42 protein-coding genes and 1 pseudogene are annotated in these 42,041 nt (G+C 70.8%); 18 read left to right on the forward strand and 25 right to left on the reverse strand.

Annotated features, from left to right (window positions below):
• Positions 1-142: 142 nt before the first annotated feature.
• Positions 143-1,642 (reverse strand): MFS transporter, encoded by a 1,500-nt coding sequence (locus AB0M82_RS14000; RefSeq protein ID WP_364721298.1) that lies wholly within the window; start codon positions 1,640-1,642, stop codon positions 143-145.
• A 119-nt stretch (positions 1,643-1,761) separates the two neighbouring features.
• On the opposite strand from AB0M82_RS14000, the gene AB0M82_RS14005 reads away from it, so the two are divergent.
• A complete protein-coding gene (locus tag AB0M82_RS14005; RefSeq protein WP_364721300.1) occupies positions 1,762-2,427 on the forward strand; it encodes a TetR/AcrR family transcriptional regulator in 666 nt (221 codons plus the stop codon).
• 152 nt (positions 2,428-2,579) lie between these two features.
• Here AB0M82_RS14005 and AB0M82_RS14010 read toward each other — a convergent pair whose 3' ends face one another.
• Positions 2,580-2,774: a PspC domain-containing protein gene (locus AB0M82_RS14010; protein ID WP_364721303.1), complete on the reverse strand. Its 195-nt coding sequence runs from the start codon at positions 2,772-2,774 to the stop codon at positions 2,580-2,582.
• 252 nt (positions 2,775-3,026) lie between these two features.
• On the opposite strand from AB0M82_RS14010, the gene AB0M82_RS14015 reads away from it, so the two are divergent.
• The gene (locus AB0M82_RS14015) at positions 3,027-3,932 is read left to right on the forward strand and encodes a hypothetical protein (RefSeq protein ID WP_364721306.1); all 906 of its coding nucleotides are present in this window, start codon (positions 3,027-3,029) and stop codon (positions 3,930-3,932) included.
• 51 nt (positions 3,933-3,983) lie between these two features.
• On the opposite strand, the gene ugpC is transcribed toward AB0M82_RS14015, so the two are convergent.
• From ugpC to AB0M82_RS14045, 6 genes are all read right to left on the reverse strand, one after another.
• Positions 3,984-5,165, reverse strand: a complete 1,182-nt coding sequence (gene ugpC / locus AB0M82_RS14020) for a sn-glycerol-3-phosphate ABC transporter ATP-binding protein UgpC (RefSeq protein WP_364721309.1) — start codon at positions 5,163-5,165, stop codon at positions 3,984-3,986.
• 4 nt (positions 5,166-5,169) lie between these two features.
• Positions 5,170-6,009 (reverse strand): carbohydrate ABC transporter permease, encoded by an 840-nt coding sequence (locus AB0M82_RS14025; RefSeq protein ID WP_364721310.1) that lies wholly within the window; start codon positions 6,007-6,009, stop codon positions 5,170-5,172.
• A complete protein-coding gene (locus AB0M82_RS14030) occupies positions 6,009-6,980 on the reverse strand; it encodes a sugar ABC transporter permease (protein ID WP_364721313.1) in 972 nt (323 codons plus the stop codon). The genes AB0M82_RS14025 and AB0M82_RS14030 overlap by 1 nt, the downstream gene beginning before the upstream one ends.
• Positions 6,977-8,299, reverse strand: a complete 1,323-nt coding sequence (locus AB0M82_RS14035) for an ABC transporter substrate-binding protein (protein WP_364721316.1) — start codon at positions 8,297-8,299, stop codon at positions 6,977-6,979. Before AB0M82_RS14035 ends, AB0M82_RS14030 begins: the two co-directional genes overlap by 4 nt.
• Positions 8,300-8,545: 246 nt before the next feature.
• Complete coding sequence (locus tag AB0M82_RS14040; protein WP_364721319.1) at positions 8,546-9,067, reverse strand: general stress protein; 522 nt, start codon at positions 9,065-9,067, stop codon at positions 8,546-8,548.
• Positions 9,068-9,205: 138 nt separating this feature from the next.
• A complete protein-coding gene (locus AB0M82_RS14045; RefSeq protein ID WP_364721322.1) occupies positions 9,206-10,402 on the reverse strand; it encodes an acyl-CoA dehydrogenase family protein in 1,197 nt (398 codons plus the stop codon).
• A gap of 143 nt (positions 10,403-10,545) precedes the next feature.
• Here AB0M82_RS14045 and AB0M82_RS14050 point away from each other — a divergent pair, with 143 nt between their 5' ends.
• Positions 10,546-10,938 (forward strand): DUF4190 domain-containing protein, encoded by a 393-nt coding sequence (locus AB0M82_RS14050; RefSeq protein ID WP_364721324.1) that lies wholly within the window; start codon positions 10,546-10,548, stop codon positions 10,936-10,938.
• Between the two features lie 45 nt (positions 10,939-10,983).
• Positions 10,984-11,679 carry a DUF4190 domain-containing protein gene (locus tag AB0M82_RS14055; RefSeq protein WP_364721327.1) on the forward strand — a complete coding sequence of 232 codons (696 nt, stop codon included), beginning with the start codon at positions 10,984-10,986 and terminating at the stop codon, positions 11,677-11,679.
• Here the strand turns inward: AB0M82_RS14055 and AB0M82_RS14060 are convergent.
• The gene (locus AB0M82_RS14060) at positions 11,676-12,563 is read right to left on the reverse strand and encodes a slipin family protein (protein ID WP_364721330.1); all 888 of its coding nucleotides are present in this window, start codon (positions 12,561-12,563) and stop codon (positions 11,676-11,678) included. The genes AB0M82_RS14055 and AB0M82_RS14060 overlap by 4 nt on opposite strands.
• Before the next feature lie 92 nt (positions 12,564-12,655).
• Here AB0M82_RS14060 and AB0M82_RS14065 point away from each other — a divergent pair, with 92 nt between their 5' ends.
• From AB0M82_RS14065 to AB0M82_RS14080, 4 genes are read left to right on the forward strand one after another with little or no spacing between them, the layout of a single operon-like run.
• The gene (locus AB0M82_RS14065; RefSeq protein WP_364721333.1) at positions 12,656-13,630 is read left to right on the forward strand and encodes an aminoglycoside phosphotransferase family protein; all 975 of its coding nucleotides are present in this window, start codon (positions 12,656-12,658) and stop codon (positions 13,628-13,630) included.
• Between the two features lie 10 nt (positions 13,631-13,640).
• Positions 13,641-14,918 (forward strand): CBS domain-containing protein, encoded by a 1,278-nt coding sequence (locus AB0M82_RS14070; RefSeq protein WP_364721336.1) that lies wholly within the window; start codon positions 13,641-13,643, stop codon positions 14,916-14,918.
• The gene (locus tag AB0M82_RS14075; protein ID WP_364721339.1) at positions 14,911-15,420 is read left to right on the forward strand and encodes a DUF1003 domain-containing protein; all 510 of its coding nucleotides are present in this window, start codon (positions 14,911-14,913) and stop codon (positions 15,418-15,420) included. Before AB0M82_RS14070 ends, AB0M82_RS14075 begins: the two co-directional genes overlap by 8 nt.
• A gap of 10 nt (positions 15,421-15,430) precedes the next feature.
• Positions 15,431-16,576, forward strand: a complete 1,146-nt coding sequence (locus AB0M82_RS14080) for a P-loop NTPase (RefSeq protein ID WP_364721342.1) — start codon at positions 15,431-15,433, stop codon at positions 16,574-16,576.
• Positions 16,577-16,729: 153 nt separating this feature from the next.
• Here AB0M82_RS14080 and tatB read toward each other — a convergent pair whose 3' ends face one another.
• From tatB to sigE, 4 genes are all read right to left on the reverse strand, one after another.
• Positions 16,730-17,155, reverse strand: a complete 426-nt coding sequence (tatB, locus tag AB0M82_RS14085) for a Sec-independent protein translocase protein TatB (RefSeq protein WP_364721345.1) — start codon at positions 17,153-17,155, stop codon at positions 16,730-16,732.
• Positions 17,156-17,232: 77 nt separating this feature from the next.
• Entirely contained in the window at positions 17,233-18,756 is a 1,524-nt protein-coding gene (locus tag AB0M82_RS14090) for a trypsin-like peptidase domain-containing protein (protein WP_364721348.1), read from the reverse strand.
• A 552-nt stretch (positions 18,757-19,308) separates the two neighbouring features.
• Positions 19,309-19,947, reverse strand: coding sequence for a hypothetical protein (locus AB0M82_RS14095; protein WP_364721351.1), 639 nt, complete (start codon positions 19,945-19,947; stop codon positions 19,309-19,311).
• Positions 19,944-20,579: an RNA polymerase sigma factor SigE gene (gene sigE / locus AB0M82_RS14100; protein WP_364721354.1), complete on the reverse strand. Its 636-nt coding sequence runs from the start codon at positions 20,577-20,579 to the stop codon at positions 19,944-19,946. Before sigE ends, AB0M82_RS14095 begins: the two co-directional genes overlap by 4 nt.
• Before the next feature lie 191 nt (positions 20,580-20,770).
• On the opposite strand from sigE, the gene AB0M82_RS14105 reads away from it, so the two are divergent.
• Positions 20,771-21,415, forward strand: coding sequence for an O-methyltransferase (locus tag AB0M82_RS14105; protein ID WP_364721357.1), 645 nt, complete (start codon positions 20,771-20,773; stop codon positions 21,413-21,415).
• Between the two features lie 19 nt (positions 21,416-21,434).
• Here AB0M82_RS14105 and AB0M82_RS14110 read toward each other — a convergent pair whose 3' ends face one another.
• Positions 21,435-22,694: an MFS transporter gene (locus AB0M82_RS14110; protein WP_364721359.1), complete on the reverse strand. Its 1,260-nt coding sequence runs from the start codon at positions 22,692-22,694 to the stop codon at positions 21,435-21,437.
• A gap of 62 nt (positions 22,695-22,756) precedes the next feature.
• Here AB0M82_RS14110 and AB0M82_RS14115 point away from each other — a divergent pair, with 62 nt between their 5' ends.
• Positions 22,757-23,653: a LysR family transcriptional regulator gene (locus tag AB0M82_RS14115; RefSeq protein WP_364721362.1), complete on the forward strand. Its 897-nt coding sequence runs from the start codon at positions 22,757-22,759 to the stop codon at positions 23,651-23,653.
• A gap of 126 nt (positions 23,654-23,779) precedes the next feature.
• Here the strand turns inward: AB0M82_RS14115 and AB0M82_RS14120 are convergent, their stop codons facing one another.
• Together AB0M82_RS14120 and AB0M82_RS14125 are read right to left on the reverse strand one after the other, a co-directional pair.
• Positions 23,780-25,285 (reverse strand): M17 family metallopeptidase, encoded by a 1,506-nt coding sequence (locus AB0M82_RS14120; RefSeq protein ID WP_364721365.1) that lies wholly within the window; start codon positions 25,283-25,285, stop codon positions 23,780-23,782.
• A 90-nt stretch (positions 25,286-25,375) separates the two neighbouring features.
• Positions 25,376-25,543, reverse strand: a complete 168-nt coding sequence (locus AB0M82_RS14125) for a DUF3117 domain-containing protein (RefSeq protein ID WP_005155393.1) — start codon at positions 25,541-25,543, stop codon at positions 25,376-25,378.
• Positions 25,544-25,740: 197 nt separating this feature from the next.
• Between AB0M82_RS14125 and AB0M82_RS14130 the strand changes: the two genes are divergently transcribed.
• Positions 25,741-26,535: an enoyl-CoA hydratase-related protein gene (locus AB0M82_RS14130; protein WP_364721368.1), complete on the forward strand. Its 795-nt coding sequence runs from the start codon at positions 25,741-25,743 to the stop codon at positions 26,533-26,535.
• 70 nt (positions 26,536-26,605) lie between these two features.
• Here the strand turns inward: AB0M82_RS14130 and AB0M82_RS14135 are convergent, their stop codons facing one another.
• Genes AB0M82_RS14135 through AB0M82_RS14155 form a run of 5 tightly spaced genes read right to left on the reverse strand, consistent with a single transcriptional unit; the run spans position 26,606 to position 28,919 of the window.
• The gene (locus tag AB0M82_RS14135; RefSeq protein WP_364721371.1) at positions 26,606-27,169 is read right to left on the reverse strand and encodes a DNA-3-methyladenine glycosylase I; all 564 of its coding nucleotides are present in this window, start codon (positions 27,167-27,169) and stop codon (positions 26,606-26,608) included.
• On the reverse strand, positions 27,162-27,620 hold the full coding sequence (locus tag AB0M82_RS14140) for an SRPBCC family protein (RefSeq protein ID WP_364721374.1): 459 nt from the start codon (positions 27,618-27,620) through the stop codon (positions 27,162-27,164). Before AB0M82_RS14140 ends, AB0M82_RS14135 begins: the two co-directional genes overlap by 8 nt.
• Positions 27,617-27,940: a DivIVA domain-containing protein gene (locus tag AB0M82_RS14145; protein WP_364721377.1), complete on the reverse strand. Its 324-nt coding sequence runs from the start codon at positions 27,938-27,940 to the stop codon at positions 27,617-27,619. Before AB0M82_RS14145 ends, AB0M82_RS14140 begins: the two co-directional genes overlap by 4 nt.
• Positions 27,937-28,605 (reverse strand): permease prefix domain 1-containing protein, encoded by a 669-nt coding sequence (locus AB0M82_RS14150; protein ID WP_364721379.1) that lies wholly within the window; start codon positions 28,603-28,605, stop codon positions 27,937-27,939. Before AB0M82_RS14150 ends, AB0M82_RS14145 begins: the two co-directional genes overlap by 4 nt.
• Positions 28,602-28,919, reverse strand: a complete 318-nt coding sequence (locus AB0M82_RS14155; RefSeq protein ID WP_364721382.1) for a helix-turn-helix transcriptional regulator — start codon at positions 28,917-28,919, stop codon at positions 28,602-28,604. The genes AB0M82_RS14150 and AB0M82_RS14155 overlap by 4 nt, the downstream gene beginning before the upstream one ends.
• A 140-nt stretch (positions 28,920-29,059) precedes the next feature.
• On the opposite strand from AB0M82_RS14155, the gene AB0M82_RS14160 reads away from it, so the two are divergent.
• The 4 genes from AB0M82_RS14160 (at position 29,060) to cydC (ending at position 34,497) form a co-directional block, all read left to right on the forward strand.
• The gene (locus AB0M82_RS14160; protein WP_364721385.1) at positions 29,060-30,220 is read left to right on the forward strand and encodes a cytochrome ubiquinol oxidase subunit I; all 1,161 of its coding nucleotides are present in this window, start codon (positions 29,060-29,062) and stop codon (positions 30,218-30,220) included.
• 3 nt (positions 30,221-30,223) lie between these two features.
• Positions 30,224-31,210 (forward strand): cytochrome d ubiquinol oxidase subunit II, encoded by a 987-nt coding sequence (gene cydB, locus AB0M82_RS14165; RefSeq protein WP_364721388.1) that lies wholly within the window; start codon positions 30,224-30,226, stop codon positions 31,208-31,210.
• A gap of 9 nt (positions 31,211-31,219) precedes the next feature.
• Complete coding sequence (cydD, locus tag AB0M82_RS14170; protein WP_364721390.1) at positions 31,220-32,782, forward strand: thiol reductant ABC exporter subunit CydD; 1,563 nt, start codon at positions 31,220-31,222, stop codon at positions 32,780-32,782.
• A gap of 125 nt (positions 32,783-32,907) precedes the next feature.
• Complete coding sequence (gene cydC / locus AB0M82_RS14175; protein ID WP_364721457.1) at positions 32,908-34,497, forward strand: thiol reductant ABC exporter subunit CydC; 1,590 nt, start codon at positions 32,908-32,910, stop codon at positions 34,495-34,497.
• Here the strand turns inward: cydC and AB0M82_RS14180 are convergent.
• Positions 34,433-35,335 (reverse strand): glucosyl-3-phosphoglycerate synthase, encoded by a 903-nt coding sequence (locus AB0M82_RS14180; protein WP_364721392.1) that lies wholly within the window; start codon positions 35,333-35,335, stop codon positions 34,433-34,435. The two genes, cydC and AB0M82_RS14180, sit on opposite strands and share 65 nt — an antisense overlap.
• A 51-nt stretch (positions 35,336-35,386) precedes the next feature.
• On the opposite strand from AB0M82_RS14180, the gene AB0M82_RS14185 reads away from it, so the two are divergent.
• On the forward strand, positions 35,387-36,061 hold the full coding sequence (locus AB0M82_RS14185; protein ID WP_364721394.1) for a lysophospholipid acyltransferase family protein: 675 nt from the start codon (positions 35,387-35,389) through the stop codon (positions 36,059-36,061).
• 3 nt (positions 36,062-36,064) lie between these two features.
• Here the strand turns inward: AB0M82_RS14185 and AB0M82_RS14190 are convergent, their stop codons facing one another.
• Entirely contained in the window at positions 36,065-36,787 is a 723-nt protein-coding gene (locus AB0M82_RS14190) for an SDR family oxidoreductase (protein WP_364721396.1), read from the reverse strand.
• Between the two features lie 70 nt (positions 36,788-36,857).
• Here AB0M82_RS14190 and AB0M82_RS14195 point away from each other — a divergent pair.
• Positions 36,858-37,655 (forward strand): annotated as a pseudogene (locus tag AB0M82_RS14195) (LysR family transcriptional regulator); the annotation flags it as partial.
• Between the two features lie 13 nt (positions 37,656-37,668).
• Here the strand turns inward: AB0M82_RS14195 and AB0M82_RS14200 are convergent.
• Positions 37,669-38,253, reverse strand: coding sequence for a TIGR00730 family Rossman fold protein (locus tag AB0M82_RS14200; RefSeq protein ID WP_364721459.1), 585 nt, complete (start codon positions 38,251-38,253; stop codon positions 37,669-37,671).
• Positions 38,253-39,038, reverse strand: a complete 786-nt coding sequence (locus AB0M82_RS14205) for a TIGR00730 family Rossman fold protein (RefSeq protein ID WP_364721398.1) — start codon at positions 39,036-39,038, stop codon at positions 38,253-38,255. Before AB0M82_RS14205 ends, AB0M82_RS14200 begins: the two co-directional genes overlap by 1 nt.
• Positions 39,039-39,656: 618 nt before the next feature.
• Between AB0M82_RS14205 and AB0M82_RS14210 the strand changes: the two genes are divergently transcribed.
• Positions 39,657-41,924, forward strand: coding sequence for a M4 family metallopeptidase (locus AB0M82_RS14210; protein WP_364721400.1), 2,268 nt, complete (start codon positions 39,657-39,659; stop codon positions 41,922-41,924).
• The last annotated feature ends 117 nt before the right edge of the window (positions 41,925-42,041 follow it).

Here is a 42,041-nt window from a genome sequence, read left to right on the forward strand (position 1 = left end):
GGGCGTCGCTGCGCCGCCGCGTACGCCGAGCGAAGGTCGGCGATCACCCGGTCCGGCTGGGTACGCAAGTGGATCGGCAGCGTCTGCAGGAAGGTAACCCTGTTTCCCACTCACGACCGGTCGCGGCAGACCGCCGTTTCCGCTACATGTGGACGGCGCCCGGCGCCGCCTCACCCTGGGGAACGCCGGAGCGCAGCAGCAGGCCGCTGAGCACCGCGCCCACCACGAAGATCACGCCGGCCCAGGTGAACGCCGTGGTGTAGCTCTCGATCGACGCTTCGGCCGCCAGCTGCGGCGTCGGCACCTTGCCCGCGACGTAAGCCGTCGCCGCGTTGCCGGCCAATGTCGAAAGCAGCGCCGTGCCGATCGAACCGCCGACCTGCTGCGCCGTGTTGACCGCCGCCGACGCGACACCCGCGTCGCGAGCCTCGACGCCGAACGTCGCGACGCTCATCGCCGGCGCCATCGCCAGGCCGATCCCGAAGCCCATCACCAGGAGCGGGCCCAGCACGCCGGACGCGTACGTGCTGTCCAGGCCGATCCCGCTCAGCCAGAACAGCCCGGCCGCCGCGATCGCCATGCCCGTCGGGACCAATGGCCTGGGGCCGAACCGCGGCAGCAGGACGCTCGTCGCCGTCGTGGCGGACAGCATCAGCGTCGCCACCATCGGCAGGAATCCGAGGCCGCTCTGGATCGGCGTGAACCGCAGGTTCTGCTGCACGTAGAACGTCAGGAACAGGAAGATCGCGAACATCCCGATGGCGAGCAGGAACATCGCCAGGTACGAACCGCCGCGGTTGCGGTCCAGCAGCACGCGCAGCGGCAGCAGCGGGTGCTCGACGCGCTGCTGCAGCCACACGAACACGCCCATCAGCACCACACCCGCGGTCAGGAAGCCCCACACCGACACCGACGACCACGAGTCCGCCTCGGCGTTCGCGAAGCCGTAGACCAGGGCGAACAGGCCGGCCGACGCGGTGAGCGTGCCCGGCAGGTCGAGCTTCGGGCGCGGGCCGGCGTCCTTCTGGTTGCGCAGCAGGACCGAACTGCCGACGAACGCGGCCACCGCGAAGACGATGTTCACGAACATGCACCAGCGCCAGTCGAGGTATTCGGTCAGCACGCCGCCGAGCAGGAGCCCGACCGCCGCGCCGCCACCGCCGATGGCCCCGAACACGCCGAACGCGCGGCCGCGTTCCTTCGGGTCGGTGAACGTCGTGGTCAGCAGCGAAAGCGCGGCCGGCGCGAGCAGCGCGCCGAACACGCCCTGTGCCGCACGGGCGACGAGCAGCATCTCGATGTTGCTCGCCGCGCCGCCGAGCGCGGACACCGCGGCGAAGCCGGCCAGGCCGACGAGCAGCGCGTTCTTGCGGCCGAAGAGGTCCGCGAGCCGCCCGCCGAGCAGCAGCAGGCTGCCGAACGCGAGCGCGTACGCCGTGACGACCCACTGGCGGGCGTCGTTGGAAAAGCCCAGGTCGAGCTGGGCCGACGGCAGCGCGATGTTCACGACGGTCGCGTCCAGCACGACCATCAGCTGCGCGATGCCGATCATCACCAGGATCAGCCACCGTCTGGCGTGGTGCGGGTTTTCGCCGGCGCGCGCGTCCCCCGACGGCGCGACAACGAGGGTGGACTCGGTCATTGAGGGTCCTCACAGAAAGTGATCAAGGCGCTATGTGGAGTAGGTACCTCCCCTTACTCGCCCCAAGGTACACAAGAACCGGAGGTGACGCCTCTACTTCAGGGGTTAGACTGGAGGACATGGCACGGGACGCTGGTCCCGCCGCACCGGCGCGGCCGCTGCGGCGTGACGCTGAACTCAACCGCCGTCGCATCCTGGCGTCGGCCCGCGAGGTGTTCGGCCAGCGCGGGCTCGAGGCCACGCTGGACGACATCGCGCACCACGCCGGCCTCGGCGTCGGCACGGTCTACCGTCGCTTCCCCAGCAAGGAACACCTGGTCGAAGCGATGTTCGCCGAGCGAATGGAAGAAGTCGGCGACCTCGCCGTGGAGGCGTTGAAGGCCGACGACGCGTGGCAAGCGTTCGTCGACTTCACGTGGCAAGCGGCCGAACTGCACTCCACCGACCGCGGGCTGCGCGAGATCATGCTGTCCAACAAGTTCGGCCACGACCACGTCGCCGAAAAGAAGGCCCGCATGGTGCCCTTGATCACACAGCTCATCGAGCGGGCCCAAGCGGCCGGGGGGCTGCGGCCGGACTTCGCCCCTTCGGACATGGCGCTGCTGCACATGATGGTCGGTTCGGTGGTGGAGTTCACGTGCGCGGTGGACCCGGACCTCTGGCGGCGTTCCCTCGCCATGCTCCTCGACGGCCTTCGCGCCGAGCCCGGCAAACCGTCGGAGCTGCCCCACCCGCCGCTCGACGAGGACGAGATCGAGGAAGCGATGTCCTGCTGGCGTCCCTGACCCGCGCGTTAGGTCCGTGAATGTCGCATTGAGGGACTTGAAGTCCCTCAATGCGACATTCACGGCACCGGAAGTGCCTCCCCGCTGACGCGCGCGGTCGCGCACGCGACCACCGCTTGGTCGCGTACGCCCTTTCGTCTTGGTGCAGGGCTTTACTCGGACGGCACGACCGCCCACATGATCAGGTAGGCCACGAACTGCGGCCCGGGCAGCAGGCAGGACAGCACGGCCAGCAGCCGCACGGTGCCGGGCTTCATGCCGAACCGCTGGGCGAGGCCCGCGCAGACGCCGCCGATCATGCGGCCGTGGCGCGGGCGGGACAGCCGTCGTGTGACCGGTGCGCTCATCGTCGTTTCCCTTTCCTCGATGTTCCGATACGTCTACTTCACCACCTGAGTACCCGGTTCCGCATCGCTCCCGGGAAGGATCGCCCCCCTAAGGGGGCGGCAAATCCGAAAATCGTTCAAGCTCAGGGTAAACTCAGGAAACCGGCCCGGAATCCGGTGACCTGCGCGTTCTCCGGCCGGGGTGCGGAAAATATTGAGAGATGTCCCCGTCAGGGCTGGTTTTTCGCACCGATGTGGTGATACTTGCACCCCGTGTACCCGCGTCTGAAAAGCTCGGTCGTCGCCATGCTCTGTGCCCTGCTCGCTGCCGGGTGCGCCAGCACCCAGGCCGCTCCGGAGCCGGCCTCCGAGCCCACGCCGCTGACCGCGTCCGCCGCGCTCGGCGACTTCGGTACCGTCGACTACTGCAGCCTGCTGAACGTCCCCGAGGTGGCGCCCGGCGCGGTCGCCGTCCCGACCTTCGAGAACTGCCAGGCCGGACTCGGCTCGCGCACGATCCTCGTCGGGCCGCTGGCCTTCGACTCCGACCCGAACATCAAGCCCTACGCCTACCAAGGACAAGTGCCCGACGGCGTCGCGATCCAGCAGTCGATGTTCAACGACCGCACCACGTGCACCCGCGCGATCACCTTCGCCGACGGGAACCGGCTCGACCTGTCGGTCACCGACACCGGGACCGACCAGGCCGCACGCTGCGGCGTCGCGGACGCCGCCGTCGGCTCGGCGCTGGCCGTGATCACGGCGAACAAGGTCGGGCGGCTGACGTTCCCCGAGCGCTCGTGGGGCCGGGTCGCGCCGTGCGTGCTGCTCGAAAGCCACGACCTCGACACCGCCGCCGGCCCCGGCAGCCGCCCGGCGACGGGGCTGTCCGGGCACAGCTGCATCCGCGGCAAGATCAGCCTCAAACTGACGGTGGAGACGGCGAATCCGAGCGGCCCGGCCGAGCCGCTCGGCGGCCGCGAGGCGCGGGTCCGGACCGCCGGCGCGTTCTGCCTGGTCGACACCACCCAACCGGCACCGGGCCTGCCGGGACGCCGGGAGCTGGCGGAGATCAGCGTGGTCGAGACGGCGGGCACGGCGGGCGACGGCACGTGCGCCCAGGCCCGCACCGCGGCGGCGGCGATCCTCCCCCGCCTCCCGGCCCCCGAAAAGCCGTGAATGTCGCATTGAGAGACGCTAAGTCTCTCAATGCGACATTCACGGACTTGCCTAGTCCTCGTAGGTGAGGTTCTTGCCGTTCGACGGGTCGAACAGCTTGATCTTGTCCGCGTCGTACCAGACCTCGAGGTCCGCGTTCTCCGCCGCGGACGACTCCGCCGAAAGGCGAGCCACGATCTGGGACTCCGCGCCCGGCACGTCCGCCGACCCGCTGTCGGCGGCGAGCTCGGCCAGCTCCGCGGCGGTGGCGGCCTCGCCCTCCACCGTGAAGTGGGCGTACTTCTCCGAGCCCATCGACTCCAGCACGTCGATGTGCGCGGTGAACGTGGCGCCGCCGGTCTTCTGCCCGGCCTCGACCAGTGCCGCGTCCTCGAAGTGCTCCGGCCGGATGCCGACGATGACGTCGCGGGGCGCGTCCGCCTTCTCCACCAGTTGCCGGATGCGGTCCGTCAGCGGCGTCGTGCCCAGCGCGCTGCGCAGCTCGTTGTTCTCCAGCGTCGCCGGGACGAAGTTCATCGACGGCGAGCCGATGAACCCGGCCACGAACAGGTTCGCCGGGTTGTCGTAGAGGAACTGCGGCGAACCGATCTGCTGCACGTGCCCGCCGCGCAGCACCACGACCCGGTCGCCCAGCGTCATGGCCTCGGTCTGGTCGTGCGTCACGTACAGCGTCGTGGTGCCGAGCTGCTTCTGGATCTTCGACACCGACGTCCGCATCTGGCCGCGGAGCTTGGCGTCCAGGTTGGACAGTGGCTCGTCCATCAGGAACGCCTTGGGGTTGCGGACGATCGCCCGGCCCATCGCGACGCGCTGCCGCTGGCCACCGGAGAGGTTGGCCGGCTTGCGGTCCAGGTGCTGGGTCAGGTCGAGGATCTTCGCCGCCTCTTCGACCTTCGCCCGCACGGTCTTGTCGTCCACCTTGGCCAGCCTCAGCGGGAAGGCCATGTTCTCGCGGACGCTCATGTGCGGGTACAGCGCGTAGGACTGGAACACCATCGCGATGTCCCGGTCCTTCGGCGCCTTCTCGTTGACGCGCTTCCCGTCGATGCGCAGCTCACCGGAAGTGATGTCCTCCAGCCCGGCCACCATGTTCAGCATGGTGGACTTCCCGCAGCCGGACGGCCCGACCAGCACGAGGAACTCGCCGTCCCCGATCGTCATGTCCACTTCGGACACCGCGAGCGCGCCGTCGGGGTACTTCTTCGACACCTTGTCGAGCACGATCTCTGCCATAGCGCTACCCCTTAACCGCACCGGAGGTCAGCCCCGCCACGATGCGACGCTGGAAGAACAACACGAACACGATGATCGGGATGGTGATCACGACCGCGGCCGCGCTCACCTGCCCGGTCGGGTCCTCGAACTGCGAGGACCCGGTGAAGAACGACAGCGCCGCCGGCACCGTGCGCGACGCCGTGGTCGACGTCAGCGAGATGGCGAACAGGAAGTCGTTCCAGCAGAAGATGAACACCAGGATCGCGGTGGTGAACACGCCCGGCGCGGCCAGCGGCGCGATCACCCGCCGGAACGCCTGGGCCGGCGTCGCGCCGTCCATCTTCGCCGCTTTTTCCAGCTCCCACGGGATTTCCCGGAAGAACGCCGACAGCGTGTAGATCGACAGCGGCAGCGCGAACGTGATGTAGGGCAGGATCAGCCCCGGCCACGTGTCGAACAGGCCCAGGTTCCGCTCGATGTTGAACAGCGGCGTCACCAGCGAAACCTGCGGGAACATCGCGATCAGCAGCGAGAGCCCCACCAGCAGCTGCTTGCCGGGGAACTCCAGCCGCGCGATCGCGTACGCGGCCATCGTGCCCAGCACCACCGCGATCACCGTGGAGATGATCGCGATGCCGATGGAGTTGACCAGTGCCAGCAGGAACTCCGAGGTCTGGAAGATGTCCGCGTAGTTCTGCCAGGTCCACGACTGCGGGATGAAGTACCCGTCGGTCAGCGTGTCCTTGGTCTTGAACGACAGCGAAACCACCCAGAGCACCGGGACCAGCGCGAACACCAGCACGAGGATGTCGACCAGGCCCCACCTGGCTTTGCGGCCCGTCGTGACGGTTCCCATCACCATCAGCGCTTACCCCCGTTGTCCGAACCTGGTGCGGCCGTGCCGAACAGCTTGATGAAGATGAACGCGATGATCGCCACGGTGAGGAAGATCAGCACGGCCATCGTCGACCCGATCCCGAGGTTGAGCCCCTTGACCAGGTTGTTGTAGGTCTGCATCGACACCGAGCCGGTGTCCTGCGCGCCGCCGGTGAGGACGTAGATGTTGTCGAAGATCCGGAACGCGTCGAGCGTGCGGAACAGCAGCGCCACCAGGATCGCCGGCTTCATCACCGGCAGCATCACCTTCGTGAACCGCTGCCACGCGCTCGCGCCGTCCATCGCCGCGGCCTTGAGCAGGTCGTCCGGCACCAGCGCCAGGCCGGCCATCAGCAACAGCGCCATGAACGGCGTGGTCTTCCACACCTCGGCGCCGATGATGATGAACATCGACGGCCACTGGTCGGTCAGCGGCGCCGAGCCCGCGGGCAGCATGTTCGCCAGGTAGCCGGTCTTCGGCGTCCACGCGTAGTACCACGAGAACGCCGCGACGACCGTGACGATGCCGTACGGGATCAGCGCGACGGTGCGGACCACCCCGCGCCCGACCAGCGTCCGGTGCATCACCAGCGCCAGCGCCATGCCGAGGACTAATTCGATCGCCACCGACACCACGGTGAGGAACATCGTGGTGCCGAACGCCGTCCACCAGTACGAATTGGACAGCACGGCCCCGTAGTTGTCGAAGCCGACGAACTGCTGCTGCGCCGGGAACCGCAGGTCGTACCGCTGCAGCGACAGCCAGATCGAGTAGACGATCGGGTAGCCGGTGACCGCGACCATCACCAGGAAGGCGGGCGCGCACAGCCAGAGCCCCAGCCGTCGTTCGGCCTTCTTCCCTTCGGAGAGCGCGGGTTTGCCCTTCTTGCCGGCGGCCGCCTCGTTGGCGACCGTGGCCCCGGCGGTATCGGCCGGGGTCGAGTCCTGAACGGTCACGGGATCACTCCCTTCGACTGGAGCGCGTCGTTGAGCTGCTCGCGCAGTTTGTCGGCGGTGGCCTGCGGGTCGATTTCGGCCGGCGGGGAAAGGATCTTCGACATCACCGTCGACATGTTCTGGTACGCCGGGGTGAGCGGCCGGACGGCGGCGTCCTTCAGCGCGTCCAGGATGGAGTCGCGCATCGGGTACTTGATCGCCATGTTCGGGTTGTCGTCGCCCGCCGGCTTCGCCGGGTCGAGCGGCGTGTCGTTGTGGTACACCGATTCGATGGTCGGCGGCACGCCGTCGTTGATCGCCGAGAACTTCTGGTTCTCCGCGCTCCGCAGGCACAGGGCCGCCTCGAACGCCTCGGGCTTGTGCGTCGACAACGAGCTGACCGCGAGGTCGTAGCCACCGATCGTGGTCTTGGCCGGCGTACCCGGCTTCGCCTCGGGGTAGACCGCCCACTTCATGTGCGAGACGTCCTGTGGCTTGTCCTTCGCATAGGAGGCGTAGACGAACGGCCAGTTCAGCTCGAACGCGGCGTCGCCGCGCTGGAACGTCTGCCGGACGTCGTCCTCCTTCGAGTTGGTCAGCGACGGGTCGGTGATTCCCGACGAAGCGATCTGCTTCAGCAGCGCCAGTGCCTTCACGGCGCCGTCGTCCAGGACCACGGACTTGCCGTCATCGGACAGGATGTGCCCGCCCATCGACTCGACCAGCGTGTTGTAGAAGACGACCAGGCCTTCGTACTGCGCGCCGGTGAAGACGACGCTGTACGGCTTGCCCCGCTGCTTGAGGTCCTTGGACCCGGTGATCAGCTCGTCCCAGGTTTTCGGGGGCGTCGGCGTGATCCGGTCGTCGTACCAGAGCAGCTGCACGTTCGTGTTCTTCGGCGCCGCGTAGAGCTTCCCGTTGTAGGTCGCGGTTTCCAGCGGCCCCTCGAGAACTCCCGCGGAGGCCGTGGCCTTGTTCTGGTCCTTCCATTCGTCGATCCACCCGGCTTCGGCGAACTCCGAAACCCAGGTCACGTCGAGCCCCAGGACGTCCATCGCGGTGTCGCCCGCCGCCAGCCGCCGCGCCATCTGGAGCCGCTGGTCGTCGGAGCCGCGCTGCAGCTTGTTGTAGACGATTTCGTAGCGGCCGCCCGCCGCCTTGTTGCAGTTGTCGACGACTTTCTGAAAGCTGTCCTCGGGCGCGTAGTAGACGTTGATCTTCACTCCGCCGCCCGAACCGCAGCCGGCCAGCATGCCGGTCACCAATGCCCCTGCCCCCAGCAGGACTGCGGTGCGGCCGGGCGAGCGTCCTCGTTTGCCCGCGCCGATCCTCTTCCCCATTAGGCCTCCTCCACCCGCGTGCACGCCGGTTACCGCGGCACCCGGTGGGCACCGCGACGCGATGAGGCGAAACCGCGCCAGCACCCCGACGTGCTAGTGCTCGGGCCGCCGCGCTGGTTGGGCGAGGCCGCCCGACTGGTGTCGGACAACTTATGCCGGGCGATCACACCCCGCAAGCAGTATCGGTAACGATCCAGCCGACTGCCGACCGAACTGTGATTTTCACCTGATAAAGGGGGTCGGTTTTCAGGGGTTCCCGGACGACGGCTTGAGTGCCAGCTTCGCGAGCAGCTCCCGGCCCTGTTCCGCCGAGCGCGGCTGGCAAAGGACGTCGTAGCGGCCGGCGACCAGCTGGCTCGCCGAGGAGAAGTCCCGCCCCCGCGACATGCTGTAGCCGATCGCGCTGAACATCAGCCCGGACAGCACACCGAGCACCAGCCCGGTGAGCAGCTGCAACGCGAAGCCCTGGTTGACGAACAACCCGAGCAGCAGCCCGGCGAACAGACCGAACCAGGCGCCGGACACCGCGCCGGTCCCGAGCACCCGGCCCCACGACAGCCTGCCGATCACGCGCTCGACGAGCATCAGGTCGACGCCGACGATCGTGACGTCACCGACGGAGAACTCGCTGTCCGCGAGGAAGTCGACCGCCTGCTGCGCCTCGCCGTAGGTCGCGTACGACCCGATCGGCCAGCCGGTCGGCGGGGTCGGCAGCCGTGGCAGGTTGCCGGGCGCCCGGTTCCCGCCGAAGGGACTACTCACCATCATCACCTGCGCACTCGTGGGGCCTGGGCATCCATCTTGTCAAGAACATCCGGGCCGTGCGAGCCGCCTACTCCGAAAGGCCGGGCGCCGATTGTCGCTGTATCGACAATCCCCGGCGGCACTTTCACGGGAAAGTGCCGCTCAGGAACGCGACTTGTACTCCCGCAGCAGGCCGCGGCTGATGATGGTCTTCTGGATTTCGCTGGTGCCCTCGCCGATCAGCAGGAACGGCGCCTCGCGCATGAGCCGCTCGATCTCGTACTCCTTCGAGTAGCCGTAGCCGCCGTGGATGCGGAACGCGTCCTGCGTGACCTCGGCGCAGTACTCGGAGGCGATCAGCTTCGCCATCCCGGCCTCGACGTCGTTGCGCGCGCCGGAGTCCTTGAGCCGGGCCGCGTTCACCATCATCAGGTGCGCGGCCTCGACCTTGGTCGCCATCTCGGCCAGCTTGAACGCGATCGCCTGGTGCTCGGCGATCGCCTTGCCGAACGTCTTGCGCTGCTGGGCGTACTCCACCGCCAGCTCGAACGCCCGGATCGCGATGCCGCACGCCCGCGCCGCGACGTTCACGCGGCCGACCTCGACACCGTCCATCATGTACGCGAAGCCCTTGCCCGGCGCCTCGCCGAGGACCATGTCCGCGCCGATGCGGTAGCCGTCGAAGACCGCTTCGGTGGTGTCGACGCCCTTGTAGCCCATCTTGTCGATCTTGCCGGGGATGGTCAGCCCGGGCGCCACTTCGCCGAAGCCCTCCGGCTTTTCGACCAGGAACGTCGTCAGGTTCTGGTGGGGCTTCTCCGCGCCTTCGTCGGTCTTGACGAGCAGCGCGATCAGGTTGGAACTCCCGCCGTTGGTCAGCCACATCTTGGAACCGTCGATGACGTAGCCGTCATCGGTCCGCTTCGCCCTGGTCTTGATGGCGGCGACGTCCGACCCGAGGTCCGGCTCCGACATCGAGAACGAGCCGCGGACCTCGCCGGTGGCCATCCGCGGCAAGAAGTGCCGCTTCTGCGCCTCCGTGCCGTGGCGGGAGATCATGTGCGCCACGATGAAGTGGGTGTTGATCACGCCGGACACGCTCATCCAGCCCCGCGCGATCTCCTCGACGACCAGCGCGTAGGTCAGCAGCGACTCGCCGAGCCCGCCGTACTCCTCCGGGACGGTGATCCCGAACAGGCCCATCTCCTTCATCCCCTCGACGATGTCGGTGGGGTAGGCGTCGGCGTGTTCGAGCTCCTGCGCGTGCGGGATGACCTCCTTGTCCACGAACTGGCGGACGGTCGCGAGGATCTCCGACTGCACGTCGGTCAGGCCGGCGGTCTGGGCGAGACGGGCCATCACGGCTCCCTTTCCGGGGTACGACGCCGGCTCACGGCGCTGGGTTACCGGTGAGTATGACCCCAAACGCCCAGCCCTGCTATGAGGGCGCTCACGCTGCCGGTGATCGGCACCGTAAAGTTCGGCGGGAAGGGGAGGGAACCATGAGTTATCCGCAAGATCCGAACAATCCGTACGGTCAGCAGACGCCGCCGACGGGCGGCTACCAGCAACCCGGCTACGGCCAGCAGTACCCGACCGGAGGCTTCCCGCAGTACCCGCCGCAGTACCCCGGCTACCCCGGCGGCATGCAGCGCCCCAAGGAAGGGTCGGGCCTCGCGGTCGGCGCGCTGGTCTGCTCGATCCTCGGCACCGTCCTCTGCATCGCGGTGACCATCGCGGGCATCGTGATGGGCCACATCGCGTACGGCAAGGCCAAGCGCGGCGAAGCCGAGGGCCAGGGCATCGCGATGGCCGCGTTCATCGTCGGGTACGCCGGGATCGCGCTGAGCATCACGCTGGGGATCGTGCTCGTCGCGGCCGGGGCCTTCCGCTGAGCAGGCGCTAACGTTGGATTCCTGCACGCACCGAGGGGACCCGTCATGACCGATCCGTCCGGGGACAAGGACCGTCCGCCCGCCGACCCGACCGTCTCGTACGACCCGCCGCCGACCGCGGATCCCGCGCCGTACGCGCCGGAGAACTACGACCCGCCGGCCACGGAGCCCGACAGCACGGTCGCCGACACGACGATCTCGGACACGACGATCTCGGACACGACAGTCTCGGACACGACGGTCGCCGGCACCGGGGACACGGTCGCCGCGGAGCAGCCCGGCCCGCTTCCGCCCGGCGCGTTCGAAACCCCCGCGGCGCACATCCCCGGCACGCCGTACGCCGCCCCGGGCCAGCCGCAGCCGGTGTTCCCGCAGCCGTCCTACCCGCCGCAGCCCTACCCGCAGCAGCCGCAGTACCAGCAGCAGGCGTACCCACCGGTGTACGGCCGGCCGTACACCACGCCGTACAGCCAGCCCTACGGCGCCGTTCCGCCGCGCAAGCAGGACAACGCGCTCGCGATCGGCGCGCTGGTCTGCTCGATCCTCGGCTTCTGCTCCGGGATCACCGCGCTCGCCGGCCTCGTCATGGGCCACATCGCGCTCAGCAAGACCAACCGCGGCGAAGCCGGCGGCCGCGGGCTGGCCACGGCCGCCGTCATCGTCGGTTACGTCGTAGTCGCGCTGTGGGTCGGCTTCTTCACCACCCTCATCATCCTCGACGCGAACGGCCGGCTGAACTAGTCCGCCGCCGGCAGGACGGCGTCGCCGGGGCTGCGCGGCGACGGCGTCGCGTGACCGTTCGCCTCCGGCTTCGCCTCCACCGCCTCGGGTTCCGACGGCGGCTTGGCCGCGGCATCGGCCGCGGACACCCCGTGCCGGGTGTTCGAGTCGAGGAACCGCAGCAGCTCCACCGGGAACGGCAGCACCAACGTCGAGTTCTTCTCGGCGGAGACCTGCACGACCGTTTCCAGCAGCCGCAGCTGCAGGGCCGCCGGGGTGTCGGCCATCGTCGCCGCGGCCTGCGCGAGCTTGTGCGAAGCCTGCAGCTCGCCGTCGGCGGAGATGACGCGCGCACGCCGTTCCCGCTCCGCCTCGGCCTGCCGCGACATCGAGCGCTTCATCGCCTCCGGCAGCGCCACGTCCTTGATCTCGACGCGGTCGATGTGGATGCCCCAGTCCAGCGCGGGGCTGTCGATCATCAGCTCCAGGCCCTCGTTGAGGCGCTCGCGGTTGGAGAGCAGGTCGTCGAGGTCGCTCTTGCCGATGATCGAGCGCAGCGACGTCTGCGCCACCTGGCCGACTGCGGACCGGTAGTCCTGCACGTTGACCGCGGCGATGACCGGGTCGATGACCTTGAAATAGACGACCGCGTCCACCCGGACCGTGACGTTGTCCCTGGTGATGCCGTCCTGGGCGGGCACCGGCATGGTCACGATCTGCATGTTGACCTTCTGGAGCCGGTCCGCGAACGGCACGAGCATCGCCAGCCCGGGCTCCCGCACCTGGGCCCGGACCCGGCCGAACCGGTAGATCAGCCCGCGTTCGTACTGCTTCACCACGCGCACGCTGGACGCGAGCCAAACCCCGCCCGCGAGGACGACGGCGCTGAGAATCTCCACCACCATGGCTGCTCCCGGGGGTTGTGTTTCCCCTGAAATCCCAGCGTACGCCCGTCTTGAGCACGGGGAAACGCACTGGACGCGGCTGCCAGGCTGGGGTGGTGACCGACCTCCACATCCCTCCCCTGTTCGCCGCCCGGGCGCCGCGGGTGCTCGGCGCCGGCGCCGTCCCCTGGCTGGCGGCCCTGCCGGACCTCGCCGCGGACTACGCCCGGAAGTGGGGCCTGACGTTCGAGGGCGAGGCGATGCACGGCTACGTCGGCGTGGTCCAGCCCGCGCGCCTCGCCGACGGCACGCCGGTGGTGCTGAAGCTGGGCTGGCGGGACGGGGAGTCCGCCGACGAGCCGCTCGCACTGTCCACATGGGCCGGTCGGGGTGCGGTGCTGCTGCTGGATTCCGCGCCGGACGACGGCGTCCTGCTGCTCGAACGGCTCGACGCCGGGCGCACCCTCGACGACCTCCCGCTGCGCGAAGCCGTCCCGCTCATCGGCGGCCTGGCGCGCCGGCTCGCCGTTCCCGCACCGCCCGGGCTGGCGCGGCACCTGCGCGCCGAGGCCGAGAGCCTCGTCGAGGAGCTTCCCCGGCGGTGGACGGAGCTGGGCGAGCCGTTCGACCGGCGGCTGGTCGACGACGCCGTCGCGATCTGCCGCGAGCTCGGGCCGTCGGCGGCCGATCTGCTGGTGAACGAGGACCTGCACTTCGAGAACGTCCTGGGCGGCACGCGCGAGCCGTGGCTGGTCATCGACCCCAAGCCACTCGCCGGAGACCTCGAGTGGGGCGTCATCCCGCTGTTCTGGAACCGCTTCACCGAGTCCACACTGGACGCTCGGATGGCGCTGATCGTCGCGTCCCAGGAGCTCGACGCCGAACGCGCCCGCGCCTGGACGCTCGTGCGGGCGGTGCAGAACTGGATCTGGATGATCGAGGAGTACGAGGAGTCGAACGAGGACAGCGACGACCCGGCGTTCATCACAGTGATATGCGGGGCTTCGCCCCGGGCCGGGGGCTCCGCCACCCGGACCCCCGAAAGAAGTCCAGTGCCGGAGATCGCCGCTTGGGCAGCCAGCCGATAGTGTCAGCGACATGGCCGCCGTCACCAGGGTTTTCGCAGCTCAGCTGTCCGGGTTGCCGGTTTTCGGCCCGGACGGCGAGTCCATCGGCCGGGTCCGGGACCTGGTCGCCGGGCTGCGCCTCGACGCACAGCCGCCGCGCATCCTCGGCCTGGTCGTCGAGCTGACCACGCGACGGCGCGTCTTCGTGCCGATGCTGCGGGTCACCTCGATCGAACCGACCGCCGTGACGCTCGCCACCGGCTCGGTCAACATGCGCCAGTTCAACCAGCGACCCAACGAGGTGCTGGTGCTCGGCCAGCTGCTCGACGCGCACGCCACCCTGGTCGGCTCCGACACCCGCATCACCGTCGTCGACGCCGGGATGGAGCCGACCCGCACCCGCGACTGGGTGCTGGCGAAGCTGGCCATCCGGGAACGGCGGATCGGGCTCGGCCGCCGCCGTTCGGCGATGCAGGTGCTGCCGTGGGCGGAAGTGGCCGGGCTCGGCCTGACCGATCTCACCGGCCAGCCCCAGGGCGCCGGGCAGCTGCTCATGCTGTTCGACACCATGCGCCCGGCCGACATCGCCGCGACCGTGCGCGACCTGCCCCTCAAGCGACGGCACGAGGTCGCCGACGCGATGGACGACGAGCGCCTCGCCGACGTCATCGAGGAACTGCCCGACGACGACCAGAAGGAGCTGCTCGCCTACCTGGCCGAGGAGCGCGCCGCCGACGTCCTCGAGGCGATGAACCCCGACGACGCCGCCGACCTGCTGGCCGAGCTCGCGCCGGCCGACCAGAGCCGGCTGCTGGAGCTGATGGAGCCGGCGGAGTCCGCGCCGGTGCGGCGGCTGCTCGAGTACTCGTCCGACACCGCGGGCGGCCTGATGACGCCGGAACCGGTGGTGCTGACCCCGGACACGTCGATCGCCGAGGCGCTGGCGCACATCCGCAACGCCGATCTGCCGCCGGCGCTGGCCAGCATGGTGTTCGTCTGCCGGCCGCCGACCGCGACGCCGACCGGGCGCTACGTCGGCGTCGTCCACTTCCAGCGGCTGCTGCGGGAACCGCCCGCGGAGCTGGTCGCCGGCGCCGTCGACACCGGGCTCCCGCCGCTCAAGCCGGACGCGTCGCTGGCCGAGGTCACCCGGTACTTCGCGGCCTACAACCTGACCTGCGGACCGGTCGTCGACACCGACGACCACCTGATCGGCGCGGTGACCGTCGACGACGTCCTCGACCACCTGCTGCCGGAGGACTGGCGCGAGACCGGCCTGCACGACACCTTGGAGGAAGACCGTGCCTGAGCCGACTTCGGGACGGCGGCTCGACCAGCCCCGCGGCCAGAACCGGTTCAGGCTGAACATCGACCCGGACACCTTCGGCAGGCTCTCCGAGCGGCTGGCGCGGTTCCTCGGCACCGGGAAGTACCTGTTCTGGCAGACGATGCTCGTGATCGTCTGGATCGTGCTGAACCTCACGGCCGTGTCGCTGCGCTGGGACCCGTACCCGTTCATCCTGCTCAACCTGGCGTTTTCCACGCAGGCGGCGTACGCGGCGCCGTTGATCCTGCTCGCGCAGAACCGGCAGGACGACCGGGACCGCGTCTCCCTGGAGGAGGACCGGAACCGGGCCCTGCAGACGAAAGCCGACACGGAGTACCTGGCCCGGGAGCTGGCGGCGCTGCGGCTCGCGGTCGGCGAGGTGGCCACGCGGGACTACCTGCGCGGCGAGCTGGACCGGCTGCGGGAGGACCTCGACGTCGAGCCCAGGAAGGCCAAACCCAACCGCACTCCTACCGGCTCGTAACATGGGTCGGGTGACCAGCACCCAGCAGCTCCCCAGCGTCGACGACGTCCGCAGCGCGCTGAAGAGCGTGCAAGACCCGGAGATCCGGAAACCCATCACGGACCTGGGGATGGTCAAGGACGTGGTCGTCGGCCCGGACGGTGTCGTCACCGTCGGGATCTACCTGACCGTGGCCGGCTGCCCGCTGAAGGCGACGCTCACGAAAGACACGCAGGCCGCCGTCTCGAAGGTCCCCGGTGTGACCGACGTCCGGGTCGAGCTGGACGTGATGAGCGACGAGCAGCGCACCGAGCTGCGGAAGTCGCTGCGCGGCGACGCCGCGGAGCCGGTGATCCCGTTCGCGCAGCCGGGCTCGCTGACGCGGGTGTACTGCGTCGCGTCCGGCAAGGGCGGCGTCGGCAAGTCGTCGGTGACGGTGAACCTGGCCGCGGCGATGGCGTCCCGGGGCCTGTCGGTCGGCGTCGTGGACGCGGACATCTACGGCCACTCGATCCCGCGGATGCTGGGCGCGCGGGAGAAGCCGACCAAGGTCGACACGATGATCATGCCGCCGCAGGCCCACGGCGTGAAGGTGATTTCGATCGGGATGTTCACCCCGGGCAACACGCCGGTGGTGTGGCGCGGGCCGATGCTCCACCGCGCGCTGCAGCAGTTCCTGGCGGACGTCTTCTGGGGCGACCTCGACATCCTGCTGCTGGACCTGCCGCCGGGCACCGGCGACATCGCGATCTCGGTCGCCCAGCTGATCCCGAACGCGGAGATCCTGGTGGTGACCACCCCGCAGCAGGCGGCGGCGGAGGTGGCCGAGCGCGCGGGGGCGATCGCGTTGCAGACGCGTCAGCGCGTGGCCGGGGTCATCGAGAACATGTCGTGGCTGGAGACGCCGTCCGGAGAGCGGATGGAGATCTTCGGCGCCGGCGGCGGCCAGACGGTGGCCGACTCCCTGACGAAGTCGATCGGATCCGAGGTGCCGCTGCTGGGCCAGGTCCCGATGGACCCGAGGGTCGTCACCCACGGCGACGCGGGCACGCCGATCGTGCTGACCGAGCCCGACGCGGCGGCGTCGGTGGTGCTGAAGGACATCGCGAAGAAGCTGACGGTCAAGGCACGCGGCCTGGCCGGGATGATGCTGAACGTGACCCCCGCGGGCCGCTGAGGCAGGCCCTCGGCCCCGGGAAAAGCAGCCCCCGCCCTCTCCGGGGGGCGTCCCCAAGTCCAGTGTATCGGGGCTGCCCGACGCAAAGCCCGGAAAGGCCGCCGCCCGGCCGAGTTGTCCACATCAGGGCCGGGCTGTGGGCAACCGGCCCGGTCAGGTCGCGTCCGGGTCGATCGGCGGGCGCTCGCCCGGCTTGAGCGGTTCCGGCGCGGACGGGGTCGCCAGGTAGCCGTTCGAGCCGTTGGCAGCCCCGTTCGTCTCGGTGACGGTGCTGCCGCCGTTCGTGATGCCCTTGAGGCCGAGCGGGTCGGCGTCGCCGTCGAACAGGTGCTGCGTCACCACCCGTTTCGGGTCGAAGTTGCGCAGCCCGCGCAGGTCCTCCAGGGGCTTGCGCAGCTGGTCGAACTCCGGGCCCATCTCCTCGCGGAGCTGCTCTTTCGCCCCGGTCGCGAAGTCGCGGACCTTCTTCACGCTCTTCGCGAGCCAGGACGCCGCTTCGGGAAGCCGTTCCGGGCCGAGGATGAAGAGACCGGCGATGATGAGGACGAGGATTTCCCCCCATCCGACGCTGTCGAACACCCGTCTACCTCCGCTCGGAACCTACCCGCCCAGGGTACCCGCTGCCTGCCATGTCGCGGCAGGCCGAACGCGGGAACTCAGTCGGAAGCCAGGGTTACGTCGACGACGAAGCTCGCGCCGTCGCGGGCCAGCTGCACCGGGACCACTTCGCCGACGTCGTGCGCGCGCACCGCGACCGTCAGTTCCGCGGAGTCGCGGACCAGCCGGTTGCCGATCTTCGTGATCACGTCGCCCTCCTTGATGCCCGCATTCGCCGCCGGGCCGCCGGGTGCGACGTTCTTCACCTGGGCGCCCATGGTGGACGAGCCGGCGACCGTCGAGGAGGCGTTGATGCCGATGTCCGCGTGCTGGACCTTGCCGTCCTTGATCAGCGCCTTCGCGATCTTGATCGCGTAGTCGCTCGGGATGGCGAAGCCGATGCCGATGCTGCCGCCGTCCGCGCCGGCCGACCGGATCGAGGAGTTGATCCCGACGAGCGCGCCGGTGGAGTCGACGAGCGCGCCGCCCGAGTTGCCGTGGTTGATCGCGGCGTCGGTCTGGATGGCCTCGTAGGTGACCGGCGGGGCGCCGCTGTCGCCGCCCGCGGTGATCGGGCGGTTCAGCGCGCTGACGATCCCGGCGGTCACCGAGTTCTGCAGCGCCAGTGGCGAGCCGATCGCCATCACGGTGTCGCCGACCTGCAGGTCCGAGGACTTGCCGACCTGCAGCACGGTCGGGTTGGTGACGCTCACCTTCACGACGGCGAGGTCGGTCTTCTGGTCGGCGCCGACGAGTTTGGCCTCGGTGCGGGTGCCGTCGATGAAGACCGCGGTGACCTTGACGCCCGGGTCCGCGGCGGCGGACGAGATGACGTGCTCGTTGGTGAGGATGTAGCCCTGGGGGTCGATCATCACGCCGGAGCCCTGCTCGCCGGACTCGGCGCCGGGTTTGAACACCTCGAGCGAGACGACGGCCGGGGCGACGCGCTTGGCGATCTCGGCGACCGAACCGGCCGGGCGTTCCTTGCCCGCTTCGGCTTCGGAGATCGTGGCGGAGCCGGTGAGCTCGGTGCCGGTGTCGGCGACCCACCAGCCGACCAGGCCCCCGGCGGCGCCGACGAGCAGCGCGACGACGCCGAGCAGGACGAGCGCCTTCGGCTGCACGCGCCGGCCGAACAGCACCTCGGGCAGGCTCAGCAGGGCACCCGGCGGCCGTTTGGCGGGCTTTTCTTCGTCCTCGGCGGGCATCGCGGGCCCGGCGAGGACGGCGGCGGCGCCCGGATCGCGCCACGGATCGGCGGTCCCGGACCACAGAGGAGGATCGGCTTCCTTCGGTTCACCGGTGGCTTCCCGCGGCCGTTCGAGCAGCACACCTTCGGCCCCGGGCGGCCGCCGGAAGGCTTCGGCGAGCGACTCGGGCGCGGGCGGCGCGAGGTTGACGCCGTTGGCCTTGTGCGGGGTGTAGAGCTTGTCGAACGCCCCGTCGACCCCGCGCGGCCTGCCGAAGACAGCGGCCTGCGCCGGATCGACGGTCGGCCGCGCCAGCGGCCGCGGGCCCAGCCGGTCGCGGTCGGCATCGCGTGCGCCGGGCTCCTCGGGATTCACGTTCGGCTCGGTCATCATTCCCCGGTGCAGAAGATCAGGTGGCTGGGCGTGACGATACCCAAGCCCAGTGCTCGGAGTCTGCCGGTCCGCCAGTGAAATGGCTGTTTCTTGGTGGCTTGTCCACAGGGCCGGGTCGGTGTGGACAACCCGGGCGGGGCAACGCCGTGATCGAGGTTCGCGTCGGGGGTGGCCGATAGACTGGACTCGGGGACGCCCCCCCAGGGAGGGTGGGGGGCGGCAAAGTCGCTTTCTGCCGCGTCCGGGCAGCCTCTCCCCTCGGCTTGGTGTCTCGAATGACCAAGGCCGGGTAGTTAAGGATTCCTCTGCCGCGCAAGCGGTCAACGGAAGGCCGTGAATGGCCCATTGAGGGACTCTATGTCCCTCAATGCGACATTCACGGCCGTGGGCGAGCACCTGAAACCGGGCCAATCGGGCCAATCGGGCCAATCGGGCCAATCGGGCAGCTTGACAGCTCGCTGCCGCAGCTAACTGCCCGGCCTTGCTGCTTCCGGGCCAGTACAACACCGAAGGCCGTCACGATCCCGTGACGGCCTTCAAAGGTCGATCAGCTCAGCGGATGCCCGCCGGCACCGCGACCGGCGTCGTGCTCGCCGGGGTCGGCGGCGGCGCCTGGGGCACCGCCATCTGGGCCGGCAGCAGGTTCGGCGGAGCTCCGCCGCCCGTTTCCGGGGTGCCGTCGCCATCCGCGGACGTTCCCACCAGGGCCAGCGCGCTCAGCACCAAGCCGGACACGACCACGCCCGCGCCCTGGGCCGCGCGGCGCTTGAAGCGGCCACCGCCGAGGACGTTCGGTGACTGTCCCAGCGGAGCCGACGATCCCAACGGCGTCACCCCGCCCAGGACGCCGGCGTCACGCAGGCCCGCGACCCGGTCGGGCCGCTGGACCGCGACGAGCTGGCCGTCGGCGGTGATCGCCAGGTTGTCGGGGCTGCTGGGCAGCTCCGTGTGCTCCGGGATGGACTGCAGGCTCGCCAAGAACCCGGCCGACATCGACGGCGCTCCCGCGCGGCGGATCGCGTCGACGGCCTGCCGCTGCGCGCGGACCTCGGCGGCGCACGCCGCGCAGCGGGTGATGTGCGACGCCGCGCGGTCGCGGGCGCCGTGCGAAAGCTCGCCGTCGACGAACGCGACCACGGCGTCCGGCAGCAGGTGCGACTCGGGGAGTCCCCAGCCTCGCGGTGCGGTCATACCGACACCTTCGCAGACTGCGGTGCGTAAGCGCGCCGGCGCTCGAGCGAAGCGCGCAACGCCTGACGGCCACGGTGGATGCGGCTGCGGACAGTGCCCAGCTTGACACCCAGCGTCGCGCCGATCTCCTCGTACGACAGTCCTTCGACGTCGCACAGCACCACGGCGGCGCGGAACTCCGGCGGCAGCTCGTCGAGCGCGGCCTGCAGGTCCGGGTCCAGGTGGGTGTCGGAGAAGACCTGCTCGGGGCTCGGGTCGTCGCCCACGATGCGGTCGGTGTCCTCCGGCAGGCCCTCCATCCGCACGCGCGAGCGGCGGCGGGCCATGTCGAGGAACAGGTTGGTGGTGATCCGGTGCAGCCAGCCCTCGAACGTGCCGGGCTTGTAGGACGCCAGCGACCGGAAGACCCGGATGAAGGTCTCCTGGGTGAGGTCCTCGGCGTCGTGCGTGTTGCCGGTCAGGCGGTAGGCGAGCCGGTAGACCCGGTCGCTGTGCTCGCGGACGACCTCGTCCCAGGACGGCGGCGTCCAGGCCACCTCGTTCAAGGACACGGCGTCCAGGGTCACGGGCTTGACCGCGGTGGCGGCGTCGTCGGCAACGGCGTTCTGCATCGCGGGAGCAGGCACCTCCATCTTTGTTTCTCCTGTCTGCTCCACCCAACGCGGGCTGTGGCCACGGTGTTCCCCGTGTGGTCGGATTTCAGTCTCTCCGGCCTCCTTATGGTTCTAGTGAGACTGGACTGAGAGCAGGCTGAGAACTTCTTCCCGGGTGCTTACCAGGGAGCCTGCGAGGATTTATCGACAACCAACGCTAACCTCCGTGCGTGAACACGCCCACCCCTGCGGCCGCACCGGCCGATTCCGGGTTCGTCGACGGGTACCTGCCCGACGACGAGGTGCTGTCTTCGGCGCGGGCACGGGCTGAGGACCTGGGCTGCACCCCGCTCAGCGCGGGTGCGGGCGCGACGCTGCGCTTCCTGGCCGCGACGCTGCGTGCGAAGGCCGTCGTCGAGGTCGGCACGGGGGCCGGAGTCAGCGGGCTGAGCCTGCTGCGCGGGATGGCCCCGGACGGCGTGCTGACGTCGATCGACGTCGAACCGGAGTACCAGCGGGCCGCGCGCGTGACCTTCCGCGAGGCCGGGTATCCGCCGGGCCGGACCCGGCTGATCATCGGGCGGGCCCTCGACGTGCTGCAGCGGCTCACGCCGGGCGGCTACGACCTGGTGTTCGTCGACTGCGCGCACATCGAGTACCCGGGCTGCTACGAGCTGGGCGTGTCGCTGCTGCGGCGCGGCGGCATCATCGCGTTCCACAACGTGCTGGTCGGCGGCCGCGTGATCGACCCGTCCCACCGGGACCCGGAGACGCTGGCCCTGCGCGAAGTGGCGCGCGCGTTCCGCGAAGACGAACGCCTGGTCCCGGCCCTGCTGCCGGTCGGCGGCGGCCTGCTGGTCGCCGCGGCGACCTGATCACCTCCCCATCCGTTTCTCACCTGCCCACAGGTTCGTCGAGCTGTGGACAACTCGCCGTTCGCGGCCGGGTTGGTCGGTGGCCGCCGGTAGACTGGAGCGGGGCCGCCCCCCGGGGAGGGTGGGGGCCTGCCGTCCCGGCGACGACCGCGGCCACCGCCAGCAGCAGCCATCCCGCCACCACCGCCACCAGCCACGGCCAGCCGGCGTGCCCGTAGACGTACGCCCCGGCCGCGCCGCCGACGCTGCTGCCCAGGTAGTAGGTCGCCGTGTACATCCCGCCGACCTGGCCGCGCGCGTCTTCGGGGGCGTCGGCCGCCGCCCAGCCGTTCGCCACCGCGTGCGCGGCGAAGAACGCGCAGGTCAGCACCAGGAATCCGGCGATGACCAGCGGCAGCGAGTCCGGCAGGGTCAGCGCCGCGCCGGCCGCCGTCAGCAGCAGCGCGCCGATCAGGGCGCGACGACGGCCGACCCGCGCGACCAGCCGTCCGGCCGCGGCCGAGGACACCGATCCGGTCGCGTAGGCGAGGAACACCAGCGACGCGATCGCCGGGGACAGGTGCAGCGGATCGCCGGTCAGGCGGAAGCCGGCGGCGTTGTACAGGGCGACGAACGAGCCCATCGCGAGCAGCGCGACGGCGTACTGCGCGAGCAGCACCGGCCGCCGCAACGCAGTGACGAGCCCGCGTGCGACGGCGCGAAGGTGGGCGTCGCCCCGCCGGCCGGCGCCGGGCGGCAGCGTCACGACGGTGATCGCCGAGCACACCGCGCCCACGCCCGCGACGACGAGCAGCGCGCCGCGCCAGCCGAGGGGCCCGGCGGTGAACCCGCTGGCCAGCCTGCCGAGCATGCCGCCGACGGTGTTGCCCGCGATCATCGCCCCGACCGCGGCGGCGACGCCCGCGCGGCCGAGGCGTTCGGCCAGGTAGGCGGCCGCCACCCCGGGGAACCCGGCGATCGCGATCCCCTGCAGGGCGCGCAGGACGAGCAAGGCTGGGTAGGTCGGCATCAGCGGCAGCAGCAGTCCGAACACGACCGACGCGACGACCGACGTCAGGATCACCGGCCGGCGGCCGACGACTTCGGACAGCGCGGCGATCGGCAGGACGGCGATGGCGAGCGCGCCGGTCGCGACGCTGACCGCGAGCGCCGCGCCGCCGGGATCGAGGTGGTACTGCGCGGCGAGCTGCGGCAGCACCGGCTGCGGGGCGTAGAGCAGGGCGAAGGAGGAGATCCCGGCGGCGGCGACGGCGGTCTTGACTCGACGCGTGGTGGTCACGAGCTGAAAGTAAGCAGCACTAACCAATACGTCCAATGCGTCACGCTGGCATGATTGATGCGATGACGTATGACTCGCTGTCGGCGCAGGTGGCGCCGCACCTTCCGCTGCTCTCCGCCCTGCGGGAGACGAGGAACGTCACACGGGCGGCCGAGCTGCTCGGCGTGCCGCAGCCGACGGTGAGCCGCCGTCTTGCCGCGCTGGCCGACGCGCTCGGGGCGCCGCTGACCGTCCCGGACGGCCGCGGCATCCGGCTCACGCGGGCGGCGGAACTGCTGGCCGAAGCGGCCGAGCGCGGCCTGGCGGCGGTCGACACCGGCGTCCGGCTGGCGCGCGAGGAGGTGTCGCCGGAGTCGGGGCACGTCGTGCTGGGATTTCTGCACCTGCTCGGGCGGTCGCTGGTGCCTTCGCTGCTGCGCGGATACCGGGCGCGGTACCCGCGCGTGCGGTTCACGCTGGTCCAGGGCTCGCGCCAGGACATGGTCGACCGGCTCGCGGGTGGCGAGCTGGACCTGGCGCTGCTCGCGCCGTTGCCATCCGTTCCCGCGCTGGCCTCCGTGGGCCTGGTGGAAGAGGAGATCCTGCTGTCGGTGCCGTCGGGCCACCGGCTGGCGGGGCGGAGCTCGGTGCGGGTGGCGGAGCTGGCCGACGAGGAGTTCGTGCTGCTGGAGCAGGGTTACGGCGTGCGAACGCTGACGGACGAGCTTTGCGCGGCGGCGGGCTTCACCCCGCGGATCGCGTTCGAGGGCCAGGAGTCGGACACGGTCCGCGGCCTGGTGGCGGCGGGACTGGGGGTGGCGCTGCTGCCGCGGTTCGGCCCGGGCAGCCCGGCCGGGGTCGCGGAGGTGCCGCTGTCGCCGCGGCCGTACCGGACGATCGGGCTGGCGTGGCGGGCCGACGAAGCGATGACCCCGGCGGTGACGGGCTTCCGCGACCACGTCATGGCGACCCGCGCCTAGCCGCGGCCGTCTCGCGGGCCGAAGGCGACCCGGTCGTCGTAGGCCGCGCGGGCGGCGTCGGTGTGCGGCAGGTGCGCGATGCTCCACTCGAGCAGCGGCGGCGTCGCGCAGGCTCACCGAACTGGCTCAGCCGAGCGAAGCCGCCAGCTCCACCAGCGTCCGGGCCGCGAACCCGGTCGCACCGGGGACGACGTCGTCGTAGCTCTTCTCCGAACGGGCCGGCCCCGCGATGTCCAGGTGCGCCCACGGCAGTCCCTCCGTGAACTCGCGCAGGAACAGCGCCGCCGTGATGCCACCCGGGCCTCCCGGGGTCTGGCGGACGTCGCCGAACTCGCCGCGGACGTTCTCCGCGTAGTCCTCCACCAGGGGCATCCGCCACCAGGCCTCGCCCACCCGGGCGCCCGCGGCGGAGACCAGAGCGGCCAAGGAGTCGTCGGAAGCGAACAGCCCGCCCGTGCGCAGACCCAGTGAGACCTTCATCGCGCCGGTCAACGTCGCCGCGTCGACCACGTAGTCCGGGGCGAACCGCTTGATGCCGTACGCCAGCGCGTCGGCCAGGACCATGCGGCCCTCCGCGTCCGTGTTCGCGACCTCGGTCGTCTTGCCGCCGTAGTGGCGGACGATGTCGCCGGGCCGGTACGCCGACCCCGACACGTGGTTCTCCGCCGCCGGCACCAGCGCCGTCACCCGCACCGGCAGCCCCAGCGCCGCGATGCCGCGGATCGCCGCGATCACCGCCGCGCCGCCCGCCATGTCCGTGCGCATCAGATGCATGCCGTCGGCCGGCTTGATCGACAGGCCGCCCGTGTCGAACGTGATGCCCTTGCCCACCAGCAGCAGGTGCTTCGCCGCACCGGACGGCTTGTACGCCATTTCGATCAGCCGCGGCGGCCGCGCCGAACCGCCGCCGACGGCCAGGATGCCGCCGAACCCCTGTGCCGCAAGCCACTTCTCGTCCCGGACGGTCACTTCGACGCCCGGCCCGGCTACCCGGGAAGCCGTGTCCGCGAGCCACGCCGGGGTCTTCACGTTGGACGGCGTGTTCGCGAGGTCGCGGGTGAGCGCCGTCGCGGCAGCCAGCGCCGCGGCACGGGAAACCGGCTCGCCGAAAGCCCCGGAGTTTTCCGCCACCAGCCGCACCGTGCGCACCGACGGCTTCGGGTCCTCGCCGGACACCTTGTACCGGTAGCCACCGAGCAGCAGCCCCAGCACCAGATCGGTGACGTGCTCGCCGCGGGCCTCCTCGGGCAGCGCCAGCTGCACCGCGCGGAACGCCTTGCCGCCCTGCTCGACGTCGTCGGCCAGCGCCGCGTTCACCGCGCGGGCCAGCGCCGCGCCGGTCTTGCGGTACTGCTTCGGCTCGCCGTCGCCGAGCCCCGCGACCCAGCGGGGGCCGTCGCCGGGCACCGTCTGCACGTCGCCCGCCTTGCCGGTGATCCGCACCCCGCCGATCTCGAGGGGCTCGACGTCCTCGCCGTCCGCTGAATCCGCTGGGTCCTCTGGGTCCGCTGGGTCCGCTGGGTCCTCTGCGGGGGCGGCCACCAGCCGGGCCGTCGGGACACCGCGACGGAGCTCGGACGCGATCTCGATGTCGAGCAGATTCGTCGGAACGGGGGGTAGCGGATTACGCACAGTGAGCAACCTTCAGGCGCAGAGGAACCGCGACCCCGGCCTCCGAGGGAGACCGGGGTGCGACGGAAGGACGGATCGAGGGGAGCCGGCTCAGCCGGTGACCTCCTGCAGTGCGGCACCGAGGTCCTTCGCCTCTTCCGCGGAGAGTTCGACGACGAGTCGCCCACCGCCCTCGAGCGGTACGCGCATCACGAGGCCCCGCCCCTCCTTAGTCACTTCGAGGGGACCATCTCCGGTCCGGGGCTTCATGGCCGCCATAGCGTGCTCCCTCCGTCTCAACCGGCGCGCCCGGGTCGCGCTCGCGTGAAAGCCAGCCGGGTCTGGTGCCCATTGTCCCTCATCAGCGGCCGGGCGCATCAGCGGACCGATCTTTTGCCGCCGTATCGGTGCTGGTATGCGGCTCGCGCGAGGTGGAAGACTGTCGGACGACCGATGTTTCCGCGCAAGGAGAAGACGTGACCACATCCGAGGTCCTGCTGACCGCCGACGCCGACGGGGTGCGCACCCTCACCCTCAACCGGCCGCAGGCGTACAACTCGCTGACCGTCGAGCTGAAGGAAGCACTGCTCGCGGCGCTGCGTGAGGCAGCGGACGACGACGCCGTCCGCGCGGTCGTGCTGACCGGTTCGGGCAAGGCTTTCTGCGCCGGGCAGGACCTGAAGGAACATGTGGGACTGCTGCAGGCGGGCGACCCCGCCCCGCTACACACGGTGAAGGAGCACTACAACCCGATCGTCCGGACGATCGTGGCGATGGCGAAGCCGGTCGTCGCGGCGATCAACGGCACCGCCGCCGGCGCCGGGGCCGCCTTCGCCTACGCGAGCGACCTGCGGATCGCCGCCGAGTCGTCGTCGTTCCTGATGGCCTTCGCCAATGTCGGGCTCGGGCCGGACTCGGGCGCGTCGTGGACGCTGCAGCGGCTGGTCGGCTACGGCCGGGCCGCCGAGCTGATGTTGCTGGCCCGGACCATCGACGCGGCGGAGGCGCTACGGCTCGGCCTGATCGGCGAAGTCGTGCCGGACGAGGAACTGCCGGCCCGCGCCCAAGCCGTCGCGGCGAAGCTCGCGGCCGGGCCGACGGTGGCCTACGCGAAGATCAAGAGCGTGCTCAACCTGGCCGCCCAGTCGACGTTCGACGAGGCACTCGACGCCGAGGACGCCGCCCAGAGCGCGCTCGGCGCGACCGCCGACCACACCGAGGCCGTCGAAGCCTTCGTCGGCAAGCGCAAGCCGAACTTCCAGGGCAAGTAGGGGTCGTGAGTGAGAAACAGGGTCAGCACACTGTTTCTCACTCACGACCGCCGCGGCGGACCCAGGGCCGTCAGTTCGCGCGGAAGCAGCCTTGGACGTGGTCGTCGACCATGCCGGTGGCCTGCATCAGGGCGTAGCACGTCGTCGGGCCGAGGAAGACGAAGCCGCGCTTCTTCAGCTCCTTCGCCATCGCCTTGGACTCGTCGGTGATGGCCGGGACGTCGGCCATCGTCTTCGGCCGCTTGTGCGACGAAGGTGCGAACGACCACAAGAGGTCGTCCAGCGGCGTGTCCAGCGAGGCGATCGCCCGCGCGTTCTTGATCGCGGCCAGGATCTTCGCGCGGTTCCGCACGATCGACGCGTCCTGCATCAGCCGCTCGACGTCGGCATCGCCGAACTTCGCCACCTTCACCGGCTTGAACTGCTTGAACGCCTTCCGGAAGCCCTCGCGCTTGCGCAGGATCGTGATCCACGAAAGCCCCGACTGGAACGACTCCAGGCACAACCGCTCGTACAACTCGTCCTGCCCGTGGAGCGGCACACCCCACTCTTCGTCGTGGTACGACACGTAGTCCGGGGTCGAATTGCCCCAGCTGCACCGCGCGACGCCGTCGGCGCCGGTCAGTTCACTCATCCCCACCCACCGAATAGTTCTCCGCGAACCGCGCGAACCGCCGCAGCGACTGGCGCACCCCCAGCGCGAGCGCCGGCTGTACGACCGGCCAGCCGAGCCTGCCCAGCGGCCCGAACGGCAGCCGCAGGTGCTCGGCCCAGACGAACGTCGAACGCGCCGCATCCTTCGGCACCACCTGGAACACGCCCGTGCCCCGCACGACGCGGCCGAGGTGCCGGACCGCGCACCGCACCGGCGGCTCCCAGCTGGTGATCTCCATGGTGTCGGTGAAGCCGACGCCGGCCACCCCGGTGAACGCGGCCAGCCGCGAGCCGACGCTGCGGCCGTTGCCCTCGACCACTTCGACCTCGGTGCCGAGCATCCACTCGCCCTGGCGCGCCCAGTCCGTCAGCGCGAGCCAGGTCGTCCCGGCCGGGGCGCGGACGTCGACCGAGAGCACCAGGTCGGTCACTCGGCGCCCTCGGACGAGTTCTCCCGCTCGCGCTCGCGCTGCTCCAGCTCGGCCACCCGGGTGCGCAGCTCGTCGATCTCGACGCCGAGGCGGCGCAGCACCCAGTCCACTTCGGACATCTTGTAGCCGCGCAGCACCTGCTGGAAGCGCACGTCCTGCAGGTCGTCACCGGTGATGTCCTCGGCGGGCAGCCGCGTGGGCGAGCTGCCCGGCGGCAGCGGGGCGAGCTCCTCGCCCCGGCCGAACACCACGGCGGCGAGCAGGAACACCACGGCGGCCACCAGCAGCATGACTACGAGGTAGATCAGCGCGGTCGTCACGTCACGATCGTGGCATACCCGCCCCAGGATCGTCGCGCGAGCACGACGAGGCGGACCGAAAGCAGCACCCAGGCGACCATCAGCACGGCACACGGAACGCTCAGGAACAAGCGGGAAACGTCGACGACGCCGGTCGCGCCGATCAGCAGCCCGACCGAGGCGAGGTTGATCCCGACGGCCAGCGCGATCAGGATGCCGCAGAACCGGGCGAGGCGGACGGCGTCGAGGCGCCGGCTGAGCCAGCGGGTGCCGAGCAGCGCGAGCAGGCCGATCACCGGGACGAGGAACACCGCACCGTGGGAAGCGTGCGCGACCACGCGGTACCAGTCCGGCGTCGACGTGGGCAGATTCGTCCAGGCGCCGAAGGTGAGGATGCGCGCGTAGTCCCACGAGATCTGCATCGCGGGCACGCCCAGCACCAGCTTCCACAGCGTGCGGACGCCGCTGAGCATGCCCAGCTCGGCCTGGTAGTCGCGGGCGACGACCGGCGCCGGGCCGAACTCGGCTACGGCGCGCCGCTCGGCGTCCTCGTCGCTCCAGCCGCCGGCGCGGTAGGCGTCGGCGGCGTCGTGCAGGCCGTCGCGGGCCTCGGCCAGCAGGTCGGCCTTGAAGCGGCCGCACCCGTGCAGTCTCCGGTCGAGGTCCGTCAGGTATTCGTCGATCATGCTTGCAGTACTCCCCCGATGACCGCGGTGAACTCCCGCCACTCGGCGCGCTCGGCCTGCAGGGCCTGCTGGCCGGTGCGGGTGAGGCGGTAGGTGCGCCGCTTGCGGCCGGACACGACGTCCCACTCGCTGGCCAGCCAGCCGGCCCGCTCGAGCCGGCGCAGCGCCGGGTACACGGTACCGGTGGGCAGGTCGAGCGCGCCGTCGCTGCGCAGCTGAAGGGCCTCGATGATCGCGTAGCCGTGCAGTTTCCGGCCGTCGAGCACGGCCAGCAGCAGCGCGTCGAGGTGCCCCCGCAAGGTGTCCGCCTTCATAGGTACGCAGTCTACGCATCCCACCCCGGGAAGGCTATTGCCCGGAGACCCCGAAGACACCGGGGCATTTCCCGGAGATGACCCGGATCTCATGGATTTGGTGGCTACATGTAGCCAGACTACGTATATAGTCGGCCGCCATGGACGCACTCCCGATCGCGAGACTCCAGTTCGCGACGACGACCTCGTTCCACTTCCTGTTCGTGCTGCTCACACTGGGGCTGGTCACGCTGGTGGCCGTGATGCAGACGCGCTGGACGCTCGGCGGCAAGCCGGAACTGCTGCGGATGACGCGCTTCTGGGGCCGGCTGTACGTGATCAACTACGCGCTGGGCATCGTCACCGGAATCGTGATGGAATTCCAGTTCGGGCTGACCTGGACCGGGCTTTCCACATTCGCCGGCGACGTCTTCGGCGCGCCGCTGGCCATCGAGACGCTGGTCGCGTTCTTCCTGGAGTCGACCTTCCTCGGCCTGTGGATCTTCGGCTTCGGGCGCATGCACAAGGGCCTGCACCTGGCGCTGATCTGGCTGGTCACGCTGACCGCGTACGCGTCGGCGCTGTTCATCATGCTGGCCAACTCGTTCCTGCAGAACCCGGTGGGCAGCCACGTCGAGAACGGCACGCTGCACCTCGACGACTTCGGCGCGCTGTTCGCGAACCCCGCGCTGGCCGCTTCGCTGCCGCACGTCGTCGGCGCCGCGATCCTGACCGGCGGCTTCTTCGTCGTCGGCGTCAGCGCCTGGCACTTCCTCAAGCGCACCACCGAGATCGAGTTCTTCCGCCGGTCGATGCGCGTCGGCGTGGTGGCGTCGCTGATCGGCGCGTTCTTCGTGATCGAGCAGGGCTTCGCGCAGTTCGCCGAGCTCGCGAAGTACCAGCCGGACAAGCTCAAGGACGGCGGTGTCGGCCTGCCGCTGGGCCTGATGATCATGCTCGGGTTCGTGATGTTCCTCTGCGCGATCCTCGGCGGGGTCCTCCTGATCCGGAACTGGATCACCAAGGCGCGCTTCCTGCACTACCTGATGGTCGCGGCGATCCCGTTGCCGTTCGCGGCCGCGATCCTCGGCTGGCTGGTGCGCGAGCTCGGCCGCCAGCCGTGGCTGGTCTGGGGGAACCTGCGCACCGCCGACGCGATTTCGGACGTCCCCGCCGGCCAGATCCTGTTCTCGTTCATCGCCTTCTCACTGCTGTTCGCCGCGCTCGCGGTCGCCGACTGGGTGCTCATGGCGCGGGTCGCCAAGCGCGGCCCGGAGCCGGTCGAGGAGCCCGCCGAACTGCCCGTCCTGAGCGGAGTCTGACCGATGGTGACCATCTGGTGGTGCGTGCTGGGGCTGCTGACCTGCGGGTACTTCGCGCTGGCGGGGTACGACTACGGCGTCGGCATGCTGCTCCCCGTGTTCGAGGCCGACGAGCGGCGGCGGCGCCGGACGCTCGGCGCGCTCGGGCCGTTCTTCCTGGCCAACGAGGTGTGGCTGGTGGCCGCGGTCGGCCTGTTGTTCGGCGCGTTCCCGCACCTGGAGGGCAAGGTGTTCGCCGGGGCGTACGTCCTCGTCGTGACGCTGCTGCTCGGCCTGGTCACGTTCACCGCGTCGATGCAGCTGCGCAGCCGCCGCCCGGACGCGCGGCGCGGCGCCTGGACCGCCGGCATCGTCGGGGGCGCGCTGGTGACGGCGCTGTCGTGGGGCCTGTTCCTCGGCAACCTGGTGCTCGGCCTGCCCCTGGACGCCGACGGCTCGCCGTCCGGGAACGTCCTCGCGCTCTTCGACCCCTACGCCGTGCTGTGGGGGCTCGGGTTCGTCGCCTTGTTCTGCCTCCAGGGCGCGGTGTTCCTCGCCGTGCGCGCGCCGGCGGAGGTGACCGGACGCGCGGTGCGGCTGGCGAAGGCCTTCGTGGCTCCCGTTTTCGCCTTCCTCGTCATCGCCACGGTGTGGGGTTTCTTCGCCCTCGACGGCGGCACCTCGCTCGGCGTGGGCGTGGTCGCGCTGGCCTTCGCCGCCATCGCCGTCACCCGCGTGGGCCTGGCGGCCCGGCGGTACCGGGTGGCGCTCGTCGGCGCGATGGTGCTTTCGGCCTGCCCGGCCCTGCTCGCCGGAACCCTGCGGTTCCCGGCCGTGCTGGTCTCCCCCGGGTACGCGCTGACCGTCGACCAGGCGGCGACCGCGCCGGGGACGTTCGCGGTGCTGGCCTGGTTCGCCCCGCCGGCGGTGCTGGTGCTCCTGGTGGTGCAGTGGCTGACCTGGCGCACGCACCGGCGTCCCGTCGACCAGCGCTCGCTGCTGCACTTCTAGGGGGACGTGGTGCCTGCTCTGCCCGGACTCCGGCGGTACCTGGCCGTGCTGAGCGTGCTCGCGGTGCTCACCGCGGGCGCGATCCTGATCCAGGCCGAGGGACTGGCCACGCTGCTGACCGGCGGCGGGGTGAGCTGGTTCCTGGCCGCGGCCATCGCTTCGCGGGTCGCGCTTTCCCTCGCTCACGGTGTCCTCGGTGGACGGTTCGCGGCCTCGGTGCGCGGCGGGCTGCGCCGGCGGTTGCTCGAGTCGTCTTCGGACCGCGCGGGCGTCGTCGCGACGCAGGTCACGCGCGGTGTCGACGCCACGGACAGCTACTTGACCGGGTACCTGCCGTCGCTGGTCGTGTCGGTGGCGGTGCCGGTCGCGGTCATCGTGCGGCTGTTCACGACGGACCTGACGTCGGCGCTCGTCGTCACCGCGACGCTGCCGCTGATCCCGGTGTTCGCGATCCTCGTCGGCAAGGCGGCGTCGGCGCAGGCCGAGCGGCAGTGGGGCTTGCTCACGAAGCTGGGCGGGCACTTCCTCGACGTCGTGCGCGGGCTCGGCACGCTGAAGGTGTTCGGGCGGGCGTCGGGGCAGGCGGAAGTGGTCCGGTCGATGGCGCGCGCGCACGCCGACGCGACGATGAAGACGTTGCGGGTGGCGTTCCTGTCGTCGCTGGTGCTGGAGCTGGTCGCGACGCTGTCGGTGGCGCTGGTCGCGGTGCCGATCGGGTTCCGGCTCCTGGGCGGCGGGCTGGACGCGCGGACGGCGCTGCTGATCCTGGTCCTGGCACCGGAGGCCTACCTGCCGCTGCGGGCGGCGGGCGCGAAGTTCCACGCGGCGGCGGAGGGGTTGACGGCGTTGCGGGAGGCGCTCGCGGTGCCGGTGGTTTCCGTTCGCACCGCGGCCCGGACCCGTCGCCGTGGCGCGCCTTCCTTGGTCCTGGAGCGAGTTTCGGTTTCCTACGACGGGGTCTGCGCACTGTCCGAAGTGGATCTTTCGGTGCCTGCCGGTTCGCACGTGGCCTTGGTGGGGCCGAGCGGATCCGGCAAGAGCACGTTGCTGGCGGTGCTGCTGGGGTTCGTGCCGCCGACGTCGGGACGGGTCCTGGTCGACGGCGTCGACCTGCGCTCGCTTTCGCCGGACGGCTGGCTGGCCGACATCGCGTGGGTCCCGCAACGGCCGACGCTGTTCCGGGGATCGCTGGCTTCGAACATCGCGCTGGGTCTTCCCGGCGCCGACATCGTGACAGCGGCCCGGGCGGCGGCGCTGGACTCGGTGGTGGCGGGGTTGCCGGCGGGCTACTCGACCCCGGTGGGCGAACTGGGCGAGGGACTGTCGGCGGGCCAGCGGCAGCGGATCGGCTTGGCGCGGGCACTGGCCCGGACATCGGCGGGCTTGATCCTGCTCGACGAGCCGACGGCCCGGCTGGACGCCCGCACGGAGGCGGCGGTCCTTTCGGCGACCCGGCGCCTCCTGCCGGACCGGACGGCGGTGCTGGTCGCCCACCGCCCGGCGATGGTTTCGCTGGCGGACCGGGTGGTGGAGCTGCGCGAGGGCCGGATTCGCACGGAGGTGGCGGCATGAGCCGGTTGTCAAGTTTTCTGTCCACAGGGCAGCAGTCATCCACAGATCGCCGAACGGCCGCTTCACGCGGTCCGGCGCCGGTACGATGGAACTGGGGACGCCCCCCGGGACGGGTGGGGGCTGCTCTGCGGACCTGGGGCGTGTCCACAAAGGACGTCCTGCGGCTGCTCCGCGCCGCGTTCCTCGGTGCCGGGGCCGAACTCGCCGCGCTCGCCCTCATGGCCACCGCTGCCTGGCTTCTTCTCCGCGCCGCCGAGCGGCCACCGCTGGCCGCGCTGACCGTCGCCATCGTGGCCGTTCGCACGCTGGCCCTTCTGCGCGGCGGGCTGCGGTACGCCGAACGCCTCGCCGGGCACGAAGTCGTGCTGCGGTGGCTGGGCGCCCTGCGCGCCCGCGTCTACCAAGCCCTCGCGCCCGGCTCCCGGTACTCCGGCGGGGATCTCGTCACCCGGCTCGTGTCCGATGTGGACGCTCTGCAGGACGCCGTCCTGCGGTGGCTGTTGCCGGCCGGAGTCGCCGCGCTCGTCGGGACCGCCGCCGTCGCCGTCACCGCCACCGCGTCCGCGGCGGCCGCCGCCGCGCTCGTGGCCGGGCTGCTCACCGCGGGCGGGTTCCTGCCGTGGCTGGTCGTCCGCGTCACCGCCAACGCGGGCAAAGCCCACGCCCCGAAGCGCGCCGAGCTGGCCGAGCACGCCGTCGAGCTCGTCACCGGGCAGCGGGAGCTCGTCGCCGCCGGCGTGCTGGAGGAGAAACGAAGCACAGCGCACGCGGTGGTCGACGAGCTCGCCGGAAGCGAACGGACCGTTTCGGCCAAGACTGCCCTGCTCGCCGCCGCAGGCACCCTCGTCCAGCTCCTCACCACCGTCGCCGTCGCCCTGCTCGCGGACGCCTCCGTGCCGTGGACCGCCGCGCTGGCACTGGCCGCCATGACGGCGTTCGAGGTCGTCCTCCCGCTGATCGGCGCCGCGCGCCGCGTCCCGGAGATCCGCGCGTCGGCCGCCCGGGTCCGGGCCGTGCTCGCCGAGCCGGCCGCCAGCGGCACCCGCACCCCGGGGCCAGGGCACTTCCGGCTCGCCGCAGCCACCCTCCGCCACCCAGGCCGCGCGCCCGCGCTGAAGAACGTCGACCTCGACCTTCCGCCCGGCAAGCGCGTCGGGATCCTCGGCCCGAGCGGCGCCGGCAAGACGACGCTGCTCCGTCTGCTCCTCGGGACCGAAATCCCGACGGAAGGACAGGTGACGCTCGACGGCCACCCGCTCGCCGAGTACGAAGACCTCTCGAAAGTCATCTCGGGAGCCGAAGCCGACGCCCACGTCTTCCACACGACCGTCCGCGAGAACCTCCTGATCGCGAAGCCGGGCGCGACCGACGCCGAAATGCGCGAAGCCTGCGAAACCGCGGGCTTCGACCTGGCGCTGGACCGCGAGACAGGCCCGGACGGCGACGCGCTGTCCGGCGGCCAGCGGCAGCGGCTGATCCTCGCCCGCGCGGTCCTGGCCGCACCCCCGGTCCTGGTGCTCGACGAGCCCGTCGAAGGCCTCGACCCCGCCCACGGCGACGCCGTCCTCAAGCGCGTTCTCGACACCGCGAAAGGCACCGTCGTCCTCGTCACCCACCGCCCCGAGCACCTCGACGGCTTCGACGAGGTCCTCACCCTCGAGGACGGGCGAGCACTTCCCGCATCGGCGGCCGGTCGGCGACCCGGACGTCCGTGACGTCCGGCAGCCACTCCTCGTCGACCTGCACGAACTGCGTGAACGGCGCGTCCGCGGCCGGGACCCCGCAGCGCGCGAGCGCCGTGCCGAGGATCTGCCGGGACATCACACCCAGCTGGGGCAGCGACCGGTTCCGGTGCTTGCGGACCCCGAGGTTGACCTGCGCGAGCCCGTCGAGGCCGTACCGCGCCTCGGCGTCGAGCAACAGCCCGATCTCGACGCCGTACCCGGCGGCGAACGGCACCGATTCGAGGAACTCGCGGGTGCCCGCGTACTCGCCGCCGAGGGGCTGGACCAGCCCGCCGAGCGCCGGGCGCAGCGCCGACAGCACCGGCCGCGCGAGCAGTTCGGTGACGCGCCCGCCGCCATCGCTCTCCAGCCGCAGCGGACGCCGGTAGAAACCCTTGACCAGGTGCACGCCCGGCGCCGTCAGCAGCGGGCCGAGCAGCGACGGCACGAACGCCGGATCCGGGTCGACGAGGTCGGAGTCGAGGAACACGACGAAGTCGCCGCTGGTGGCGGCCAACGAGCGCCACAGCACCTCGCCCTTGCCGGGCACCGGCGGCAGGTCCGGCAGGACGTCCTCACGGCGGACCACCCGCGCGCCGGCGGCCTCGGCGGTTTGCGCGGTGGCATCCGTGGAACCCGAGTCCATGACGACGAGCTCGTCGACGACCCCGCCGAGCAGCGGCCGCACCGAGGCGACGACGTCGCCCACGGTCCGCTCTTCGTCCAGCGCCGGTAGCACGACCGAAACCGTCCGGTCACCCTTCGCGGCCAGGATGTCGCCGGGCGTCCAACCGGGCTCCTGCCACGTACGCCGCTCGAACCAACTCACGAGTAGCGATCGTGCCATGCTGATGGCACCGCATCCGAGGAGGAGGACCACTTGATCGCGCTGCTTGTCCGCTTCGTGCTGGGACCGCTGGCCAGGGCGTTGTACCGGCCCGAGGTGAACGGCGTGGAGAACGTGCCCACCACGGGCCCGGTGCTCCTGGCGGCCAACCACCGGGCGGCCCTCGACACCGGCGTGATCACGTTCGCGACCCCGCGGCAGGTCAAGTTCCTGGGCAAGGCGGAGTACTTCGTCGGCAAGGGCGTCAAGGGCAAGCTCCTGGCCGGGTTCCTCGGCGGCCTCGGCTACGTGCCGGTCGAGCGCGGCAACGCCCAGGCGGGGCTCGCCGCGCTGGAGGCGGCCCGCAAGGTGCTCGACGCGGGTGGCGTCTTCGCGATCTACCCCGAGGGCACCCGCTCGCTGGACGGCCGGCTGCACCGCGGCCACACCGGCGTCGCGGCGCTGGCCCTGGCGACCGGCGCGAAGGTGGTGCCGGTGGCGCTGACCGGCACCGAGAACCTCCAGCCGAAGGGCGCCCGCATCCCCCGGCTCGCGAAGATCGGGATCACGTTCGGCAAGCCGCTGGACTTCTCGCGCTACGAAGGCCAGGACTATTCGCCGGCGATCCGCCGGTCGGTCACCGACGAGGTCATGTACACGATCCTGGAGCTTTCGGGTCAGGAGTACGTCGACACCTACCACAAGCGCCCCAGCGAAGGCGTCGCCTGACGTTCACCAGGGCACCGGACCCTCGTCGTCGACGAAGGTGCCGGTCGGGCCGCCGGCGGGGATCGTCGCCATCCGGACCGCCGCCACCGCGCCCTGGGCCGGCGTGCGGTAGCCGGAGTGGTCGTTGAGGTCGGTGGCGCAGTAGCCCGGGCAGACGGCGTTGACGAGGACGCCGTCCGCGCGCAGTTCCCTCGCGTACTGGATCGTCAGCGCTGTCAACGCGGTCTTCGACGGGGTGTAGCCCGCCGAAATGGGCAGGTGGACGGCAAGTTCCGGATCGGCGTTCCTGGCCAAGGACGCGGCGCCGCTGGACACGTTGACGATGCGCGGCGCGGCCGACCGGCGCAGCAGCGGCAGCAGGGCGTTGGTGACCGTGACGACGCCGAAGAAGTTCGTCTCGAAGATCGCGCGAAGAGTGCCGACGTCGGCGGACGCGGGGCGCTGGTTCGAGAGGTCCGTGCCCGGCGGGCGGCTGATGCCCGCGTTGTTGATCAAGACGTCAAGGCGGCCGTAGCGGGCCTCGATGGCGTCGGCCGCGACGGCGACCGACGCCGGGTCGGTCACGTCGAGCACCACCGAATCGGCGCCCAGTTCCGCGGCGGCCTTCTCGCCGAGTTCGGCGCTGCGGGCGCCGACGACGATGGTGTGCCCAAGAGCGGCGAGCTGAGCGGCGATCTCGCGGCCGATGCCCTTGTTCGCGCCGGTGACCAAAGTGATTTCGTTCATGGCTCCAGGACACCAGCGGGGTGCCCGCGCCGGCCAACACCGATGCCGCATCGGCCGATACCCTGGTGATATGGAGACGCGGGAGCTCGCGTATTTCGTCGCCGTTGCCGAAGAACTGCACTTCGGCCGTGCGGCGCAGCGCCTCGGCATGGCGCAGCCTCCGCTGTCTCGCGCCATCCAGCAGCTCGAACGCCGGATGGGTGTCACGCTGCTGGAACGCACGAGCCGCGGCGTGAACCTGACGCCCGCGGGCGCGGTTTTCCTTGCGGAGAGCCATAAAGCGCTGGACGCGGTCGAGGCCGCGGTGCGCCGGGCGCGGCGCGCGGGGCAGGAGGTGCCGCGGCTGCTGGTGGCGATGAAGCCCGACGGCGACGCGGGCCTGCTCGACCGGATCCTGCCCGGCTACCGGGCCGACCCGGACGCCGTCGAGGTCGAAGTCGTCGTGTGCGGGTTCGGCGAGCAGGCCCGGATGCTGCGCGACGGCCGCGTCGACCTGGCGTTCCTGCACGGCGCGTACGACGACCTCGCGGGGTTCGACACCGAGCTGCTGCTGGAGCAGGACCAGGTGGCGATGCTCTCCCGCGGCCACCGGCTGGCCGGCCGCGCGGCGCTGGTCCTCGCCGACCTCGACGGCGAGCCGCTCCCCCGCTGGCCCGGCAGCGACGGGACCGGTCCCGAGGTGCGCGACCCGGGTCAGCTGCTGCAGCTGGTGGCGCTGGGCCAGGTCGTCGCCGTGGTTCCGGAGTCGGCGAGGCGCCACGTACGGCCGGACGTGGCGTGCGTGCCGGTGCTCGACGCGCCTCGGACTTCGATCCTGCTCGCGTGGCCCGACCGGACACGGTCGCGGGCGGTGGCCGCGTTCGTGCGGGCGTGCACCGACGTCAGATCCCCGGCGGCTCCTTCGCCCACTTCGGCGCGGCCGGCGGCTCGTACGTCTCGAACCGGTCCAGCAGCACCGCCGGGTCCGCGTCCGTCAGCAGCAGTTCCCGGTAGCCCGGCTTGACGAACCCTTCGCTGACCATGTGGTCGGCGAAGGTCATCAGCGGGGCGTAGTAGCCGTCGACGTCGACGAGGCCGATCGGCTTGCCGTGCAGGCCGAGCTGGGCCCACGTCCAGACCTCGAACAGCTCCTCCAGCGTGCCCGCGCCACCGGGGAGCGCGAGGAAGCCGTCGGACAGGGCCGCCATCTTCGCCTTGCGTTCGTGCATGTCCTTGACGACGTGCAGCTCGGACAGCCCGGCGTGCGCGATCTCGACGCTCGAAAGCGCCTCCGGGATCACCCCGATCACCTCACCGCCCGCGGCCAGTGCCGCGTCGGCGACCACGCCCATCGTGCCGACGCTCGCGCCGCCGTAGACCAGGCCGATACCGCGCTGGGCCAGCAGCTTGCCGAGCCCGGCCGCCTGCTCGGCGTAGCGCGGCGAGAAGCCCATCGCCGAACCGCAGAACACGCAGATCCGGCGCATCAGTGCGTGTCTTCCCACGCCTGGTAGGACTCCTGCACCACGCGGACGGCGTCGTCGATGTCGTCGGTGACGTGCAGGAGACCCAGGTCGTGCGGGCTGATCTTGCCCTCGGCCTGCACGGTCTTGGCGATCCAGTCGTAGAGCCCGCCCCAGTAGTCGCTGCCGAACAGCACCACCGGGAACTTCGTGACCTTCTTGGTCTGCACCAGGGTCAGCGCCTCGAACAGCTCGTCGAGCGTGCCGAAGCCGCCAGGCAGGCAGATGAAGGCCTGCGAATACTTGATGAACATCGTCTTGCGGGCGAAGAAGTAGCGGAAGTTGACGCCGAGGTCGACCCACGGGTTCAGGCCCTGCTCGAACGGCAGCTCGATGCCGAGCCCGACGGAGAACCCGCCGGCCTCGGCCGCGCCGCGGTTGACCGCCTCCATCGCGCCGGGGCCGCCGCCGGTCATCACGGCGAAACCGGCGTTGGCCAGCGCGGCGCCGATCTTGCGGCCGAGCTCGTACTCGGGGCTGTCGCGCTTGGTGCGCGCCGAGCCGAACACGGTGACCGCGCGCGGGACCTCGGCGAGGGCGCCGAAGCCCTCGACGAACTCGGCCTGGATCCGCAGCACCCGCCACGGGTCGGTGTGCACCCAGTCGCTCGGGCCGCGCGAGTCCAGCAGCCGCTGGTCGGTGGTGCTGCCCTGGTCGCGGCGGTCGCGACGCAGCACGACCGGGCCCTTGTGGCGCTCTACCGGGCGTTCGGGGTACTGGCCGTCCGGCCATTCAGACTCTTCGCTCACCTCGCCATGCTACGGCCTGGCCGCCAGTGAAAATGCCAAGAGTGCCGTGGAGGTGAAGCCGATGGCCGGCTCGTTGCCGGGCCATGAACTCGAGTCGTCCGCGTGGCGGCTTCCCTGGCCGTCGAAGGATTCATACGGACGGGTGCATTCCCGGGCGGGCGGGTCGGCGAAGTCGCCGGTCCCCCATCACGAGTGATGCCCCTCCAATCACGTGAGATGCCTCCCCGGTCACCACGCTTCGCGTGATCCGGCGCGGGACTCGCGTGATTGAACGCGGGACTCGCGTGATCCGGCGCGGTGAATTGGTTCAGACCGGTGGGCGGTCCGGACGCGGGCTCAGGCAGCGCGAACTCCGGCGTTCGGATGGTGTCCGGGACAATCCCTACGAAAGTCGTTCCGGGACGGACGGCGCGGGAAATTCCCTGCTGCGACGGGGTTTGTACGAATTGAGCCGCTGGTCCGGAACGCGGCGTTGGTCCGTTCGGCGCATTGACGTCCCGATCCACTGATCCTTTACTCAGATGCGTCCGGACGCATACCTCCTGTCGGCAGGCCGGACACGTCTCCCCGCTTTCCCTTACCTGTTCACGATTCTGCCTTCATGGAAGGAAGACCTCGATGACCCATCGTGGGTTCAGAACGGGCTTGGCGGCGGCCGCCGGGCTCGCCATGACACTCGCGCTGCCGGTGCCACCGGCGAGCGCGACCCCGGCCGTCGCCCAACCGGCCGCCCCCGAAGCGGTGGCCGCCCGCGCGGCCGACCAGGCCGCCGCGAGCGGCCTCGACGCGCTGCGCCGCGGCCCCGCCGAAGCGTTCCAGCGCGTCGGGTTGACCGCCGGCGGCGGCGGCCTCTTCTACGGCGCCTACCAGCGGACCTACCAGGGCCTGCGGGTCGTGGGCGGGGACGCGGTGGTCGTCGCCGACGGGGCCGGGCGCGTCCGCGGCACCAGCGCTGCCGAGACCGCGCCGATCAGCGTCGCAACACAGGCGCTCGTCGACGCCGCGAAAGCCGCTGCCATCGCGCGCGCTCAACTGCCCACTGTGGACAGTGTGAGCGCGCCGGAGAAGGTGGTGCTGGCCGGGGCCGGCCCGAAGCTCGCCTACGAGGTCGTCGTCGCCGGGCGCACCGCCACGGCGCCGAGCAACCTGCACGTGTTCGTCGACGCGGCGACCGGCGCGGTGCTCGACAAGCGGGACGACGTCAGGACGTTCGACTCCGGCGCGAAGCGCCAGGCCCAGCCCGGCACGGTGAACCTCGCGGGCACCGGGAACAGTTACTACGTCGGCAATGTCTCCATCGACACGACGCAGTCCGGCAGCACGTACACGATGCGCGACCCGGGCCGCACCGGTCTCAGCTGCGGCCGTGAAGGCGGCTCCGTCTACAGCGGCACGGACGACAACTGGGGCAACGGCTCCGGCACCGACCTCGAAACCGCCTGCGTCGACACGCTGTACAGCGTCCAGACCGAGTGGAAGATGCTGAGCGAGTGGCTCGGCCGCAACGGCATCAACGGCAGCGGCACCGGCTACCCGGCTTCGGTGGGCCTCGGCGACGTCAACGCCTACTGGAACGGCTCGTCGACCCACTTCGGCCACTCGCAGGACAACAAGCGCCAGGCCACTTCGATGGACGTCGTCGGCCACGAGTTCGGGCACGGCGTCTTCCAGTTCACCCCGGGCGGTGCCGGTTCCGGCAACGAAAACGGCGGCATGAACGAGTCGACCGGCGACATCTTCGGCGCGCTCACCGAGGCGTACGCGAACAACGCCAAGGACACGCCGGACTACGAGGTCGGCGAGGGCGTCAACCTGGTCGGCGACGGCCCGATCCGCTACATGTACCAGCCGTCGAAGGTCGGCGACCCGAACTGCTACTCCTCGTCGATCCCGAGCACCGAGGTGCACGCCGCCGCCGGCCCGCAGAACCACTGGTTCTACCTGCTCGCCGAGGGCTCCAACCCCGGTGGCGGCAAGCCGGCCAGCCCGACCTGCAACAACTCTTCGGTCACCGGCGTCGGCATCCAGAAGGCCGGCAAGATCTTCTACAACGGCCTGCTGAAGAAGACCTCGTCGTGGAACCACAAGGCCGCCCGCAAGGCGACCCTCGAAGCCGCGATCGCCCTGTTCCCGGGCAGCTGCACCGAGTACAACGCCACCAAGGCCGCGTGGGACGCCGTCTCCGTCACCGCCGCGACCGGCGAGCCGGCCTCCTGCAGCGGCGGCGGCCCGGACTTCTCGGTCGCGCTGAACCCGGCTTCGGGTTCCGTGCAGCCGGGTGGCACGGCCACCACGACCGTCAGCACCGCGATCACCTCCGGCGCGGCCCAGTCGATCACGCTGTCGGCTTCCGGTCTGCCCGCGGGCGCGACCGCGACGTTCAGCCCGGCCACCATCCAGGCGGGTGGCACGTCGACGCTGACCATCGCGACTTCCGCGTCGACGCCGAACGGCACCAGCCAGGTGACCATCACCGCCGACGGGGCGAGCACCGACCACACCGCGCAGTACGCGCTGACCGTCGGGACCACCTCGTCGTGCGCCCCGGTGAGCAACTCGACGCGGCTCGACATCCCGGACTACCCGGGCGCCGCGGTCAGCAGCACCAACACCGTTGCGGGCTGCGCACGCAACGCGTCTTCGACGACAAAGGTCGAAGTCCACATCACCCACACCTACAGCGGTGACCTCGTTCTCGACCTCATCGCCCCGGACGGCACCAGCTACCGCATGAAGAACTCCAGCAGCAGCTCCACGCCCAACATCAACACCACCTACACCGTCAACGCCTCCACCGAAACCGCCAACGGAACCTGGAAACTCCAGATCAAGGACGTCGGCCCCGCCGACACCGGCTACCTCTCCAGCTGGACCCTCACCATCTAGCGCCTCAAGGCCGTGAATGTCGCATTGAGGGACTTAAAGTCCCAAAAATATCGAAAAACACCAGTTGAGGCCCAACGCCCACCCACGATAACACCCCCCCGTATAGGGGGAGAAAAA

Origin of the sequence: Amycolatopsis sp. NPDC051128 (assembly GCF_040682715.1) — a bacterium.
In the GTDB taxonomy this organism is placed as follows: domain Bacteria; phylum Actinomycetota; class Actinomycetes; order Mycobacteriales; family Pseudonocardiaceae; genus Amycolatopsis.

Bases quoted from the DNA above. Each gene is read 5' to 3' on its own strand.
- AB0M82_RS14010 (WP_364721303.1), bottom strand. From the start codon at position 2,774: ATGAGCGCACCGGTCACACGACGGCTGTCCCGCCCGCGCCACGGCCGC.
- AB0M82_RS14035 (WP_364721316.1), bottom strand. From the start codon at position 8,299: ATGGGGAAGAGGATCGGCGCGGGCAAACGAGGACGCTCGCCCGGCCGC.
- AB0M82_RS14070 (WP_364721336.1), top strand. From the start codon at position 13,641: ATGGCCGCCGTCACCAGGGTTTTCGCAGCTCAGCTGTCCGGGTTGCCG.
- AB0M82_RS14045 (WP_364721322.1), bottom strand. From the start codon at position 10,402: ATGGCCCGTCTCGCCCAGACCGCCGGCCTGACCGACGTGCAGTCGGAG.
- AB0M82_RS14060 (WP_364721330.1), bottom strand. From the start codon at position 12,563: ATGGTGGTGGAGATTCTCAGCGCCGTCGTCCTCGCGGGCGGGGTTTGG.
- AB0M82_RS14190 (WP_364721396.1), bottom strand. From the start codon at position 36,787: ATGAACGAAATCACTTTGGTCACCGGCGCGAACAAGGGCATCGGCCGC.
- AB0M82_RS14125 (WP_005155393.1), bottom strand. From the start codon at position 25,543: ATGGCGGCCATGAAGCCCCGGACCGGAGATGGTCCCCTCGAAGTGACT.
- cydB (WP_364721388.1), top strand. From the start codon at position 30,224: ATGGTGACCATCTGGTGGTGCGTGCTGGGGCTGCTGACCTGCGGGTAC.
- ugpC (WP_364721309.1), bottom strand. From the start codon at position 5,165: ATGGCAGAGATCGTGCTCGACAAGGTGTCGAAGAAGTACCCCGACGGC.
- AB0M82_RS14050 (WP_364721324.1), top strand. From the start codon at position 10,546: ATGAGTTATCCGCAAGATCCGAACAATCCGTACGGTCAGCAGACGCCG.
- AB0M82_RS14155 (WP_364721382.1), bottom strand. From the start codon at position 28,919: ATGAAGGCGGACACCTTGCGGGGGCACCTCGACGCGCTGCTGCTGGCC.
- AB0M82_RS14005 (WP_364721300.1), top strand. From the start codon at position 1,762: ATGGCACGGGACGCTGGTCCCGCCGCACCGGCGCGGCCGCTGCGGCGT.
- AB0M82_RS14115 (WP_364721362.1), top strand. From the start codon at position 22,757: ATGACGTATGACTCGCTGTCGGCGCAGGTGGCGCCGCACCTTCCGCTG.
- AB0M82_RS14210 (WP_364721400.1), top strand. From the start codon at position 39,657: ATGACCCATCGTGGGTTCAGAACGGGCTTGGCGGCGGCCGCCGGGCTC.
- AB0M82_RS14055 (WP_364721327.1), top strand. From the start codon at position 10,984: ATGACCGATCCGTCCGGGGACAAGGACCGTCCGCCCGCCGACCCGACC.
- AB0M82_RS14135 (WP_364721371.1), bottom strand. From the start codon at position 27,169: ATGAGTGAACTGACCGGCGCCGACGGCGTCGCGCGGTGCAGCTGGGGC.
- AB0M82_RS14200 (WP_364721459.1), bottom strand. From the start codon at position 38,253: ATGCGCCGGATCTGCGTGTTCTGCGGTTCGGCGATGGGCTTCTCGCCG.
- sigE (WP_364721354.1), bottom strand. From the start codon at position 20,579: ATGGAGGTGCCTGCTCCCGCGATGCAGAACGCCGTTGCCGACGACGCC.
- AB0M82_RS14150 (WP_364721379.1), bottom strand. From the start codon at position 28,605: ATGATCGACGAATACCTGACGGACCTCGACCGGAGACTGCACGGGTGC.
- AB0M82_RS14095 (WP_364721351.1), bottom strand. From the start codon at position 19,947: ATGACCGCACCGCGAGGCTGGGGACTCCCCGAGTCGCACCTGCTGCCG.
- AB0M82_RS14040 (WP_364721319.1), bottom strand. From the start codon at position 9,067: ATGATGGTGAGTAGTCCCTTCGGCGGGAACCGGGCGCCCGGCAACCTG.
- AB0M82_RS14160 (WP_364721385.1), top strand. From the start codon at position 29,060: ATGGACGCACTCCCGATCGCGAGACTCCAGTTCGCGACGACGACCTCG.
- AB0M82_RS14000 (WP_364721298.1), bottom strand. From the start codon at position 1,642: ATGACCGAGTCCACCCTCGTTGTCGCGCCGTCGGGGGACGCGCGCGCC.
- AB0M82_RS14090 (WP_364721348.1), bottom strand. From the start codon at position 18,756: ATGATGACCGAGCCGAACGTGAATCCCGAGGAGCCCGGCGCACGCGAT.
- AB0M82_RS14025 (WP_364721310.1), bottom strand. From the start codon at position 6,009: ATGGTGATGGGAACCGTCACGACGGGCCGCAAAGCCAGGTGGGGCCTG.